This is a genomic window from bacterium, from assembly GCA_004299235.1.
GTDB lineage: Bacteria > Chloroflexota > Dormibacteria > Dormibacterales > Dormibacteraceae > SCQL01.
This window is the reverse complement of sequence record SCQL01000064.1, coordinates 1-44,690: the sequence shown is the minus strand read 5'-3', so window position 1 is coordinate 44,690 and position 44,690 is coordinate 1. Positions and strand designations below refer to the sequence as shown.

Annotated in this window: 44 protein-coding genes; 33 read left to right on the top strand and 11 right to left on the bottom strand. The window is 58.3% G+C overall.

The features are described 5' to 3' along the window. Window positions 1-62: 62 nt before the first annotated feature. From EPN29_14200 to EPN29_14185, 4 genes are all read right to left on the bottom strand, one after another. Window positions 63-1,241 (bottom strand): hypothetical protein, encoded by a 1,179-nt coding sequence (locus EPN29_14200; GenBank protein TAN31020.1) that lies wholly within the window; start codon window positions 1,239-1,241, stop codon window positions 63-65. Between the two features lie 270 nt (window positions 1,242-1,511). Further along, window positions 1,512-1,601, bottom strand: coding sequence for a hypothetical protein (locus tag EPN29_14195; protein ID TAN31019.1), 90 nt, complete (start codon window positions 1,599-1,601; stop codon window positions 1,512-1,514). Further along, complete coding sequence (locus EPN29_14190; GenBank protein TAN31018.1) at window positions 1,588-2,340, bottom strand: hypothetical protein; 753 nt, start codon at window positions 2,338-2,340, stop codon at window positions 1,588-1,590. The genes EPN29_14195 and EPN29_14190 overlap by 14 nt, the downstream gene beginning before the upstream one ends. Continuing rightward, complete coding sequence (locus tag EPN29_14185) at window positions 2,337-2,585, bottom strand: hypothetical protein (GenBank protein TAN31017.1); 249 nt, start codon at window positions 2,583-2,585, stop codon at window positions 2,337-2,339. Before EPN29_14185 ends, EPN29_14190 begins: the two co-directional genes overlap by 4 nt. A 587-nt stretch (window positions 2,586-3,172) precedes the next feature. Here EPN29_14185 and EPN29_14180 point away from each other — a divergent pair. The 3 genes from EPN29_14180 to EPN29_14170 all read left to right on the top strand — a co-directional run bounded on the left by EPN29_14180 (window position 3,173) and on the right by EPN29_14170 (window position 5,799). Continuing rightward, entirely contained in the window at window positions 3,173-3,541 is a 369-nt protein-coding gene (locus EPN29_14180) for a carboxymuconolactone decarboxylase family protein (GenBank protein ID TAN31021.1), read from the top strand. Between the two features lie 113 nt (window positions 3,542-3,654). Beyond that, window positions 3,655-5,013 carry an NAD(P)/FAD-dependent oxidoreductase gene (locus EPN29_14175; GenBank protein ID TAN31016.1) on the top strand — a complete coding sequence of 453 codons (1,359 nt, stop codon included), beginning with the start codon at window positions 3,655-3,657 and terminating at the stop codon, window positions 5,011-5,013. Between the two features lie 327 nt (window positions 5,014-5,340). After that, window positions 5,341-5,799, top strand: a complete 459-nt coding sequence (locus tag EPN29_14170; protein ID TAN31015.1) for a carboxymuconolactone decarboxylase family protein — start codon at window positions 5,341-5,343, stop codon at window positions 5,797-5,799. Between the two features lie 482 nt (window positions 5,800-6,281). On the opposite strand, the gene EPN29_14165 is transcribed toward EPN29_14170, so the two are convergent. The 3 genes from EPN29_14165 to EPN29_14155 all read right to left on the bottom strand — a co-directional run bounded on the left by EPN29_14165 (window position 6,282) and on the right by EPN29_14155 (window position 11,587). After that, the gene (locus EPN29_14165) at window positions 6,282-7,286 is read right to left on the bottom strand and encodes a hypothetical protein (protein ID TAN31014.1); all 1,005 of its coding nucleotides are present in this window, start codon (window positions 7,284-7,286) and stop codon (window positions 6,282-6,284) included. Between the two features lie 420 nt (window positions 7,287-7,706). After that, window positions 7,707-8,678 carry a DNA-3-methyladenine glycosylase 2 family protein gene (locus EPN29_14160; protein ID TAN31013.1) on the bottom strand — a complete coding sequence of 324 codons (972 nt, stop codon included), beginning with the start codon at window positions 8,676-8,678 and terminating at the stop codon, window positions 7,707-7,709. A gap of 44 nt (window positions 8,679-8,722) precedes the next feature. Continuing rightward, window positions 8,723-11,587 carry an aconitate hydratase gene (locus EPN29_14155; protein TAN31012.1) on the bottom strand — a complete coding sequence of 955 codons (2,865 nt, stop codon included), beginning with the start codon at window positions 11,585-11,587 and terminating at the stop codon, window positions 8,723-8,725. Window positions 11,588-12,153: 566 nt separating this feature from the next. On the opposite strand from EPN29_14155, the gene EPN29_14150 reads away from it, so the two are divergent. Next, window positions 12,154-13,377: an NAD(P)/FAD-dependent oxidoreductase gene (locus tag EPN29_14150; GenBank protein TAN31011.1), complete on the top strand. Its 1,224-nt coding sequence runs from the start codon at window positions 12,154-12,156 to the stop codon at window positions 13,375-13,377. Window positions 13,378-13,446: 69 nt separating this feature from the next. Here the strand turns inward: EPN29_14150 and EPN29_14145 are convergent, their stop codons facing one another. Beyond that, window positions 13,447-13,644, bottom strand: coding sequence for a hypothetical protein (locus EPN29_14145; GenBank protein TAN31010.1), 198 nt, complete (start codon window positions 13,642-13,644; stop codon window positions 13,447-13,449). Between the two features lie 243 nt (window positions 13,645-13,887). Here EPN29_14145 and EPN29_14140 point away from each other — a divergent pair, with 243 nt between their 5' ends. The 17 genes from EPN29_14140 (at window position 13,888) to EPN29_14060 (ending at window position 27,574) form a co-directional block, all read left to right on the top strand. Then, window positions 13,888-14,166, top strand: coding sequence for a flagellar protein FlbD (locus EPN29_14140; protein TAN31009.1), 279 nt, complete (start codon window positions 13,888-13,890; stop codon window positions 14,164-14,166). After that, window positions 14,163-14,948 (top strand): motility protein A, encoded by a 786-nt coding sequence (locus EPN29_14135; protein TAN31008.1) that lies wholly within the window; start codon window positions 14,163-14,165, stop codon window positions 14,946-14,948. Before EPN29_14140 ends, EPN29_14135 begins: the two co-directional genes overlap by 4 nt. Further along, complete coding sequence (locus tag EPN29_14130) at window positions 14,945-15,730, top strand: hypothetical protein (GenBank protein TAN31007.1); 786 nt, start codon at window positions 14,945-14,947, stop codon at window positions 15,728-15,730. The genes EPN29_14135 and EPN29_14130 overlap by 4 nt, the downstream gene beginning before the upstream one ends. 28 nt (window positions 15,731-15,758) lie before the next feature. Then, window positions 15,759-16,649 carry a hypothetical protein gene (locus EPN29_14125; GenBank protein TAN31006.1) on the top strand — a complete coding sequence of 297 codons (891 nt, stop codon included), beginning with the start codon at window positions 15,759-15,761 and terminating at the stop codon, window positions 16,647-16,649. Further along, on the top strand, window positions 16,646-16,975 hold the full coding sequence (locus EPN29_14120; protein ID TAN31005.1) for a flagellar motor switch protein FliN: 330 nt from the start codon (window positions 16,646-16,648) through the stop codon (window positions 16,973-16,975). Before EPN29_14125 ends, EPN29_14120 begins: the two co-directional genes overlap by 4 nt. A gap of 3 nt (window positions 16,976-16,978) precedes the next feature. After that, the gene (locus EPN29_14115; protein ID TAN31004.1) at window positions 16,979-17,401 is read left to right on the top strand and encodes a hypothetical protein; all 423 of its coding nucleotides are present in this window, start codon (window positions 16,979-16,981) and stop codon (window positions 17,399-17,401) included. Window positions 17,402-17,465: 64 nt separating this feature from the next. Continuing rightward, window positions 17,466-18,152, top strand: coding sequence for a flagellar biosynthesis protein FliP (fliP, locus tag EPN29_14110; GenBank protein ID TAN31003.1), 687 nt, complete (start codon window positions 17,466-17,468; stop codon window positions 18,150-18,152). Between the two features lie 4 nt (window positions 18,153-18,156). Next, the gene (gene fliQ, locus EPN29_14105) at window positions 18,157-18,432 is read left to right on the top strand and encodes a flagellar biosynthesis protein FliQ (GenBank protein TAN31002.1); all 276 of its coding nucleotides are present in this window, start codon (window positions 18,157-18,159) and stop codon (window positions 18,430-18,432) included. After that, window positions 18,432-19,193 carry a type III secretion protein gene (locus tag EPN29_14100; protein TAN31001.1) on the top strand — a complete coding sequence of 254 codons (762 nt, stop codon included), beginning with the start codon at window positions 18,432-18,434 and terminating at the stop codon, window positions 19,191-19,193. The genes fliQ and EPN29_14100 overlap by 1 nt, the downstream gene beginning before the upstream one ends. Then, window positions 19,193-20,278, top strand: a complete 1,086-nt coding sequence (locus EPN29_14095) for an EscU/YscU/HrcU family type III secretion system export apparatus switch protein (GenBank protein ID TAN31000.1) — start codon at window positions 19,193-19,195, stop codon at window positions 20,276-20,278. Before EPN29_14100 ends, EPN29_14095 begins: the two co-directional genes overlap by 1 nt. 158 nt (window positions 20,279-20,436) lie before the next feature. After that, a complete protein-coding gene (flhA, locus tag EPN29_14090) occupies window positions 20,437-22,515 on the top strand; it encodes a flagellar type III secretion system protein FlhA (protein TAN30999.1) in 2,079 nt (692 codons plus the stop codon). Then, entirely contained in the window at window positions 22,493-23,581 is a 1,089-nt protein-coding gene (locus EPN29_14085) for a hypothetical protein (GenBank protein ID TAN30998.1), read from the top strand. The genes flhA and EPN29_14085 overlap by 23 nt, the downstream gene beginning before the upstream one ends. Before the next feature lie 322 nt (window positions 23,582-23,903). Further along, on the top strand, window positions 23,904-24,386 hold the full coding sequence (locus tag EPN29_14080) for a hypothetical protein (protein TAN30997.1): 483 nt from the start codon (window positions 23,904-23,906) through the stop codon (window positions 24,384-24,386). Then, a complete protein-coding gene (flgK, locus tag EPN29_14075) occupies window positions 24,383-25,843 on the top strand; it encodes a flagellar hook-associated protein FlgK (protein TAN30996.1) in 1,461 nt (486 codons plus the stop codon). Before EPN29_14080 ends, flgK begins: the two co-directional genes overlap by 4 nt. Window position 25,844: 1 nt before the next feature. Beyond that, a complete protein-coding gene (locus tag EPN29_14070; protein TAN30995.1) occupies window positions 25,845-26,747 on the top strand; it encodes a hypothetical protein in 903 nt (300 codons plus the stop codon). Window positions 26,748-26,801: 54 nt separating this feature from the next. Beyond that, window positions 26,802-27,296, top strand: coding sequence for a flagellar assembly protein FliW (locus EPN29_14065; GenBank protein TAN30994.1), 495 nt, complete (start codon window positions 26,802-26,804; stop codon window positions 27,294-27,296). Further along, a complete protein-coding gene (locus tag EPN29_14060) occupies window positions 27,254-27,574 on the top strand; it encodes a carbon storage regulator (GenBank protein ID TAN30993.1) in 321 nt (106 codons plus the stop codon). The genes EPN29_14065 and EPN29_14060 overlap by 43 nt, the downstream gene beginning before the upstream one ends. Window positions 27,575-27,754: 180 nt before the next feature. On the opposite strand, the gene EPN29_14055 is transcribed toward EPN29_14060, so the two are convergent. The 3 genes from EPN29_14055 to EPN29_14045 form a co-directional block, all read right to left on the bottom strand. After that, window positions 27,755-27,952 carry a hypothetical protein gene (locus EPN29_14055; GenBank protein TAN30992.1) on the bottom strand — a complete coding sequence of 66 codons (198 nt, stop codon included), beginning with the start codon at window positions 27,950-27,952 and terminating at the stop codon, window positions 27,755-27,757. A 213-nt stretch (window positions 27,953-28,165) separates the two neighbouring features. Next, window positions 28,166-29,026 carry a sigma-70 family RNA polymerase sigma factor gene (locus EPN29_14050; protein TAN30991.1) on the bottom strand — a complete coding sequence of 287 codons (861 nt, stop codon included), beginning with the start codon at window positions 29,024-29,026 and terminating at the stop codon, window positions 28,166-28,168. Between the two features lie 387 nt (window positions 29,027-29,413). Continuing rightward, window positions 29,414-29,956 (bottom strand): hypothetical protein, encoded by a 543-nt coding sequence (locus EPN29_14045; GenBank protein ID TAN30990.1) that lies wholly within the window; start codon window positions 29,954-29,956, stop codon window positions 29,414-29,416. A 449-nt stretch (window positions 29,957-30,405) separates the two neighbouring features. Between EPN29_14045 and EPN29_14040 the strand changes: the two genes are divergently transcribed. The 12 genes from EPN29_14040 to EPN29_13985 all read left to right on the top strand — a co-directional run bounded on the left by EPN29_14040 (window position 30,406) and on the right by EPN29_13985 (window position 44,476). Then, entirely contained in the window at window positions 30,406-33,822 is a 3,417-nt protein-coding gene (locus EPN29_14040) for a glycosyltransferase (GenBank protein ID TAN30989.1), read from the top strand. Further along, a complete protein-coding gene (locus EPN29_14035) occupies window positions 33,773-34,768 on the top strand; it encodes a flagellin FliC (GenBank protein TAN30988.1) in 996 nt (331 codons plus the stop codon). The genes EPN29_14040 and EPN29_14035 overlap by 50 nt, the downstream gene beginning before the upstream one ends. A 154-nt stretch (window positions 34,769-34,922) precedes the next feature. Continuing rightward, window positions 34,923-37,442, top strand: a complete 2,520-nt coding sequence (locus EPN29_14030; GenBank protein ID TAN30987.1) for a hypothetical protein — start codon at window positions 34,923-34,925, stop codon at window positions 37,440-37,442. A gap of 8 nt (window positions 37,443-37,450) precedes the next feature. Continuing rightward, complete coding sequence (gene fliS / locus EPN29_14025; protein TAN30986.1) at window positions 37,451-37,852, top strand: flagellar export chaperone FliS; 402 nt, start codon at window positions 37,451-37,453, stop codon at window positions 37,850-37,852. A gap of 428 nt (window positions 37,853-38,280) precedes the next feature. Further along, on the top strand, window positions 38,281-38,625 hold the full coding sequence (locus EPN29_14020; protein TAN30985.1) for a flagellar biosynthesis protein FlgB: 345 nt from the start codon (window positions 38,281-38,283) through the stop codon (window positions 38,623-38,625). 8 nt (window positions 38,626-38,633) lie between these two features. Next, window positions 38,634-39,056: a flagellar basal-body rod protein FlgC gene (locus EPN29_14015; protein TAN30984.1), complete on the top strand. Its 423-nt coding sequence runs from the start codon at window positions 38,634-38,636 to the stop codon at window positions 39,054-39,056. A gap of 2 nt (window positions 39,057-39,058) precedes the next feature. After that, window positions 39,059-39,385 carry a hypothetical protein gene (locus tag EPN29_14010; GenBank protein ID TAN30983.1) on the top strand — a complete coding sequence of 109 codons (327 nt, stop codon included), beginning with the start codon at window positions 39,059-39,061 and terminating at the stop codon, window positions 39,383-39,385. A gap of 4 nt (window positions 39,386-39,389) precedes the next feature. After that, window positions 39,390-40,988, top strand: a complete 1,599-nt coding sequence (gene fliF / locus EPN29_14005; GenBank protein TAN30982.1) for a flagellar M-ring protein FliF — start codon at window positions 39,390-39,392, stop codon at window positions 40,986-40,988. Beyond that, window positions 40,985-42,082: a flagellar motor switch protein FliG gene (gene fliG / locus EPN29_14000; GenBank protein TAN30981.1), complete on the top strand. Its 1,098-nt coding sequence runs from the start codon at window positions 40,985-40,987 to the stop codon at window positions 42,080-42,082. The genes fliF and fliG overlap by 4 nt, the downstream gene beginning before the upstream one ends. After that, entirely contained in the window at window positions 42,079-42,729 is a 651-nt protein-coding gene (locus tag EPN29_13995) for a hypothetical protein (protein ID TAN30980.1), read from the top strand. The genes fliG and EPN29_13995 overlap by 4 nt, the downstream gene beginning before the upstream one ends. Further along, complete coding sequence (locus tag EPN29_13990; GenBank protein TAN30979.1) at window positions 42,726-44,045, top strand: FliI/YscN family ATPase; 1,320 nt, start codon at window positions 42,726-42,728, stop codon at window positions 44,043-44,045. Before EPN29_13995 ends, EPN29_13990 begins: the two co-directional genes overlap by 4 nt. After that, the gene (locus EPN29_13985; GenBank protein TAN30978.1) at window positions 44,042-44,476 is read left to right on the top strand and encodes a hypothetical protein; all 435 of its coding nucleotides are present in this window, start codon (window positions 44,042-44,044) and stop codon (window positions 44,474-44,476) included. The genes EPN29_13990 and EPN29_13985 overlap by 4 nt, the downstream gene beginning before the upstream one ends. Window positions 44,477-44,690 lie beyond the last annotated feature (214 nt).

Below are 44,690 nucleotides of genomic sequence, written 5' to 3'. Positions count from 1 at the left end.
CCATTGATGCGCTTAGCCCGGCTTGACTACCTGGCCGGTGAAGCGACGACGCACCATGGTATTCAGCTGGAGTATGAAACCGGGCCAGTCCAGCTTATGCCACCATCGACCGTGCGCCATAGCTCCTCTCTTGAAACAGTCGAGCTTGGACCGCCGGTGGAATACACGACCAATGCAGAACCGACCGACGGGGTTGTGAAACCAATCCAGGCTACCCACGACTCTCCGGGGCCGCCCACCTGGACATGGGAAAACGTCTTTCCTCCGTCGGCAGTGCGCAGCAAAGCTCCGGTAACTCCCGGATCAAGGATTGCAGTCGAGTCATCCGCCGGAGCCAGCTGGGCCGAATTATTAAGAGGCTCAGCGTTGATAGACGTCCAGCTTTTCCCACCATCAGCGGACCGGAATGCCCCCGCCTGCATGCCCGTCGCACACACAGCCCAGAGCACGGTGCTTGAACTTGCTTCAATCTGGCCCCCCAGGTCACTAAAGCAGGGGCTGGCAAAGGAATTGAAGTGGTTCCCATAGTCCGTGGAGGTGAGCAGATCCTGTTTGTTCGCGCTGGCCAAAGCTCCTATGGAAATCCACAGAGAGGATCCGTGAGCTGCCATCGTCGCCAGCGGCCCGGTTTGAGATGCTGGCAAGGTTATCGTTGACCACGTTGAGGTTCCCACAGGCGAACGCTTCAAGGCGAGATTGATGCATTTGCCTAATTGATTGCAGGATGATGCGGTGACCGCATACGCATAGCCACCGCTCGAGGCGAAGGCCAAGATTTCTCCCAGATCGATTTTCTTCCAAGTGATCCCACCATCGGTGGTAGCCCATAAGGGTGCGCTGGACCGGATGCCGAATGCAAATCCATCCAGTGGTGTTACAAATCGCAATGTATCGATATAGCTCGTGTATGAACCGGGTCCCTGTCTGGGACCTACTGGGGATGAAGGTGCTGAGACCTTTGAGAAATGCTTGCCCCCGTCGGTTGTGTGCACGATCGAGGTGCACAATGAATTCGGGCATTGCCCCAGACCAAGCAGCCAGTACTGATCAGCCGAAACTGCAGTGAAGGAGACCGGATAAAACTGCAGCTGGCTGCTCGGAGAACTAGTCGTCGTTGTGCCAACCGCGGATGTGGCACTCGAGGAGACCTGAGGCGAATTGCCACACGACGAAATTAACAAAGTGGAAATCGCCATGCTTACCAGCGGCGGAATTGACCTTGCCTTCCCTATGAATTTCAAATGATTCCCCTCTCACTGGGCATTCTCGCCAATACTGAAGCAGAACAACAGGCTGGATCAGCCACTCAACTCTCCAATGATGCAGCTGACAAGTGTCCCATCGTCATTGAAGACCGCCGCATAGCTGTACTTGGACTCGCTATCAGTGGCAAGCCAAGCCAGGCCCGTTACGTCATTTCCGTCTACGTCGTCCGACCGGACGACAACGCCTTCACCCAGTTGCCCCTCAATGGCTGCAACCAAATTGGCGAACGCGGCGGCTCAAAGGTCTCAGCAGAAATGATACCTGCGGCCGCCAATTTCCTGGTCAACATCCCCCCAGGTGGATCCACACAGATCACAAGGGTCACCCTTCGCCATCAGCCCTCGCTTTGGAATTCAGTCCGGCGTCTATCACTGTAGCCAATTCCCACAGGGCGTTCATCATTAGCCTCAGCTGATCCATAGCCTCTTTTAGCACCGCCAGGATCTCGTCTTCGCGCCCAGCCGGGGTATAGCGCGCAAGGATTTCGACGGTTTCATGCCCGTGACCCGCATCGGCCTGATCGCTGACCCTGAAGAACTCAAGATTCTCCTCTTCAAGTCCGAGGATATCGGCATAGGGTTCAGGGTTAAGTCCGGTGCCCGACTGAACACCATATTTCAAAGGGAGGTTCCGGTCTCCCAAAATCTCCAGGCCATTAACAGCAGCGAAGCCGATGAGCCAATCGGGGTTGCGCGCTTTCCTCCACAACCATTCAAAGAGATCAGATGACTGTGGAAGCTCCGGGTAAGTCTCGATCTCATTTTGGCTAAGACCGACACTTTCTCCTAGGCGGGTCAAGAGCTGGTAGTGGTTGCCATCGCTTTCAGGATCGCGGACAACCTCGGACATTAGGTTTTCCACCTCGTAGGCCAGCACCGCAAACTCAGGACAGTTCGACATTATTGACCCCACCCAGCGTGGAAACAGCCGCGAGAATTTGGTCCACTGAAGCACAAAAGCCCTCGTTACGCCGATTGTGGGCCCGTTTGCCATCGCAGCTATCAGCGGCGGCGGATCAAGAAACCATCCCTCGATTACCGCCTTTTCAACCCTGGATGCCATAGATTGATTCATCGTTTCACCACCTCGTCGGATGGCCTCTCTTCGGCCAGCAGGCTGACCAGCAGCCGCTCAATTTCCTCAATGGATTTGCGGTGCTTGGTCAAGTTGCGGTTTAGCCACATCACGTGGGCGCCGTCGCTGGCTTCTGCTTTCTCCACCAGATGGGATGCCAGGACATATAGATCTTGCGCCGGGCTAGCGCAGACCGGGCAAAGCAGAGATCCGTCCGTGCTGCGTGCTCTCAGTAAACCTTTCACATGATCACGCTCAAATCCGCTAGATTTCCATTACGAATCTATCACCACTACGCGCAATTTAGCATCAGCAGCCAGGTGAACGGCGCTCCACGAGATGCCTCACACGCTCGGGAACTGAGTCCAAAAAACAGTCCCCCGTAAAGACGTCTTGGGCATGTTTCCAAAGACCATCGATACACCGATGTCAAAAGAAACGCTGAAATAACTTTTAATGGTTCAAAAGGGCATTGCGCTCCATCTCAGCATGACAGAGAGAATCCTGCTTAAGCTTAGGCATCGCATATCTCTAGTCTGGAATAGAATAAATGAAACACACGCGGTGCAATGAAGCCCTTCAGCGACTCCCAACACAATTGAGAGGGTACGGCAGATGGCGAAAGCGTTAATTCCAAGCAGTACGAGGCGCATGATCGCTGCAAATTCGCCTGAGGCGTTTCGGCAATCCTTTGCCTTTTCCGCGTGTTTTGAACTTTGCGGTTTTGTCCAGCCAGACCTCATCAGTGGTAAAACTCGTTCTTACCATTACAGTTTCCTGGCTGTGGCTCCGGAAATCCAAGTCCACCAGTTCTTTAAATTATCTGGCAAGTATGCACCAAGGAGAGACAGTGACAACATTGACCGATGACAACAGCGTATATCCCCCCGCTACCGCGGAGATTGGAAAGCGCCGCAAAGAACTTGCGCCCGAAATTCACGAGGCATTTGAAACCTTTAGCCGTGCCGTTTTCAGCCAAGGCGCTCTTCCGGAAAAAACAAAACAACTTATCGCAGTGGCAGTGGCCCACGTAACACAGTGCCCCTATTGCATAGCGGGCCACACAAAGCTAGCCCAGCGAAAAGGCGCGACCGACCAAGAAATAATGGAGGCAATCTGGGTGGCAGCGGAAATGCGGGCCGGAGGTGCCTTTGCCCATTCAACGATCGCGCTTCACACTCTTGACAAAATTGAACATTAGGACAACTTTTTTGACGAAAAGCCACTGGAGTTTGCCAGTGGTCAAGACATGAACGCTGGCTACAGCACTGCTGCTTCTCTTGGAGCTACCCAGGCCACGGAGGAAACAAGGAGGTGTCATTGGAGCGAGTTTTGATAGTTGGTGGAGGGTTTGGCGGCTTGGCGGCGGCAAAACGGCTTCGAGAAGCACCCCTTGACATTCGTCTCATCGATCGCCACAATTTTCATACCTTCCAGCCGCTCCTTTATCAGGTGGCAACTGCCGGCCTCGATACTGCGGATGTGGCATACCCCATCCGCACAATCCTGCGCAGGAGGAGCAATATCCGCTTCATACACGGCCTAGTGTCGAACATCGACTTTGGCCGACGAAGTGTCATCCTCGAAGACGGAGCAGCCCTCCAATACGACCACCTCATCATTGCCACTGGAGCAACCGCGTCCTTCCTCGGGATTCCGGGAGTGCGGCAACATGCTCTTCCCCTTTACACTCTTGACGACGCCCGCTGGGTTCGCAACAAAGTTCTTGCCGCGCTGGAGCGTGCCGACAACGATCCAAACGGGGCCGGCGGTGCCGCAGTATTTGTGGTAGTCGGCGGCGGTCCCACGGGAGTCGAAACTGCTGGTGCCCTGTCTGAACTCATCGACATCACCATGCGTCATGACCGCCTTCGCCTGGATCCACTTCGCACCCGGGTAGTCCTCATTGAAGGACGCGACCGCTTGTTGCCGAGCTTTTCTGCGCATGCAGGCACCTATGCCGAAAAGGCTCTGTCCTCCCGCGGTGTCGATATCCGTCTCAATGCCCAGGTTGCATCTGTATCCCCAACCGATGTGACTCTGGTCGACGGGCAGGTAATAAGCGCATCGGTCGTTATCTGGGTAGCGGGCATCACTGTGGATGGTACCCTTGCCTCGACTTTGCCTGAGCAGCTCCATGGACCCGGCGGGCGGATCCAGGTCGAATCTGATCTCACGGTTCCTGGCCATCCAGAAGTTTTCATTGTCGGTGACGCCGCAGCAATCCGGCCATCTGAAAATAACGTTCATTCCGGAAATGCAACTAGGTCCCATGGCGCCGCCACCTTGTATCCGCAAGTGGCTCAGGTTGCGATCCAATCTGGCGATCACGCGGCACTGCAGATTCTCAATCGGATCAATGGACAACGAACTGAAGAGTTTGTTTACCGCGAACGCGGGGTGATGGCAACGGTTGGCCGCAGAGCAGCTGTGGCCCAGCTAAAACATGGACTAGTGATTAGCGGCACTCTGGGCTGGCTGGCTTGGCTGGCGTTGCACCTGGTATATCTGATTGGCTTTCGCAATCGGATCGCCGTCCTCATCAACTGGGTTTGGAGGTATTTCAAGTGGCCTTCAGGACCGCGCTTGATTGTTGGCGACATTGGATACAAACCAGGTGCGCCAGAGGTCCAATGTCCTGACTGTCCTCACCTAAAACCTGATCACCAGTAGCAGGGCCGATCCGCTTCGACAGGAAGATTCTGCCAGCCGGCCAAAACAACACCCGCCAATGGCGAAACAAAACGCATTCAAAGTTAACTCATTCAACCACGAAGGAACCCCGATCCACCTAAGCCGGATCCGTTCAATTGAATCGCGTGCTCAGTTTGATATTTGGGGGACAAGCCGCACCAGCAAAAAGCAAACATCTAGGTATTGATCAGGCGGCACTAACAGCTTCGATAGGTCATGACTACAATGGAAAGCAAACATTTGCTCTAAGCGCCACAACCGCAAAAGCCTTAACGGCTTGGTCTGTTATGGAGAAAGGACCGGAAGATGCGAGTGGACTACCGGAAAATCTATCCTGAGGCATTGCAGGCGATGAGGGGGCTGGAAGATGCGGTCCATGCCAGCACTCTAGAGGCAGAACTTCTTGAGCTTGTAAAGATTCGCGCTTCCCAGCTGAACGGCTGCGGCTATTGCCTCGATATGCACACGAAAGATGCCAGCGCAATAGGAATGAGTCCGCAACGGCTTCATCTTGTTGCGGCATGGAAAGAAGCGCCGATGTATTCGCCCAGGGAACGCGCTGGACTGGCCTGGTGCGAGACGCTCACGCTGCTGCCGAACTCAGACGCACCAGACGAGATCTACAAAGAATTGGAAAATGTCTTCAGCCCGGAGGAGATAGTCGCTTTGACACTAGCGGTCGTAGCAATCAATGGCTGGAATCGTTTTGCCGTAGGTCTGCGCTCTCCTGTCGGCAGCTATCAGCGCAATGAGGCAACCAACTGAGTCGTGCGGGGCGCTTGAAAATCTGCAAACGAGAAAAATCTGCATCAATACGGTTCCGGATTTCAGTGTGGGCTGCCAGGTATGAAGTTGACGCCGACACAGATCTTGCCAAAGCGAAAATTGAGACTGAACGGTTCCGCGGCCGGGTCTTGAATCCGCAACCTCAGCCAACCCCGCACCAAGGCAGCGATCAGGTACCGGAGCCGGAAGGCCAGTGACCTCCAAAGCTGGCCCGACACAATGCAGCCAGACCTCAAACGATTGACGAGCAAATCTGTGGGCCCAGATCCTGGTTCGCGGCCTAAACCGCGGTGGTGGCCGAGCCCCAGCGCCGTTGCCGTGATCGTTCATACGGGACGGCCACTCGGGACCCCGGCCTCAACAATCTTCAAGGCAAATTCGAACTGAAATTTTCAAAAATGATCCAAAATACGAATCCAAAGACCGCGAATCCTTAAATAAATGCGATACCCAACGCCCAATTAGTCGGACTCGAAATCCAAGATCATAAGATGTGCCTGCGGCCGCGTGATCTGATCGAATGCGACATAGGCAATGGCTACTTTCGAATCAGAAACCGCAGCCACTGCTGTGGGCCACCGTCGCCCATGCAACCTGAGAACCGTCGCACTTGCTCCGTCAGCGGTGATGCGACGCACAGCACCGTTGCCATGGTCGGCAACCCAAACGGAGTCATCGGAACCAACCGCAATACCGGTTGGCCAGCGCATACCAGCCTCCGGACCTTTCCCGTCCTGATCGCCCCCTAGGGAATCTCCAGCAAAAGTCGTAACTTGTCCGTCAGGTGTTATACCGCGAATCACGTTATTTCCCGTGTCAGCAACATAGCAGGTGCCTAAAGAATTAAATTCGAGAGCCCCTGGACGACGAAGGCGCGCATCAGGACCGCAGCCATCTCCGTAGTCGTAGATAGATCCAGCGAGAGTTGTGACGTAACCATCAGGGGATATCAATCTGATCCGGTCATTTCCAGAATCGGCCACATAGCAGCTCCCATCGCTTGCCAGTGCCACGTCAAGGGGAAAGCTGAACATGGCTTCACCGGCCGGACCATCGCGATAGCCATTAGCTCCGCCAGCAACGACCCGAAATGAACCGTCAGGCGAGACCGCGCTAATCCTATGGCGGGCACTGTCGGCCAAATAAATCGAACCATCAAAAGCAAATGCGAGACCGGCCGGAGTAGCGATGTCTTGGTGGAATTGCCCTTTCCCATCTATGCCAGCTGGAACCAACCTGAAAATCGCGCCAACACGCTCCAGGTCAATTTGCCAGATGTCACCAGACGAAAAATCTGAGACAATCAGAGAATTTTCGCCGCTCGATGCGATGCCACCGGGCCGGCCCGGGAATGAGAACACCAGCCTGCCGGAGCCTTGTTTCGGGTATATTGACCAGTGATCATTTTTCGGTATTTCCTCATCATGGATTTGGCTGAAGTGACCTTTTTCAGGAAGATCGCTCATTTCACCTCCCTGTCTCCCGGAGCATCGGCGACCAGAAAAACCCCATAAGACAAAAATGTGGCCGCATATGATTAGAGTCTGCCAAAGTCGCTGCGCTCACAAAACAGAACACGTGCCAGAATTTGCAGGTATCCGGACCAATCGATTCAGATCCTTTTTACTGAGACTCCGGAGGCCTGAAAATAGGCCTCGCTTCAAGCAACCACTCTCCAGAGACTGGATTCGCCAATCTTTTGGCAGCCTGACCATTCCAAAGCTGAGCCTATCATGTTTTTTCTAGTCTTCGCTAGTATTACTGATTCAGAATTTCAGCGGCAGGCAAAAGAAGACGAATCCTGATCGCCTGGATCCTTATAGCTCAAGAGTCTCGAGCAGGCAGGTTCAGGTTGACTGGCGGGCTGGCCCGTCTGGCCACCACAATCAGCTTTCAAAGGTTGGGCCTGAGCCTGTGGCAATCAACCCCCTGCTGGCAAGGCTGTCGAGAAGCAGATGAAAGTAGACTATTCCACCGTAAGGCCACCATGCTCTGCAGAATTCCCCAACCGTGTCGTAATTGGCGTCAGCGGCTAATCCAAAACGGCGCTGAAGGTTGTTGCGCGCCCCGACATCGTCAGCAGGAAGGATATTCCAGCGCCCCAGTCCACGCAGCAGCGTATATTCCGTGCTCCACCTTCCAATTCCATGAAAGCGCGTGAGGATGGCGGACGCCTCACGGTCATCAAGCTTGGCAAGGCCTTCGAGGTCAACCTCTCCGGCCGCTACCTGACCTGCAAGCAAAGCTATAGTGCCGGCCTTGGACCTGCTGAACCCAAGATTTCGCAGATCGGCCTGGTCCGCGCTCCTAAGAGCCTCGGCCGAAGGAAACGCGCGGTCTTCATTGCGATACCCGGGAATCGAGTCCCCATAATTGAGGGTGAGGCGATTCAGGAGGTGTATTCCCACCTCAAGAGATAACTGTTGGCAGGCTACCGCATTGATCATCGCCTCGAACACGCTCGGAAAACGGGGAGGCCGAAAACCAAGGAACTTCTGGGAAATGGCGCTCATGACACCATCGGGCCCGGCCATTTCATAAAAACCACTTAGATCCTCTTTAAGACCGAGCATTCGTTCAAGAATTTGGCGGACCTGTGCGATGATCTGATCACCCAAGTCCCTGCCTGGGCTGTCGAGATCCACGGACAGCCTTGCCCTTGCCTGGCCCTCACCCGATAGCTGCCTTACCCGCACCCTCATCGGAGATCCCCCGATAACCAGGGTGCGCCCATAATAGGCGCCGTCCCAACTGTCCATCAGATTGTGCGCTCTTCGGCGCAGCACCCACACCGTCGCATCAAGGCGGTAAGGCGCCTGTAATTCAACCTCGAATTGATGGCTCCCCACGCTCGGCATACCATCCTTTCGTGGAGCTGAAGATAGAGTCCTGAAGCCTAAGACTATGCCCGCGAAGCCTCGCCCGCCAGCTCGCGCAACACGAAAGGAAGAACGCCGCCATGGCGAAAATGCTCGCGTTCACTTGGTGTTTCGAGACGCGCCCGAACAGGTACCTTTCGTCCATCCGCTAAAACTTGCAGCCCTTCGCCGCCGCCATTGAAAAGCGAAGCAATCCCGGTGATATCAAAGGTCTCCTCACCGCTGAGCCCGAGACTCTCGACGGAGGCACCCTCCTCGAATTGGAGCGGCAGTACTCCCATGCCGACCAGGTTGGAGAGGTGGATCCTTTCGTAGCTCTCGGCAAGCACCGCGCGAACCCCGAGAAGCATTGTGCCCTTGGCTGCCCAGTCCCGCGAGGATCCGGAGCCATACTCTTTGCCTGCCAGTACTACCAATGGGATATCTGCTTGCCGGTACTTCTCTGCGGCCTCGAAGATCGAAAGCTGCTCACCGGTGGGAAGATAGCGGGTGAACCCGCCTTCAACGCCAGGGACCAGTCCGTTTCTCAGACGCACGTTCGCAAAGGTTCCGCGCCACATCACCTCATGATTTCCTCTCCGTGCCCCGAAAGAATTGAAGTCCTTTGGCTGGACTCCCTTCCCGATCAGATACTGTCCTGCCGGTCCCGAAACCGAGATGGAACCGGCAGGCGAGATGTGGTCAGTTGTGATGCTGTTGCCAAGGACGGCTAGAGCTCTGGCTCCACGGATGTCGGCCAGTTCTGGAACATCTGTTGTGATTCCATGCAGGAACGGCGGCTGCTGCACGTAAGTGGAGTCCGGCTGCCAATCAAAGCGGAGGCCGGTTCCTGATTCCAGCAAAGCCCATCGCTCGTCGCCATCGAACAGAGTCGCATAAGACGAAGTGAACTGCTGGCGGCCGAGCACGTCATCGACAACGGCATTTATCTCAGATGTGCTTGGCCAAAGGTCCTTGAGCAGGATCGGATCACCATTTGGAGCATATCCAAGCGGCTCAGTCACAATGTCAATGTCCATCGTGCCCGCCAGGGCATAGGCCACAACCAGCGGCGGAGAGGCGAGATAGTTCATGCGCACCTCAGGATGTATCCTGCCTTCGAAATTGCGGTTCCCAGAGAGTACGGCGCACGTGGCCAGATCCCCTTTGGCAATAGCTTCTGAAACCCCTTCAAGCAGCGGCCCGGAGTTGCCGATGCAGGTTGTGCATCCGTAGCCCACCAAATCGAAGCCAAGTTGGGTAAGTGGCTGGGCAAGCCCGGCACGTTCCAGGTATTCGGTCACCACCCGGGAACCTGGCGCCAACGAGGTCTTGACCCATGGCTTGGATTGCAGCCCAAGCTCCACTGCCCGTTTAGCCAGGAGCCCGGCGCCCAGCATGACTTGAGGGTTGGAGGTGTTGGTGCAGCTGGTAATCGCAGCAATCACAACATGGCCATCGTCAATCTCAACCTTTTGGCCCTTGACCTCAGCTGTTACTGCCCGTGAGATGCGGCGTGGTTCCGGCGTGCAGTCGTCTTGGGCCAGCCGGGCCTGCAGGAACGGATCGGGCTTGCCGGACCCGTTCTGCCCCGCCATTTCCGCTGGCGGATCGCTGGCTGGAAATGACTCCACCGAAGCCTCTTCGGGGCTGCCATCGACAATCTCAGCAGAGACCGTGGGCTCGGCTTGCCCGTTGACATCAATTGCCCCGGGCTCGAGATGCCCAAGCGCCGTGCGGAAACTACGCCGGGCCTTGCTCAATGCAATGCGGTCCTGAGGGCGGGAGGGACCTGAAATGCTCGGTTCGATTTCAGACAGATCCAAAGTGATCAGCTCCGAAAACATAGCCCGTTCGCTGTTCGCCTCATGGAAGAGGCCCTGCTCCTTGGCATAGCGCTCGACAAGGTTGACATGCTCGTCCGAACGGCCGGTCAGCCTGAGATAATCAAGCGTGACCTCATCGATGGGGCTTATGGCGCAAGTGGCCCCGTACTCGGGGGCCATATTTCCGAGCGTGGCCCGATGCTCTGCTCGAAGCCGCGAAAGCCCGGGCCCGGTGAACTCCACAAACTTGCCAACAACTCCATGCCGGCGCAGAAGCTCGGCCATTGTCAGCACAAGATCAGTGGCAGTCACCGTTGGACCGAGCTCACCTAAAAGTTCCACTCCCACCACAGCAGGTGTGGGCATCGGAAGGGGCTGGCCAAGCATGGCAGCCTCGGCCTCAATGCCTCCAACCCCCCAACCCAGAACGCCCAATCCATTCACCATCGTGGTATGGGAGTCCGTTCCAACCAGAGTGTCAGGGAACACCTCACCTTCATCGGTGACAAACACCACGCGCGCCAGATATTCCAGGTTCACCTGGTGGCAAATTCCGGTATCGGGAGGCACTACAACAAAGTGGTCGAAGGCCTGCTGGGCCCAGCGAAGCAGGCGATAACGCTCAACGTTTCTCTCGTATTCAATTTTCGCATTGATGCCAAATGCCGCAGGGCTCCCGGACACCTCGGCAATAACGGAATGGTCTATGACGAGTTCAACCGGCACTCTTGGACTTACAAGAGCTGGATCACCACCCAGCTCGGCCAGAGCATCGCGCAGCGCCGCCAGGTCGACAACGGCGGGCACCCCTGTAAAGTCCTGGAGCAGAACCCGCTCGGGCGTGAAAGCCACGACGCTTTCTTCTTCTTTATGCCCCGACCATTGTGCCAACGCAACTACATCTTCCGAGGTGATTAGGCGCCCGTCTTCATGACGGAGCAGGTTTTCAAGGAGTATCTTGATCGAATAGGGCAGGCGGGCGATGTCGGCAATATCACTTAGGGCTGCAAGACGGCATATCCGGTAGTTCTTTGCATCCAGCGCGAGACTGCTCCGGGCTCCAAAGCTGTCAACTGGTGTCATGATAACTTCCTCCTCGAATGAGTGACCATTGAACACTTATGAAGGGACTCATTGGAATGCAGGCAGTAAAAGAAATCTGCCCAACAAGACTTTGACCTAAAAGCCACGATACTAAACCTGGGCCGGGCGGGGACATCGCTCATGGAACTTATCGCATTATTGCTTTTCGTTTTCGATATGCCAGGGCAACGATCAAGAGCAGCCTCACAGGGCACATCCAGAAAAAACCACGGAAAGCAGGCGATCTGCCCGCGAAGTCTAAGCCATGCCAAGCACGACGGTCCGCCACTTTGAAACTGCCTGTCAGCACAACCTTTACCAGCCCAGCCTCTATTGACAACTCACTCCTGATGGGACAGAATCGGATTAGGCAGCCACAGCAGTTGGAAAACCAAGTGAAAAGAGTTGACATCTGGCCCGCTGAAGAACGGATGTCACAGGAATCAAAGAGCTGAGCGAAATTTAGATCCGAGATATTGCCTATTCCTAGTCCGCGAACAACCTCGCCGAAACGGCTTACTGTGACAGGCGGTGCCTGGATTGAGGCAAAGGAGAGGAGCCGGCATATGCCATCACCGCAGAACTTCGTTATAGTTGGAGCCAGCCTTGCCGGGGCAAAAGCGGCTGAGACACTTCGCAGCGAAGGTTTCGAAGGGCGGGTTATCCTCTTGGGCGAGGAGCCGGTCCGCCCTTATGAGCGCCCCCCTCTCTCGAAGGGATACCTGCGGGGCGAGGACGAGTTCGACTCCGCTGCCGTTCACCAGGCCGACTTCTACGACACTCAAGGCATCGAGCTGCGCACCTCGACAGTGGTCACCGGCATCGACCCCAGGTCGTCGGAGATCGAACTCTTGGGCGGAGAACGTATCCGCTATGACCAGCTCCTCGTGGCGACCGGGGCCTCTCCAAGGCGCTTGTCGATACCGGGCTCTGAACTTGCCGGGATCCATTACCTGCGCAGCGTCGCCGATTCCGACGCACTGCGCCAAGCGATCAATACGGCTGTGCCGGTAGTCGTGATCGGAGCGGGATGGATCGGTGCGGAGGTTGCGGCCTCGGCCCGCCAACTCGGTGCAGAAGTAGCGCTGGTCGAACTCGAGTCAGTACCTCTCAAGCGGGTGCTGGGCGAAGAGGTTGGCAAAATCTACAAAGACCTGCATGCTGAGCACGAGGTCAAACTGCACTTCGGAGTTGGCATCGAATCGTTTCGCGGCACCAGCAAAGTTGAGGAGGTCGTTCTCGGCAATGGAACTACGCTCCCCGCTGGGGTGGTCGTCGTGGGCGTCGGGGTGGCCCCCCGGACAGAGCTGGCCCAGGCTGCGGGGCTGGCACTTGACAACGGCATCGTAACCGACGAGCACCTCGCATCCAGCATCCCTGGCATTTTCGCCGCAGGTGATGTCGCCAACGTCTTTTACCCGGCCTATGGCCAGCACATCCGACTCGAGCACTGGTCGGCGGCACTAAATCAAGGCCCAATAGCTGCAAAGAACATGCTTGGAAAAAATGTCGCCTACGACAAGATTCCGTTCTTCTACTCCGACCAGTACGAATTTGGCATGGAATACCGTGGCTGGGCTCCGGCCTTCGACAAGGTCGTACTGCGGGGCGACGTCTCGCGGCGCGAGTTTATCGCCTTCTGGATACGCCACGGCAAGGTTGCTGCGGCGATGAATGCCAACATATGGGATCAGGGCGACGCTATCGAGGCGCTGATAAGAGCCGGCCGGCCTGTCGACGCCGGCCGGCTTGCCGACGCCAGCATAGATCTGGCTAACTTGGGTTCCTGAGGCTGGCGATCAAAGCACCTGACCGGCAGCTTGTCATCTGCGGCACCCTGGCTTCGTACCAATAGGGCCTTAAGAATACTTCTCCTCGTCCAGAGCGAACTTGATCTTTGGATACGCTGCACTCATGCAGCAGGGACAAGACTTGTACCAGCGGCGCATACCTTCGTCGATAACGACGCGGTCCTCTTCCCGGCTTTCATGAGTGTGCTCAGGCCGATCGACATCTGACATTTGAAATTCCTCATTGACTTTCTCGAGCTGCACCACAGTTTATCTAGCATCAGCTAGAAAAACAATAGATGCTCCGGCAGGCCAGTAGTACTTCTGATTGCATTGGCCTTTGAAGCCAATCCGGGACAGGCGACGCGCAAGCAGGACTGGCGCTTCGCTTTGATTCGGATCGGCTGCAGGCCGTTGATATGCATGATTCGCATGCGGCACCTCTCAATTCTGAACCCCATTGGGCCGTAATCTGGGGTATGAAATTCCCTATCTGGGAACGGAGACGGCGTGATAGCAGTACAGAAGCTTGACGGATCAAGGATCTACCTGAATGAGGACCTCATAGAGCGCGTGGAGGATGGGGCGGACGGGCAATCGGCGGTCTACCTGATAAACGGAGGTCACATTATCGTGGCGAATGATTCAAATGTCGTCATCGAGAGAATCCGTGCCGAGAAAGTTTCCCAGCTGCGCCGGGTCCACCATGGTCCCCAGCAGAGTAAGGCGGCACCTGCACACGTGATGGCGGCCGACGTGCCGATCTTGACTCAGGTAAAAGAGCAATGACCCCTATCGGTATCATTATTTCCATCGGTGCGCTGCTGGGTGCTATGACGATGGACCATGAAAACATCGGCTCGCTCATCAAGATCTCGTCGATGATCCTGGTTGTCGGGGGAAGCCTCGGTGCATCGATGGCCGGATTCGAGTTCCGCCAGATTCGGGTAATCCCCAAAGCACTCCTCATCGTGGTCAAGCCACGCAAGGGCCCGGATATCCGGGCAACCATCGACTCTCTGCTGGCAATCGCAAAGGAGGCACGGACCAACCCGTTGGTTCTCGAGGAATTGGAGACCGATGATATGTTCCTGAAAAAGGGCATCGAACTCATCATCTCGACGTCGGAACCCGATCGCGTGGCTGATCTCATGGCAACGGAAATCGACGGCCTTAGAGGGCGGCATCAGATAGCGGCCAAGTTTTTCTCTGATCTGGCAGGATATTCTCCAACGTTTGGAATTCTTGGAACAGTTGTTGGCTTGATCGGCGTGCTTGGCCAGCTCAGTTCACCCGGCAAGCTTGGACCGGCAATCGCTTCAGCCTTCACCGCCACTCTTTGGGGCGTGCTGCTCGCAAACGCGGTTTGGCTCCCAATCTCCAACAAGCTGCGCCGTCTCACCGATGAGGAAGTCTCCTTCCGCGAAATGGTGGTGGAGGGACTGCTCACTATGCAACTGAATGCATCGACTACAGAGCTCAAAGACCGCCTGTACGCGCATCTCTCGCCTTCAGAACGCGGTGAGACGCCGGCTCGAGGCCCACTGGAGGCTCCGGATGCCGCCGCATGAGCGCATCCGGACCCATGAAGGGAAAAATCCGTTCGCCATTGCGGCGCACCAAACATTCGGGTGCAGGCGCCGAAGAGGCTGGCGAGGGAGGCCAGGAGCGATGGCTGCTCACCTACGCCGACATGATCACCCTGCTATTGGTCCTGTTCATCGTGCTTTACGCCATCTCGACGATCGACCAGGCGAAGTACCAGGAATTCAAGCAGTCGGTTACGAGGGCCCTGCTTTCGCAGGTGCCCCATGGAACGACAAACCTCAGCCAGAACTCGACAGCGCCACAGACCAACGAATTGACACAGGCCAATCAACAGACCAATCAGCTCAAGCAGATCGAGCAAAAACTGACCGCCGCGCTAAAGAGCAAGGGACTGCTGGGGGATGTCACCTTCTCCATCAATTCATCCGGGCTTGTGGAAGGCCTTGTCGCCGACTCAACCTTTTTCAGCTCGGACGTGGCCGACCTGACGCCCATCGGGATGGAGGTGGTCGACACGTCTGCAGGCGCCCTCATTGGATTCTCGAATGCGATCGAAGTCGTCGGCTATACCGACAACAATCCAATTATCGGAGGCCCCTACCCAAACAACTGGGTGCTGTCAGCCGCCAGGGCAACCACGGTTCTGATCCGCATGACAACGGTCGATGGCATGGACCCGGGGCAGGTCGCTCTGATTGGCTACGGCCAGTATCACCCGCTGGCACCAAATTCTACGCCTGCAGGGCAGGCACAGAACCGCAGGGTCAACATAATAATCAGCCCTACCAGCACCTTCAAGCCATGACGAACATAATTCGAGACGCGGGTTTCCGATGAGCCAGAATGGAAAAGAGATCAGAAATCACGATTTTCGCCGCGGAGACGTTATCGAGCGAGTCAACCTGCAAGTGGTCCACGGGCTGCTCGAAACCTTTGCCCGCTCGGCGACGCAAAAACTCACTTCGACTCTTCATCAGCCCTGTGTATTAGAGATTGTGCGGCTGGACCAGCTGACCTGGAGCGACCTGGCGGCCGACCTGGAGACCGGCACCTACTTCTTCACCTTTTCATTGCCTCCGCTTGCAGGACGGGCTGCCCTGACGATCCCAACTGACGAAGTCTTGGCCATCGTTGACCTGCGGCTTGCAGGTTCGGGAGACGACGACTTCACAGGGCGGATACCCAGCGAACTTGATCAGGCATTCCTCGAACCCATAGTGGAGGATCTGATTGGCGAACTGGGCAAGGCCTTCGCCAGAATCCAGTCCACGGTGCCAATTCTCGAGGCGCAGGAAGGCAATATCCTGTTCGTCTCGATTGCTTCACCATCCGAAATGTGCATGGTGGCCCGCATGCTCTTCTGCGTGGCCAGCCGGCCTCCGCGTGAGGTGCTTATCATCTTTCCTCTCCAAATGGTGCGGACGCTGATCGACAGCCTGCATGCCAAGACGGCTCTTATGGGCGAGGGCCAGAAAGATTCAGTGGCCGCCGACACCCGCCGCCGCCTTATGGATATTCCCTTCAATGTCGTGTTTCAGTTCCCTAGCATGGTGACCACTCCGGCCGAGCTGCTCACACTCCAGGTCGGCGACATGTTCGGCCTGGGTCACCCGAAGGGCCGCCCGCTTGAGGTGCGCGCCGATGGGCTGCTGGTTGCCCTGGCAGAAATGTGCAGTTCAGGAGTGCACAAAGCTTGCGAGATCAAAGAGGAGGTTACAAGATGACGGCCTTAGAGGGCTTCGACGGCCTGCCGCCGGATTCGAAAGCGTCTTTGCCTGACGACAGGGACGAGGAGAGGCTACGCGTGCGGGAGGTGCAGTTCCGCAATGTTTCGGTGGAGGTATCGGCATGGATTGGAAAGACCAAGCTAACCTTCGGCGAGCTGAGCGACCTGCGTCCTGGCAAGGTGATCGAACTGGACCAGCCAGTCGGTGCGCCGATCGAGATCGTGCTCAACCGCGAAGTCGTGCTTGCCAGGGGTGAGGTGGTCGAGGTGGGCGACGAATACGGAATCCGTATAACCGAGATCGTCTCCGACAAGGACCTCTAGAAAATGGGAACCTCTCTGCTGGCCTTCGGACGGATGGTCCTGGTTCTGGGCCTAATCATCGCGGGACTTCTCTTATTAGCGCGATTCGCTCAAAAGCACCAGCTCAACGGAATTGGGCGGCTGGGAGGAAAGCAGCTTGGGCATATAGAAGTCTTGTCACGGCGCTCGCTCGGCCAGCACGTGTCTTTGCTCGTCGTCAGGGTGGCACGGCGCACGTTCCTCGTCGGTCAGAGCAACCAGCAGATGACGCTGCTGGCTGAGTTCGATGGAGACGAATGGGTGGATAGTGACCCGCCCGTTGCGGTGTCGGATGGTGGTAGCGATCAACTCCTGGCGCCAGGGACGGCGTCAGGTGCTGGGGGAACTTCCCCAGGGGCATGGGATGCCTTTATAGACCGTCTACGGGAGATGACTGTCCGGCACTAACGTCCCGGCACTCCTGAGGGAGTACCAATGGTTTTAAAGCACTCGGCGCCCGCGGGGACCGAAAATGACTCTTGAACTGCTTGCCGCGGCTTCGAGCATCAATGTCAACATCGGCGGGCTGAAAAATCCCTCGACCTCTGTACTTATCATCGTTGTTCTGACGGTCTTGGCCATAGCACCTTCGGTACTTATGCTCATGACGGCCTTTCCCCGCGTGTTTATCGTGCTGTCACTAACGCGAAACGCGCTCGGGACGCAAACGGTTCCTCCAAACCAGGTGCTGGCAGGGTTGGCGCTGATTCTTTCGCTTTTCATCATGGCCCCGGTACTGTCGACCATCAACCAGGTGGCTATCCAGCCCTACGAGCACGGGATCCTGACAGCGACTCAGGCAATCGACACCGGGGAAGTGCCGCTTAAACAGTGGATGCTGAAACAGACGAAGACAGAGGAACTCAAACTTTTCACCTCGTACAGCAACGAGAGCGCCAAGAACCCACAGTCGCTGCCATTGACCACGGTGATACCGGCCTTCGTGCTGTCGGAAATCGAGACCGCATTTCTGATTGGGTTCATGATCTTCATACCATTTATGATCATTGACCTGGTGGTATCCGCGATCATGATGTCGATGGGAATGTATATGCTGCCACCCACTCTGATCTCGCTCCCGTTCAAGATCCTTCTGTTCGTCCTGGTGAACGGGTGGTCGCTGGTAGTCCATTCACTATTGATCTCCTTCAACCGCTAAAGCCATGAACGACACCACTGTTCTCAACCTTGCGTCTCAAGCCCTGGTGCTCATCGCTGAGCTGGCTGGCCCGGTGCTTTTGGTAAGCCTCGCGGTCGGACTCCTAGTTGCGGTTTTCCAGGCTGTGACTTCCATCCAGGAATTCACCCTGACGTTTCTGCCCAAGGTGGTGGCAATCGCCATAGTCCTGCTTATCCTGGGCCACTGGATGCTGGGGATAATCGTGGCCTACACCGAGCATCTATACACCTCGATTCCCCAAGTCATATCGGGACGCTGATGAGTTTCGACCTCTCAGCCAACTTTGCAGTCGCCCTGGCGCTGGCCTTCGTGCGCTCAGTGGGCTGGGTAATGTTCTGCCCGCCGTTTTCCAATCCGTCGATTCCGGCCAAAGTCAAGATCGGGCTTGCCGGTGCAATCGCCTATTTTGCCGCAGGGACGCTGCAGCACGATGCGCTGCCCCATAGCGATGCCGAGGTCATAACCCAGATACTGGTCCAGGCCTTGGTTGGAGTAGTGCTCGGATATGTGGTAGCCCTTTTCGTAACCACCGTGACCGGCGCGGGAAGCCTGATCGACCTATTCTCCGGGCTGAACCTTCCAAGGGCTATCGATCCGCTTTCCCAACAGCAGACAGCGATTTTCGGCCAGTTCTACAACCTGGTTCTAACCGCCCTTCTCTTCACCACGGGGGCGGCCGTAGTCATAGTAGAAGGCTTTATGAGGTCTTTTCAGGCGGTGGGAACAAGCTTTGGATCGGTGACACTCGGCTCGCTGGCACAGAGCGTGACCGGCGACGTGGTCACCTTCTTCGCGGCCGCAGTTGAGATTGCCGCGCCGGTGATCGTCGTTCTCTTTGCCACTCAGATCCTCCTGGCATTTCTGGCCAAGGCCGTGCCCCAGGTCAACGTGTTCGTCTTTGGAATGCCTCTCCAGGTGACCCTTGCACTGGTTGGCGTGAGCGTTGCCATTGTCGCGCTTCCAAACGATGTGGTGAATCTGGTCGGACGTGCCATGGCGCAAATTTTTGGCGGTTTGTGATGGCAGATAAATCGCAGCGCACTGAAAAGCCCACCGCCAAGCACCGCAGGGAGACCCGCGAGGAGGGCAACGTTGCACGGTCAGCCGAACTCGGGGGCTGGGCAAGCTTCCTGCTGGTCGCTTCATTGTTGCCTAAGCTCGGCAGCGCGGCGGCAGACCGCGTAACCGGATTCATGCACCATGCCACCCAGGCGATGGGCCATCCGGACCCCGGGACAGCGGTGACGCTCCTTGGACAGGGGCTCGAGACTGCGGCATTCACAGTGCTTCCGATACTGCTGATCGGCGGCGGGCTCGCTGTTGCAATTGCGGTCGCCCAGGTAGGACTTCGCTTCACGCCCAAGGCGATGCGGATGAAATTCTCCAGGATATCCCCCAAGTCCGGGCTCAAAAGGCTCTACTCGAGCCAGGGATTCTGGACTTTGGGAAAGACCCTTCTCAAGCTGGCCATGCTCGCAAGCGTGGGCTATGTCATCATGCGCAGGCTGGTAGGCGGGGTCCTCGGCGGGGGCACCCTTCCCCTGCAGGTGACGCTTTCCGCCGCGGCATCGACCCTCGCGAATCTGATGCGTGTAATAGGGGCGCTGGCTTTGGCCCTCGCAGGGGTCGACTACTACTTCCAGCGGCGCACCTATCAGCAGGAGCTCCGCATGTCGAGGCAGGACATAAAGGATGAGCAGCGCGAGAGCGATGGCTCTCCCGAAATGCGCAGGGCCATCCGCAGCAAAGCACGGCGGCTTTCTCGCCAGCGGATGATGGCGGCGATTGCCACCGCGGATGTAGTGGTGACAAATCCGACCCACTTCGCCGTTGCGATCGCCTATGACCGAAACAAAGACCGGGCACCCCGTGTGGTGGCAAAGGGGGCCGACTTCAACGCTGTGGCGATCCGGGAGCGTGCCCGCAGCTGCAATGTGGCAATCGTCGAGAATCCCTCCCTTGCCCGTGCGCTCCATGCGTCATGTGAAATAGATGACGTCGTTCCTCCCCAGCTCTACGCGGCTGTGGCCCAGCTTTTGGCATTCGTCTATTCCCTGTCGCCGACAGCGCGGGCATTTCGCGAAGTCCACCAGATGTCTGGCTGACCGCCGCTTGGATTTTGCAGAGCTGCCCCTCAATTCTTTAGAGGGAAGGGTCGTATCATTAGGTGGTCAGGAAGGCCAATCCATGTCCAAGGACGGACGTGACTGCACCACTTCGTCCATGGAGGCTCACATGCAGCTCTTTCCTGCTGGCTGGCCAAATGCCTGAGGCCGCGAAGATACAGACCGACCGCTGGACACAACTGACCCACATGGCAGTTCCTCTGTCGGTCGTGGCCGTTGTTGTAGTTCTGATCATCCCGCTTCCAACCTTCCTCATCGACTTGCTGATCACGGCCAATATCACCGGATCCGTACTGGTGCTGCTCACTGCGATGCAGGTAAAGCGCCCCCTGGACTTCTCGGTCTTCCCGACTTTGGTTCTCATAGCGACGATGTTCCGGCTTGGCCTAAATGTGGCCGTGACCCGCCAGGTCCTGCTGCACGGATATGCGGGCGTGGTGGTGTCGAGTTTCGGCCACTTCGTGATAGGAGGGTCGATCGTCGTCGGACTGGTGGTCTTTTTCATATTGATCGTCATCCAGTTCGTGGTGATCACCTCGGGATCGGGGCGCGTAGCCGAAGTGGCAGCCCGATTCACTCTTGACGGGATGCCAGGCAAGCAGATGGCGATCGACGCCGACCGCGCATCGGGAGCGATAAATGAGCAGGACGCAAGACGGCGACGGCGTGAGATTGCCGACGAAGCCGACTTCTATGGCGCCATGGACGGCGCATCCAAATTCGTGCGCGGCGACGCGGTTGCGGCGATAGTCATCACCATGGTCAATTTAATTGGTGGGCTCGCGATTGGAATCTTCCAGCGCCACCTCGCTGCCGGCCAGGCAATCGACACCTACAGCCTTCTATCGGTTGGCGACGGTCTGGTATCCCAGATACCGGCACTCATGCTTTCTCTGTCAACAGGAATCATCGTCACCCGGTCGGCGACCGAACACAACCTGGGCCATGACGTGGTGCATCAGCTCTCTCGGTTCAGAAAGATCGTCCGAACCACAGGAATCATCATGGCAATTCTCGCCCTTGTCCCCGGGCTTCCAAAGCTTCCATTTCTGATAATTGGCGGGCTGGTATTCTATTTCGGCACGCGCCTTCCAAAGGAGTTGCCGGAGGACCGCGGGGAGGCTCAGCCAGCCCCTGCCACGGCAATCCAGGAAGAATCGCCTGAGGCGCTCGCGGCAGCCATGGCGGTCGAGCCCCTCAGCCTCGAACTGGGCATTGAACTTATTGACCTGGTTCAGCCCGACAGGGGTGGCGACCTCCTCGACAGGGTAAAGGTTCTCCGCCGCAATATTGCCAAAGAGCTCGGAATCGTTATGCCCAGGGTCCACACACGGGACAATCTCGATCTGGCGAACATCGACTACGCCATCAAGGTGCACGGAGTCGAGGTGGCCAGAGGCCAGGCCCCCAGAGGAAAACTGCTCGCCATCGGTGAAAACATTGATGGCTTGAGCGGGATCGAAACCCGTGATCCGGCATTTGGCGGCCGGGCAAAATGGATAGCCGTGGGCTTGAGCCATCAGGCCGCCGTTGCCGGAGTGACGGTGGTCGACCGTTCGGCCGTCGTAACTACCCACCTCGCCGAGATCGTGCGCGAACACGCCGGCAGCCTTATTTCACGCCAGGATACCAAGCTGCTCCTCGACGCGCTCAAAGCGACCGATTCGGTTGTGCTAGACGAGATGGCTGCGGCGAACCTCACTTTGGGCGATGTCCAGGGGGTGCTAAGGGAGCTTCTCGACGAGGGCGTTTCAGTGCGGGATCTGGTGCGCATTGTGGAAGCGCTCACGGAACAGGCCCGCAGCCAGCACAAAGATGGCGACAGCCTGCTGGAGGCCGCCCGGCTGGCGCTAGGGTCCACCATCGGCTCCATGAATGCCAGAGACGGAGTGCTTTGGGTCATCACCTTTTCCCCCGTTCTTGAACAGGGGCTGCTGGGTGTGCTGCGCACCGGGGAGCGGGGCCGGCAAAGCCTCGGGATTCCCGCCAATGAGGCGGAAGCCATCGTGCGCGAAGTCGGGCGTCTCCTCCGGGATGCCGAGGCGCAAGGGCACAGTCCCGTAGTTCTGTGCGCGACCCGGCTGCGCTGCGCGCTTCGCCGACTTCTCAAACCGAGCCTGCCGCGCCTCGCCGTTATTGGTGCCGGCGAGGTCGGATCCACCATCAAAATTGCCACTGCGGGGAGTGTGAACCATGAAATTATTGCGGCCGTCTGAGGCGAAAGCCGCCAACTTCGAAGGCCGCACCTCCGAAGAGGCGATACGCCGTGCCCGCCAGGAACTTCCCGAAGGGGTGCAGGTGCGGTGCTGGAAGACCCGTCGGGGAGGAATCCTGGGCTTCTTCGCCAAAGAGACCTTCGTCGCGGGAATTACGCCGCCGGCACACTCGGTGGAGCGCGGCGAAAGTGCCATCAAGCTGCCATCACCATCACAAATCCGCCCAGGCGTGGCCAGAACGGCGGCCAGGGACTTCCCGGCCTTCGATCGGCCAATTGATTCCGCCTTTTCCGATTTAGTGGAAAGAACCGCGGACCAGGTTGTCCTTGGAGCGGATCTGGTAACCGAGGCAGCCTTCAGCGACATGCTTGCCGAGGCGGAAGCGACACTTAGCGATGCGGGCGTTGCGTACCGCGATAGATTGGAGCCGCCTTGCGATCCAAAGCCCGATGGGCCTGAGATAATAGACGGGCTGATCGAGGACCTTGCGGAGATCGGGGTGCCATCCCAGTACAGGCCGCCTCACTCGCAGTCCACCCTCGACGGCCTGGCCAGCGCACTTGCAAGGCTGCCCCGCGCGAAGCCGATTCCAAGTGCCGGCGGATCGGTCATAGTGGTGATCGGTGGTCGCAGAGAAGTACACGCGACGGCACAGCATTTGATCCAAGGACTTGGACTCGAACCCTCAGACCTCTTCATTCTCGAGGGGAACGACTCGGATTTTCATCGGGTGGCATGGCGCCGGTATTCGAAGAAAGTGACGGTCATTCCCGTCGAAGCTGCCCTGCGTTCGCACGCTCTGGCCGAGACAGCAGCCTGGATCGACAAGCTCAGACCTGACTACGTCCTTGGCAATGTGCCCGCCGCCACCAAGCGCGCCGATGTTGCGCGCTGGCGAAAGCGCCTTGGGCGAATCGACGCCCTGTCGTTGTCTAATCTGGCGGACACCGCTACCCCGGGCGAACTCATGGGCGAGCTTCCGATCGCCTACATCGATGGCCTGCCCGCTTCAACCCTGCGCTGGGTTTTAACCCTCGTCAACCTGACCCTTGAAAGCAAGCCTTGAGACACCAGGATTATTACTCCTTTATCGCGGACATACACCGGTTCCGCCCCCTTGCCGTCATTGTCCTGGCGATAGCGGTGATTGCGCCGAGTCTGGTTGAGATGGCAACCGAAGGCCTGTCGGCACTGGTCGTATTGCTGCGCTTCGTCGAGGCGATGGCATTCGCCGGAGCCCTCGTCTGGATGGTCTCGGCGGTATTGCTCCGCTACGCGCGCACCCAGGCCCGGTCCAGGCCGGCAGTGGAAACCGAGGATGACAAGCAGGCCTGAACTATGTATCCAACCTCTCAATTTTCGATCGGTCCGGGCCGTTATCTCTTCCAGTGACTATTGACGATGTTCTTGTGGAATTCGTAGAGACGCTTGACCGCGAACTCGAACTGCTGGCAACCATTAAATACAGGTTGATCGTGCTTGGAGCGCTTGCCGGCACTGACCAAAGCCAATCCATTCCCACCGCGGTGCGCGAAACCGAGGTCGCATCAGAAGCTCTACGGCTTTTGGAGCTTGTGCGGGGTTCAGTGACGGTTCGACTGGCTGACGAATTCCACCTCGGTCCAATGCCGCGGATCGATGAGCTTGCCGCACACGCCAGCGCTGGCTGGGGTGATATTCTCCTGGACCGCCGCCGGACTTTGATAGAAGCAGTGACCGAGATTCAGGGCCTGGCCGGCGCCCTCACTTCCGCAATGGGCCGGCGGGCAGCGATGGCCGAGGAAGCCCTCACGTCGATTCGGGCCGACTGCGGAGCGACCTATGGCCGCACCGTGCCGCGCGGAGGCGTTCTCGTGGAGGGATCGATATGAGCGATATGAATCTGTCCATAGCGGCGAGCGGCATAGCAGCCGATACGGCTGAACTTGATGCGGCATCGAACAACCTGTCCAATGTGAGCACCCCTGGATATGCCGCTGAGCAGGTCAACCTCTCGCCGGAAGCGGCGGGAGGCCCCCTGGGAACAGGGCAGGGTGTGGTGATCGAATCGGTGAGCCGGTTGACCGACGCCGTTTACATGGCAGCGAATATTTCCGCCCTTGGAGTCCAGGGCGCAGCCAAGCAGACAGACCAGGTCTTGAAGTCGATCGAATCAATCTTCCCTGAACCCAGTAATGCCGGAATTGCCTCGCAGCTATCCGCGTTCTGGACAGACATCTCGACTCTCGCCTCCAATCCCAATCAGATAGGGGCCCAGCAGGCGGTGGTCAGCGCCGCGGAGACCGTGGCCGGATCGATCAATTCCGGTTATAACCAAATGAACCAATTGTCTTCGTCATTGCAAAGCGAGATCGGGACCGGAGCCAATGACGGTGGGGCGCTTGCCCAGGCAAATGCGCTGCTGTCGCAAGTTGCGCACCTGAATGCATCCATTGTGGCCGGATCGGCGGGCGGCCAGGATGTGAATGCATTGATGGACCAGAGCAATGCCGCAGTGAACAAGCTTGCTGCTCTTCTTGGGGTGAGTGCCGTCACCGCGGCAAATGGTTCAGTCACCGTCTATCTGAACGGAGTGCAGCTGGTTGCGGGAAACTCTGCGCAGAGCCTCAAGAGCACGGGTTCCGCCGCAACGACAAATCTGGGCATTGCCACCTCCAATGGTGTTGCAGTCGATGCCGGAGGAACGGTCGGAGCCAATTTGACGGCCCTCAACAGCACCATTCCCAGTTATGTGGATCATCTCAACTCAGTGGCGGACTCCCTGGCCACGAGTCTGAATACCTTGCAGGCAAACGGCATGGATGCCAAAGGTGATCCCGGTTCAGCAATTGCCGGATCTGGCTGGACCGGAACCGTATTGCCAAATATTTTTGTCGACAATGGATCCCCGGGCATCTACACCCCCAGTCCCCCGGGATTCGACTCGGCAGCCACAATCGCCGTCTCCCCGGAACTGCTGGCCAATCCGAGCCTGATAGCAACTGCTTCAGCACCGGGAGCCGGAAACTCCAATGTCATCGGAACACCTACGCTTGATGGAACGAATGCTCAGGCGATGGCGGCAGTCGCCTCATCACCTGCAGGTCCGGATTCGAATTACCAGACAATGATCGGAGCGCTTGGAACCGAGGCCTCCAATGCGTCGGCAGTATCGTCGACTGCGTCCAATTTGGCCTCCACCGCCGCCAGCAACCTGTCATCGATATCCGGAGTCAACGTGAACAATGAGGAACTCGATATCCTTGCTGCCCAGAATGCGTTCCAAGCAGTTTCCCGGGTAGTGAGCGCACTGACAACAAGCTTCCAGACACTGCTCCAGGCAGTTTAAAATGCTCATTACCGATACGACTCTCATACAGGCACTCACAAATCAGTTGTCGATGCAGCAGGACAGCATCGCCCAGCTCCAGATGCAGCTTGCCTCCGGCCAGGTCCTCAACCGGCCTTCCGACAATCCCACAGCGGTCACCCAGGTGCTCGCTCTATCCAGCCAGGCCAGCCAGCTGGCAAGCTGGCAGGCAAATGCCGAGATGGCCAAATCGTGGCTGGGCACCTCCGCAGACGCAGCCAACAGCGTTATCAATGCAATGCAGTCGGCGAGGTCGCTGCTTTTGGGAGCGGCGAATCAGGGTGTCCAGGATCCGACTTCATATCAGGCAATCGGCAGCCAGCTCCAGGGCATCATCACAAACCTGCGCTCCCTTTCCAACTCACAGTACGGGGACAGGCCCATCTTTGCCGGCACCTCTGCCTCGGCCCAGGCCTATGATGCAAGCGGAAACTACCTGGGCAACAGCGACGCTCCGACCGTGGTGATCGGACCTGGAGCCGGAGCAGGCCAGACAGTGGACCTCTCTGTTCCGGGAACCGCGCTTTTCGGATCAGGCGCATCCAGCGTGTTCGCCACTTTGAGCGCCGCCTCCAATGCTTTGCTGACCGGTGCGCCAACTTCGGCGGAAATCTCCACGGCACTGAATGCACTCGATGGAAACATCTCGACCGCCGAGCAGGCCAGCGCGACCCTGGGCAACGCAGCGCTCCAGGTGTCGAACAGCTCGGCAACTCTTTCCAGCCAGATCGCGAATATCCAGGCTAACCAGGCTACTCTCGAAGATGTGAACCTGGCCAGTGCTACGACGCAGCTCGACTCCGATATGACCAACTATCAGGCTGCACTGTGGGCCGCGTCGCGCGCAATCCCCGAAACGCTCGCGAAGTTCGTAGCCCCGTGAGGCGGCCTGTATTGCCGATTCCCTCCAACTACGTTGAATCGCATAGGACTGGCAATGACTGTACTCGAGGGAGATAGCCAAATGCATACCGCAACCGACCCTGCTCTTATCACCAGGATGGAGCTCAACTTCACGCGCGACATGCCTGGATTCAGCGGTGCCCGGCACTTCGTCCTGGAGCCCGTCGGAGAGGAGTCAGAAAGAGTCTTTGCCCGTCTCCGCTGCACAGATACGGTCTATGTGCAGGGAAGCAAAGCGCTAAATGACCTTACTTTGCTGGTAATGTCACCCGGTTTCCTCTGGCACGACTATGAGGTGCACATAGAAGAGGCTATGGTCGAGGACCTCGGCCTGACCAGCCCCGACGATGTGGTGCTCCTTGCAATCGTTCATCCCAGGGAGCCCTTGTCATCCTCAACGGCGAATCTATATTCGCCCATCGTTGTCAACCGCCGCACCGGTCTTGCCGATCAGCTGGTTCCGTCGTTGAGTGAGCTGGAAGTTGGCTGGAGCGTGAGGACCCCGTTCCCGACCGAAGGGGAGGACTGAACGCCGTGTTGGCACTTACCCGCGAAATTGGTCAAAAGATCCTCATAGGCGACGATATCGTCGTCACGGTGCTCTCGGTATCCCCAAGCGGCCGCGTCAGGCTTGGCATCGAAGCTCCTAAGCACGTGCGAATAGACAGGCAGGAAGTCCTCGATCGGATCCGCGTGGAGAACATGGAGTCTGCCAGCGCCGCCTCTCCGGTGGTCGCCGCAGATGCAGCGGCCTGGGCCACTTATGGTGCACGGCGTGCAAACGCCAGAGCGAAAAATTTGGAATAATGCGCCATGGACGCCGGCCAGGCATCCCGGGCCGCTTGTCCAGTGCGGCAAGCAACAAACCGGGTTCTACATGCAGGTGGAGAGGGCTTCTCACCATTGGCTGGGCAGAACTCCTGCAAATGCGCACCAACCATCGGCCAAGGCGGGATTTGCCGGTTATAAATACGCTTGATCTGGGGCCTAGCGCCCCTCGGCTTTTGCTTGTGAAGTTGCTGTCGTGGCTACCGACACGTAGGGAGCTGAAGTGCGACCTGAAGCAGTCCGGAAATGTATCAGCTTTAGCATCATGTGGTCATCCCCGACATCGGTCGTGTTGTTGGAAGAATTTTCAATTTGGAAGGACTTGCGCAAGCGTGTGCTGAAGACGGCGCTACCCATTCTTCCTTGCTACGTGTGTCTTGCCGATCGAAGAAGAAGTTGGAAGTCCTGTCAACCCTCTAGCAATCCTTTGATTCAAAAGGATCGAACCAGGACTTGAAAGGCCCGCAAGCTAAACCACCGGGTACGCCGCTCCAAAACCCCAAGCAGCCAGGAGACCCACAAGTCAATCCGAACCGTCCTTCCTGTGATCGCGGTGAATCTCCGGGAGAGTTATTCGATTCCTGGTCCCAGGCCGGCCTTGTCTTCAAGCTGCAGACGAAGATTGCGCAGGCCCTGCTGGATCAGTTGCGTCACCCTCGACCGGTCGATCCCGAGAGTCTCGGCAATCTCGCTCTTGTGAAACCCTTCGAGATAGTGCAGGACAAGGACCTGGCGCTGGCGCTCGGTAATGCGCAGCAAGGCAGCCTTGACTGTTTCCCGGGTTGAAGCCATTTCCGCCTCGCCGCTTGGATCAGTGCCCAAACCGGCGGCAATCCCGCTTCGATCATTGCCAATCATCGACAAGGGAACGAGGTAACTCGACAGGACCGCCATGTCATCGATTTCCATGATCTCAGCCAAGGTAAGTTCGAGATGCTCGGCAACTTCACGAAGCGTCGGAGTGCGATGCAGATCGGCTTCGAGCGACTCCCGGGCCACCTGATAGGTGCGCACCCTCGCCCGCATCCGCTTGGGAAGGATATCGTCGCGGCGCAGCTCATCGATTATCGCACCCTGGATCCTGATAGTGGCGTAGGTGGCGAACTGGAATCCCTCTTTAGGATCGAACCGCTCAACAGCATTGATCAGTCCAAGCTGCCCGCTGGAGCAGATCTCCTCCACTGATTGAAACGGGCGCACCCCTTTAGCCACACGGTTGGCTACTAATCTGACCAGTGGGGCGTAGAACAATACCAGACGGTTTCTGTCCTCAACTGCCCGTGTTTGAAAATAGCGCAACCACAATTCTTGGGCCTGGCCTGCCTTAACGTGCAGTGCAGAGGCCACCTCACTTTGTGTGAACACGATCCGACCCTTTTTGCTCCCGCTCACTCCCGCCACAGAAGCTGCTCCCGCCTTAGAAGCACAGATAGCGAATTGTAGGTCATGCTATCACACAATATCGGGGTTGAGGCAAGGAAATATCAATACTCATTTCGACGTTCAATCGAGATCGTTCCCCGTCGGCAACTTCAGTCCTTCCACAGAGAAAAGACTCGGCTTTGCCAAACGGCAAGCAACCGCGAACCTGGAGTGGTCCCGTGCACCCGGAATCAGGCGCTGTCCTTACGGCTCAGATCAAGCGGCACGGTCATAAATTCCCCAGCTCTTACCGGCCCCTCACCGATGACATCCGCCAAATGTCTGTGAATTGGCAGCGGTTGCTGCCTGCTACAGCCGGTTGTCATCCCCTGCAGCTCTGATACACATTTTTGGCTGCCCCCAGTCACCGGAAAGTCCGCTGCGCGACCAGCCCGATCAAGCCAGCCAGTCGTCGACGGAAGCGGTGCCCGCGGCGTAGTGTTGACGCACGATCTGCTGGATCTGCTTTATCCTGCCTTCGAGCTGTTCTCTGATGCCAATTAGCGCCAGGCGCTGCGTGGAGACGCGTTCCATCAAATCGCGGACGGCAACCGGATCACCCAGATTGCTAGAGGCAATCTCAGTATGCAGCTCCAGCAGGCCGCTGGCATTGTCAAGCGACAGCTCGGCAGCTGCGCCCACGGAGGCTGAGGCATCGGGAGAAAGCGACCAGCCGCCACCGACCCATCCGGAAGCAAGAATGGAGGGAAGATCATCCACAATTGACTGCAGCACGTCCTTATCCGATGATTCGATCGCTTCGAGGCCTTCTTTGAGAACCTCGAAATCAACCGAGAGCACCCCTATCGCAAAAGAGACGAAAACGGAGGCACGAACCAGCTCCGTCCTCCACTTTCTGAGAGTGGCGACCGGCGTCGAAGAACTTACGGGTTGGGCCCGGCTGAGCAAAGAGTCGAACTCTTCAAGCGAGTATGTCATGTTAGCCCTGAGTCTGCGAAAAAAGCCCTCTTAATGAAAAAACCTAAGTTTCAAGTTAACAACTCTAGAAAACCCGTTCGTCTTCCTGCCACGAGTAAAAGCTTAGTTGATCACGGTAAACACGCCTTGCATAACCAATAATATTCCCAGCAGAAGGGCCGCTTGGGTATAAAGGTCATAAGCAGTTCTTCCTGCGTGAAACTCTGCTCAGATATCCCGCACGCTCCGATTTCCCCTGGGGCTGAACCGGTGCCAGCCGCCGTTCCCGCCCCAGCGCCACATCGCAGTTTGCGGGGGTCAATTCGGCACTCCTTTGGACCGTAATAGAAACTGTGAGCCCTCAGAGCCAGCGCCTTGCCGCGACAGTTGTAATTCCCGTCTGGAACGCATGGGACCGCACGCGTGACTGCCTCGAGTCTCTTCAATCAACACTCGCACCTGGAGACCAAGTGGTGGTGGTCGACAATGGCTCGACTGATGCCACGGGCTTTGAACTTCGGAATTATTCATGGGTCGATGTAGTCTCAAACGAAGCCAATTGCGGCTTCGGCGCAGGCTGCAATCAGGGCGCAGCAGCAGCCAGGGGCCAAGCCCTGGTATTTTTGAACAACGACACCCTGGTTTTCGACGGATGGCTCGAGGAACTGCTCCTCCCTTTTGCGGATCCCACAGTCGGTGCGGTCGGTCCGAGATCGAACAGCGTCTCAGGACATCAGATAATCCAAGACATCCCTTACCAGGGTGAAGGTGCCGCCGCTATCGGGGAATTTGCGCAGGCCTGGAAAAGGGCCCACGCCGGGCAGACCAGCGACTGTGCGCGTCTTGTCGGTTTCTGCCTCGCAATCCGCTCTGAAGTCTTCACCCGGATCGGCGGTTTCGACGAGGCGTACGGCATCGGCGGATTCGAGGACGACGACCTGTGCATGAAACTTCGCGGAGCAGGCCTTCGCCTCGTGGTCGCGCACGGCTCATTCGTACATCACGCGGGGCACGCAACCTTTGACTTCAACGGAATCAAGTGGCAGCACCAGGTGTGCAATCAGGAACTGTTCGTGACCAAGTGGGGCATAGATTCGGTTCCCCCGCTCTGCCTGCTTTCAGTGTGCCTGATTGTCAAGGACGAAGAGCAGATGCTTCAGTCATGCCTCGACTCAATTGCCGATATTGCCGATGAGATCGTCGTTTACGACACCGGATCGAGCGACAATACGGTGGAAATTGCAAAGGCGGCTGGCGCGCGGGTCATAGAGGGGTATTGGGACGACTCCTTTGCCCGGGCCCGCAATGCGGCGCTGGAACAGGCGAGTGGTGAATGGATTCTCTCGCTGGACGCCGATGAGCACCTCTTGGCCGATCCGGAGATGCTGCGGGCCACCCTCTCCGACCGGCGTTCCAACTTGGAAGCGTACCTGGTGGCAATAGAGAATCTTCATGGGCTGGGCAATGCCCGCTCGGTGCATACCGCTATACGGCTGTTCCGAAGGACTTCGTGCACATGGCTCTATCGGCTTCACGAGCAGGTGGTCGCGGCCGACGACCCAAGCCGCCCTCTCAGGCTCGGCTACCTTAGCGGATCGAGAATAATCCACTATGGCTATGTTGCCGAGGTGCTCCAGTCGAAGAACAAGGCCGAACGCAATCTCGCTCTCGCCCGGCAAGCCGTAGAAGACGAGGTCCTCAACAAGCCATATGCGCTAATGAACTACGGCCGCGCTCTGGACGTGGCCGGACAGAGCACTGAGGCGGTTGAGGTGTTGAAGGAGGCAGCCTCAATTGCCGAGGAGCCAATTACGCGGCGGATGGCCATTAATAACCTGGTCTATATCCTTGGCCGCCTTTCACGCTTCGATGAGGCCCTCGACCAGGTGGAGGAGTTGCGCCGGACATCGGTCAGCCAGATTGCCGCGGACATCGCTGAGGGCTCGATAAGGATCTCCATGGGCGACGTTGCAGCAGGCCTGTCTATGCTGGCGCGCGTTCCGTCGCGGGGGCGCGACGATGACGGCATGGAATATACCGCGCATACGCTCGCCTCCATACGCGGCGAAGCACTTGCTTCTCTCGGCCGGTTCGCAGAGGCCGCTGACGTCGTTCTTGACGCAGTGCGCGCTCAGGGACTGCTGGAGGCAGATCTCGGAGAGCTCGTTTTCTGGCTGATCAAAGCGCACCGGTCTCCGTCAGAGATTGCCGACGCACTTGAGGTGGACGACCTCATGGGGGTGCTCGGACGGCTGCTTCGCCAGCCGGCGGCGGTGGCTGATTCAGTGCTCGAAGCCATCTGGCAGAAGTTTCCGGATCGTCTGGAGCCGCTTGCTGCGGCAGGACGCCTTGGTCCGCGCCTGCCTGTGGCCAGAGCTCTGGTGTGGTCTTCAAGGCTGCGCAACCGCGGCCTGCCGGCAGCGTGCCCGTTGGTGGCAATGGCCAACAACGAACAGCTCGATCCCCGGGTGCGCATCCTCGCGGCGGCTGCGGCATTTGGCAGTTTCGCAGACCATAGTGTCATCAATGCCTTGCACCAGGCGCGGAGCCTGCTTGATCCCGAGGCATTGGCCCAATCGACCGAGGAGGTCAGCCGGATTGCTCCCGGGCTGCTCGAAGCCAGCCACGCCGACCCGGTTGTAGCGAATGTGGAAATTGCTCCGGTTGGCTCCGTTCCCATCGAACGCGGGCGAAGAGGATCAACTTCGTTGCCGCCCCAGAGGGTGGCGGCTGTGACCCGGCGCGGAGGCATCAATATCGTTGGCGCGTTTGAGAGCACCTCTGTCGAAGGCGACATAGCACGTGCCCTTGCCAACACGCTGGGCAGCCACGGCATGTCGGTGTCGACCACCTCCTATCATTCGGACGGACAGCCGGGCCTGCTGGAGTGGACTCACCATGACGAGGGAGACCATCCCTTCGACACCACGCTGCTCGTGCTCTCCCCCCAGGATTTGACCAACTTCGTCTTCGACCACGGTGCTGCTTGCTTCGAAGCCCGCTACATGATCGGCGTGTGGCGCTGCGACTTTGAAAGGCCGCCTCAGACTATGAGCACGGCCTCGTCGATCGTTCATGAAATCTGGGTGCCTTCGGCATTTTCCGCCGCTAGCGTTACCCGGGCGACAAGCCGGCCGGTCCTAAGGATGTTGCTCCCGATCACGACCGAGTGGCGCCAGGAGGGGGACGACGCCAGCGAGACCGGTTTCACCTTTGTCGCCAGCGTCGACTACGCGGAAGGATTCGAGCGGCAGAACCCCCTTGGCGCAGTGGAGGCCTTCTCTGGCGCGTTCCAGCCCGGTGAGGGGCCAAAACTCCTCATTGAGACAACTCATGCGGAGCGCTTTCCGGCGGAACACGCAAGGCTGGTCGCCGCTGCATCAAAGAGGAGCGACATCGAACTCGTAAATGACTATCACAAGGGACTTGGCCACATCCTCAATGACCGGGCAGCGGCCAGATCGTGCTTCGTCTCGCTTCATCGAAGCGAAGGGACCGGCTTGGCTATTGGCCGGGCAATGACTGCAGGGGTGCCAACTATCGTTACGGGCCATTCGTTCAGTGCCGAACTTCAGAGCGAGCGCGACAGCTTCCAGGTTCCCTTCGTGCTAAAGGCGATCCCGGATCTCCTATACCGCAGCTCGTCTCAGGGGCGCTGGGCCGAGCCAAGCCTAACGGAAGCGGCCAAGGCCATGCGGCTCGTCGCTGGGCAGCCCAAGTTGGCGCTGATGAAGGCGCAAAGAGCCAGGGAACGCTATCTCAGGCAATTCTCCCCTGCACGCTCGGCCCGGGCAATGAAGGAACGGCTTGCAGCCATCGAGCGCCGGCGCTACGGCAATGTGCACGAGCCACAGCGGACCGATTCGCACAAAGCGGCCAAGAACTAAAACCTGCCGACCTCTCAACTCTTTACGGCAATGGACCGTAGTTAGCACTGGAGCAAGGAAGCTTCGTCTTCCTTCGGGAAGAATCAATGTCAGCAGGAGGACAAATCCCATGTCGGGACTTCTTATCAACTACAATGCGTCAGCTGTCAATTCGTATGACAATCTTGACCAAACCAACAGTGCATTGGCACAAGCAGTCGGCGAGCTCTCATCGGGCCTGCAGATTCAAACGGCTGCTGACAATCCGGCCGGCTATGTTATCGGGCAATACCTGCAGGAAGAGGCCAACGGTTACACTCAGGCGATCAGCAACGTTCAAGACGCCGTGTCCGTGCTCCAGACTGCCCAGGGAGCGCTCGGACAGGAGGCCTCAATCCTCCAAACCATGAACACTTTGGCCACCCAGGCCGCAAACGGAGGTACGCAGAACTCCTCCACGCTGAGCGCATCCCAGTCCGAATTCGCCTCGCTGCAGGCCGAACTCGACCAGATTGCCCAAAGCACCAACTACGGGGGAACTGCCCTGCTGAACGGTTCATACCAGAACCAGACTTTCCAGGTCGGACCCTATAACCAGTCGAGCGACCAGATCGCTCTGTCCATAGCATCATCCACCTCGACTGCCCTGGGGGTCAACACCGCCGCCATCAGCATCGGGCTGGTAACCTCGGCCCAGGCGGCCATGACCGCTGTCCAGGCTGCAATCTCCACGGTTGCCAGCATGGCATCGGATATTGGTGCAACGCAGAACCAGATGACCTCGCTTTCGGCGAACCTTACCACAGCCCAGGAGAACATCCAGGCAGCGCACGCCAACCTGGTCGACGTAAACGTCGCCAAGGAGACGACGCAGTTCGCCTCGCTGCAAATCCTCGAACAGTCAGGAATGTCGGTTCTTTATCAGGCGCAGCACCTGCCAAGCTTGGCGCAGAAGCTGCTCCAGTAATTCCAGCCTCCACCCCAGGGTCCAAGCCCTGGGGTGGAGCCATCCCAAGCGGCCCAGGCTCTCCTTAGTCCCCCGGCATAACGCCAGAACATTGCCAGCATCAGGAGAACCACTCGGGAACCTTGAGACGTCCAAGAATGGAGCGTGGCGAACAATGACAGCACCTATCAGTTTTGGCGGACTGGAATCAGGCCTCAACACGAGTCAGATAATCAATGCCGAGCTGGCGATTTTCGAACAACCACTGATGTCGCTGCAATCCCAGCAGAGCCAGCTGAACACCCAGATTTCGGACTACCAGGCACTGAATTCCGACCTTCTGAGCCTGCAGCAGGCTGGTGACGCGCTTGCAAATCCGGCCGCCTATAACGAGGCCTATTCGGTCAGCTCGTCAAATTCCACAACCGCCACCGGAACGGTCACCGGAGGAACAAGTGCCGGATCCATCACCCTTGCGGTAGACCAGCTGGCTACCGGATCCACTCAAATCTCTGCCGGCACGGTATCGGCAACCAACGACGTAGTGGCCTCGGGCAACTATCTGGTCGGTTCCGGTGGCCTTGCGATCGGAATTTCATCCTTCAGCGGCACCTCGGGCCTTGCCGCCGGAGCCCACACAATCAGCGTCACCCAGGCCTCGGCCGGTGCAAGCGTCACGGGAGCCACTCCACTGGCATCGAGCACCTCGATCACTTCGACCAACAACCAGATAAACCTCAATGTGGATGGGAGCGCACTGGCCGTCGTCATCCCGACTGGAACCTACACCCAGGCTCAATTGGCCCAGGCAATCACCCAGGCTTCAGGCGGAACGCTGAATGCTTCGGTCAACTCGAGCGGGCTGCTCTCAATTGCCACCGCGCAGCAGGGATCGGCCGCATCGCTTCAAATCACCGGGGGCACGGCACTGGGCACTCTGGGGCTCTCCACCGGCTCAGTCGTTTACGGGACCGACGGGATCATCAATGTCGACGGCACAAACACCACCGTAAACAATATCGCCGGCACCGGAACCACCTCCGTTACCCTTGCATCGGGCACTGGCGGATCGATAACAGCAAACATCTCCGGCGGCTTGAGCGTTGGTACCATGACCGCCCAGAACGTCTCGGTCGGTGACGGTTCACTCTCCTCAGTCGTGAATGCGATCAATGGAGCCAACGCTGGAGTCACGGCTACCGCTCTTCAGGTGGGCGCAAACCAGTATGCACTCGAAGTAAACTCGATGAAAACGGGAACCGCGGGGGCGGCAACCATCGATACCCAGGCATTTTCTGCTTCGTCGCTTGGCGCGATGCAAACAACGACAGCTGCCCAGAACGCCGTCGTGTCGATTGGCGGCGTCGGCGGCTACCAGGTCAGCTCCGCAACAAATGACGTGACTGGCCTGCTTCCCGGAGTGACGGTGCACCTGAGCCAGGTCTCCACAGCACCTGTAACGCTCAATGTCTCCGCTGACGGATCCCAGGTGGCAAGCCAGGTATCGTCCTTGGTGGACGCGGCGAACAAAATCCTCTCCGACATCGCAACGGATACGGCATACAACCAGTCGACCAATACCGCCGGGCCTCTCAACGGCCAGACATCGCTGAACACCCTTGCGCAGCAGGTGCTTGCAATTGTGGGGAATGCAATAGGATCCTCAACCGCCGGATCTGACGGCACCGCCGGGGAATCCGCCGGGCTGGCAATCACCTCTTCGGGAACGATCACATTCAACCAGAACGCTTTCGTAACTGCCTACGACGCCAACCCAGCCGCAGTGCAGGCCATGTTCACCGAGGGAGGCACCTTCTCTCCTTCGAGCTCCACCTACTCCGGCCAGGTAAGCGTGGCTGGAGCCAGCAATAGCACCATGCCAGGCAGCTATGGCGTCTCGATCAGCCGTTCTGCCTCCCAGGCGATCGACACCGGCACTGCGGCGTTCGCCTCGTCGGCCGCGACATTGGCCTCTGCCGAAAGCTACACGGTTACCTCGGGCTCAGGCACTGCCACATATGCGGCCACCGCCGGTGAGAGCATCGCCAACGTGATAACAGGCATCAACGGTGCGATGGCTGCGGCCGGCATTGCAGTCTCAGCCTCACTGGCGGGCACCTCAGGCGCTTACAACGTGCAGTTGGGTTCGGCAAATTACGGATCCGCAGCCAGTTTCAGTGTCAGCGCCTCGGGCAGCGACCAGCTTGGCCTGACAGCAGCAGGCACCACGTTCTCAGGCACCGATGTCGCAGGGACGATAAACGGGGTGGCTGCTTCCGGAATTGGCCAGACCCTGACCCTGGCAGATCCCGGCAATGCGGCGGACGGCCTGACTCTCCAGATCACCACGCCTGGAATCACCACAGCGACGCCGCTTGGATCCGTCAATTACGCTCCCGGCCTTGCCCAGGGATTGGCCAACCTTGCCGAGCAGGCCACCGTCACTCCCGGCGGACAAATATCGGAGACCATAACAGGCCTGAACTCCACCCTGTCCAATGTGACGAGTGAAATCTCTCTGCAGCAGCAGCTTGTGAGCAACCAGCGCGCGCTGCTCACGCAGGAGTTCACCCATATGGAGGAGCTCCTTGCCCAGCTCTCCTCGGAGAGCAAGTTTCTCTCCCAGTCCTCATCGTCATCGTCATCCTCGTCGTCGTCCCTTCTGTCGGGCGGCTCGACAACTATGGGAGGCTAAGAGATTCCATGCCTTACATCAATCCTGCCTCCGCTTACCACAACCAGGCCGTGCAGACCGCCAACGGACCCCAGCTCCTGCTAATGCTCTGCGACCGGCTGGCAGCTGACCTCGCCAGAGGAGAAGCCGCTATCGAGGCGGCGGACTATGAGGCGGGAAACGAGAATCTTCAACATGCCCAGAGCATCCTTAGAATGCTCCGCAGCGCGCTCAATCCCGACGGATTCACAGGAGGCCACGAATTGATGGCGGTCTACGCATTTTTGGAGCGCCAGCTCATCGAAGCGAATTTGGAAAAAAATGTCGAGCGGGTTAGACAGTGCGCCGAACTGTTTCAGCCGATTCACGATGCGTGGCGCGCCGCCGTGAGTGCAAACGAGGGGAACAATGCCGGATCCAACCTGGGATGAGTATTTGGCTGAAGCCTCGATGCATCTTGCGGCGGCGCGCCAAGCAGCTGAGACAGGTGCAACTCCCCCATCGCCTCCTAACCGGCCAAGTGAACCCATTCCCGATAGCTGCATCGACACCGCACGCCAGCTCGCCACTGGCTATGACCAGCTGGCGGCGGACGTAGCTGCCCGGATGTCGGCAATCGAACGGCGCCTGTCTCCTACATGGCGAAGCCCCCACCAGGAGCAGCGGCCGCCGGCATACGTGGACACCGCTCTTTGATTTGGCGCATTCGGTGCTGCCGGAAGCTGCATTTTCAGCCTCAGCTATAAATTTCCCCCAGCCTCTCAATTCCTGACGCGGTTGGGCCGTAGATACCAGTGAGAGCAAGGAACGCTCGACATCGGGCCACGACGGCTATTACCCCTATTTCACGCTCAGGAGTATTGCCGTGGCTGATGTTACCGAGTCCATCGGAATTTTGCAGTTCGCCCTCAATGCCGTCGTCGATCAGCAGCAGGCCATCGCCAACAACATCTCCAACGTCAACACCCCCAATTATCAGGCCGACCAGGTAAGTTTCGAATCCGCGCTGGCCCAGGCATTGCAAACGGGTGGTACGGCCAGCGTGGAGACCATCCCAGAGAATCTGGCTTCGGGGACCAATGGCAACAATGTCTCCATACCTGCCGAAACAACCTTGATGATGGACAACAATCTCATGAACCGCACACTGGACAATGCCCTCAGCGGGCAGTTCAGCATCCTTTCGGATGCCATAACCGCTTAGGAGGTACTTTGAGTTCAATTTGGAGCGCAGTCGATGTCGCTGGAACCGGGTCGGAGGTCGACCAGACATGGATCGACACCATAGGAAGCAATATCGCCAATATGAATGATGGTGTCACCCCGGGCCAGCCCGTCTACCAGGCTGAGTACGTCAATGTTGGCGAGCGGGTTCTGCCGGGCATCCCGGATGGGACCGGAGCCGGAGCTGGTGTGCAGGTGAATGCCATCGAACTTGGCCCGGCAAGCGGGCAGAACAAGTACGAGCCGACTAATCCGCTTGCTAACGCTAGCGGCGAGGTCGCATATCCGGTTGTCGACCTTGGAAGCGAGATGACCGATCTCATTCAGGCTCAAATTTCATATCAGGCCAACGCCCAGGTCATGTCGCACGCAAAAGACGCCTACGCCTCGATCCTCGACATAAAGGCCTGAGAATGATACCGGCAATTCCCCCCATCCCAACTATCGCCGCCGAGTCCGTCGGCGCCGCACAGGTCGCCGGTCCAGGCAGCGCCGGCACCTCAATGTCCAGTCCGGCATCGGCGGACTCGTTCCACAACATCCTGGGTCAGGCAATCGATTCGCTGAATGGCACAACCAGCAATGCCACAAACCTTTCGCTGGAAGCGGCGGTCGGCAAGGCAAGCGCGGTCGATGCCACAGTGGCCTCCACCGAGGCCGAACTTGCTACTCAGCTTGCCACCGCGCTGACCAGCAAGGCTGTCACTTCTCTCAACGCAATCATGAACATGCCGGTGTAGTCCTGTGGCTCTTCTACCTTTGAATCTCGAAACGCTGGCCTCCGCACGAGGCCGGGCCACCTCGGCGCTCTCAGGCTTCACCTTAGGGCAGAAGGTTACCACGGTCCTGGCGGTCATCGTGACGATCGTTGCCGGCGTGGTTTTCATGCGCTATGAATCCCGGCCCAACTTCCAACCTCTTTTCACCAATCTGCAGTCGTCAGATTCGGGGGCGGTGGTGGCACAACTGAACTCAGCAAAGATTCCCTACAAGCTGAGCGACGGAGGCGCAACCATCCTGGTCCCGGCTGCCAGCGTGGACAAGGAGCGGGTCTCGCTGGCTGAGCAGGGTCTTCCCAATTCGGGGACGGTCGGATTCACGAGCCTGGAAAAGGGTGGATTCACCACCTCGCAGTTCGTCCAGCAGGTCGAATACCAGCAGGCTCTGGAACAGCAGCTCGCCCAGACCATCGAATCAATCCAGGGAATACAGGCAGCCCAGGTGGATCTCGTGGTGCCAGCGCAGAGCGACTTCGCCATCGGCAATCAGCCCGCCACCACCGCATCGATACTCGTAGCCCTTTATCCTGGAGTCGAGTTGACTGCGGGCCAGGTCCAGGCGATCGTTCATCTCACTGCCTCGGCAACACCCAATTTGTCCGCATCGGACGTCACCCTCGTGGATAACCACGGCAACGTGCTCTCATCACCGGGAGAAACATCCCTTGGCAATGAGACGGCTCAGGCACAGCAAAGCACCGCCTACGACAACCAGCTCTCCAGCTCAATTGAAAACCTTCTCAGCAGGGTGGTGGGTGTGGGCAACTCGACGGTCCAGGTCCACGCACTTTTGAACTTCGATCAGCAGAGCACCACGACCCAAGGCCTGCAGACAAATTCCCAAGGCCAGCCAATCACGGCCAGCACCAACCAGACCACCTCCAGCCAGACCTACACGGGAACCGGCTCTCCTCCATCGGGGGTCATCGGAGCTTCGCAGCCGCCTCCGTCCGGCAGCGGAAACTACAACTCCACTTCCACCAACAGCCAGGTTACAAACGCTGTCGGTCAGGTTACCAAGACGGTCAAGCAGGCCCCGGGCCAGGTCGAAAAGACCTCCGTTGCCGTGATCCTCAATTCCGATGCCAAGACAAAGGCCACCGTGGCCCAGGTACAATCCCTGGTAACGGCGGCCGCTGGCCTCAATACAGCCAACGGAGACAGCCTGGTTGTCACAGAGCTGCCGTTTGCCAAACCTAATACGGCACAGGCGAGTGCCATGACTGCCGCTGCGGCACGGCGCCAGATGATCGAACACGCAGCAGAGGCTGCAGTGCTGATCCTGCTTCTGCTGGCCATGCTGTTCTTAGCGATGCGATCCGCACGGCGCCCCGTCTATCACGAGATCCAGGTCTCCGACGTCCCAAGGCCTTCGCGCATGCTGTCATTCGAAGACGGCGCCCTGACGGCGGGCGAACAAAGCTTCGTGCCTTCGCCTGTCACGTTGACAGGCGCTCCGGAAGCGGTGCTCTCCCAGGTCAATGCGCACGTTGGACAGCATCCTGGAGAAGTCGCCCGCCTTCTCAGGTCCTGGGCTGACGAGCGAAACGGGAACCCGGCATGAGTGCGGCCAATCCCACAGAGCCGATATCGGTTGCCGCTCCAGAGGCCAGGACTGATCCGCCCGCGGGCACAAGGTTGACTCGCCAAACGGAAATCGTTCTCACCAACCGCCAAAAGGTGGCAGTGCTGCTGGCCCAACTCGGTACTCAGCGCGCAGGTCCAATTCTGAAAGAGATGAGCGACGAGGAAGCTATCAGTCTGATCAAAGAGATGATCGCGCTTCCGAAGCTCAGCGATGAAATCGTGGTTGATGTGCTGAACGAGTTCATGAGCAGAGCCAGCCAGACCGGACTGGTTGGCCACGGCGGTGCCCAACTTGCACAGGAGTTCCTCGAGGAGCGCCTGGGGCAGGCCCGAGCGCGCGAGATCATGGAACAGATAGAGGGCCAACAGGCCGTCAGCCCATTGTCTCAACTGCTGCAAGCCGACCCCCAGCAGGCTCTGGAGATTCTTGGCGCCCAGCAGCCGCAAGTGGTAGCAGTAATTCTTGCCTACCTGCCCCCTGCCGACGCGGCAGCGTTGTTCAGCGGTCTCAATCCCGCCTTCCGGGTGAAGGTGGCAAAGAGGATCGCACAGTTGACCAGGGTCGACCCCGCAGCAGTTCGCCAAGCCACAGCCTTGCTGGTGGGCAGGCTGCGAAATCTCCGTGCCAGCGGCTCGACCACCATGGCTGGCGGTGCATTGGCGATAGCCGAAATTCTCAACCATTCGGACCGCTCCATAGAGCAGCATGTGCTGAGCGAGATTGAGATGCAGGACCAGAACCTCGCCGAGCAGATCCGGGCCAAGCTGTTCACCTTCGACGACGTTATAAAGCTCGAGGACAAGGCTCTTCAGCAGATTTTCCGGAAGCTTGATGCGCCCACGCTCGCACTGGCTATGAAAGACCCGAATCTCTCTCCTGAAGCCCTTTCCAAGATCCGCAGCAACCTTTCTGAAAGAGTCACCACCATGATCGAAGAGGAAATGGAAGTGATGGGCGCGGTGCGAAGTTCCCATATCAACGCTGCCCAGGGAACGATTGTGCACATGGCGCGCCAACTCGACGAGGAGGGGGTCATAACGATTGCCCGCGATGACGAGGTGGTTATATGACCATCTTTGGCCAATCGGATGCCCAGAACAAGCGGCTGCTTGAGCTTCGCAGGCTGAATCACGCCGTCGCGGTCACCACTGCCTACCAAAGACGCGGATCGCAAGTTGATCTGGAGGCAGAGCACTCCGAGGCGGTGCGCGAGGGCTACGAGGACGGCTATGCGGATGGGCTGGCCAAGGCGGCGATCGAATCGGCGGCGCTGAGGGACGCGGAGTCCCGGCGCGTCGAGGTCGCATTCGCAGCACTTTCAAAGGCGCTCGCAGAAGTGCACGAGATAGGCACCCGCCTTAGGACTGAAGTCCAAACGACGGTGCCGAAGCTGGCCTTCTCCCTTCTTGAAGAGCTTCTGGGCCGGGAAGCAGGGCTGGCGGCCAACCCGGGACGCGATGCCATCGCGCGGGCCTTGGCACTGGATGGAGGAAACCAGCCTGCCATCGTCAGGATGAACCCTGCAGATGTCGAAACGCTAGGCGATGTAAGCGAAATAAGCCCAGGGCGCGAGCTCTGCCTGGTTGCGGATCCCTCAATAAAATGCGGAGGAGCTCTTGTTGAGGTTGGCAGATCCACTTTGGATGCACAGCTGGACAGCGCGCTTGAACGGGTGAGGCAGGTTCTTCTTGCCTCTGGACCGGAGAGCGGGCAATGACCGGGTTGATCGACGACATTACAGCAGAGGCGCTCGCCGCGGCGCGCCCGCAGCGATATGGCCAGGTGACTCAGATGGTCGGCATGTCCATTGAAGTTGCCGGCATTCCGGCGGCGATCGGCGACGGCCTCGTGTTGATCCTCGGCGAGAGCCAGATCCATGCCGAGGTGGTGGCGCTCAGAGAAGACAAAGTCGTATGTTTGGCATTCGGCGACACTACCGGCCTGCGTGCGGGAACACGGGTGCGCGCTCTGGATGGGCCGGTGCCGCTCCGCCTGGGACCGGAGCTGCTGGGCCGCATACTTGACGGCTTCGGCCGGCCCATTGACGACGGGCCTGCAATTGGCGGATTCGACGTATCGATAGCGGGAACGCCTCCCCACCCGCTGCGCCGCGGCATCGTAAAGGATCAATTGCCGCTGGGAGTGAAAGTTCTAGACGGGCTCATCCCGTGCGGCAAAGGTCAGCGCCTTGGCATATTCGCCGGCTCGGGTGTCGGCAAATCGTCATTGATGTCGATGATTGCCCGGGGAACCTCGGCTGACATCTCGATTGTGGCACTGATTGGCGAGCGCGGCCGCGAAGTTGCGGAATTCATCGAACGGGATCTGGGCCCGGATGGCTTGTCGCGTTCGGTGGTAGTGGTCGCAACCTCCGACGCCCCGGCTGTCATGCGGATACGGGCCGCCTTCACTGCAACCAGAATCGCCGAGTGGTTCCGCGACCAGGGCAACGATGTGGTTTTGATGATGGACTCCCTAACCCGCTTCGCCATGGCCCAGCGCGAAGTGGGCCTTGCCGCCGGCGAACCCCCGGCTACACGCGGCTATCCTCCAAGCGTCTTTGGACTTCTTCCCCGGCTGCTCGAACGGGCAGGCCTATCGGAGATGGGGTCGATCACCGGTCTCTACACAGTGTTGGTGGAGGGCGATGACATGAACGAGCCAATCGCCGATACCGCCCGCTCGATACTCGACGGCCACATCCAGCTTTCCAGGGCCTTGGCCGAATCGAACCACTACCCGGCGGTCGATGTGCTGGGCTCGGTTTCCAGGGTTGCCCCGGCCGTGGCATCGGCGGAACAGTTGCGCGCCGGAGGCGCCGTGCGCGAAATGCTCGCCGCATGGCGTGATGCCAAAGATTTGATCGAAATCGATGCGTACGTCTCCGGGACAAACCCGCTGATAGACCGCGCAGTCACACTGAAGCCTGCCATCGATGACTATTGCAGGCAAAGCGTAACTGAGGTCACCGATCTGGATACCGCCCGCAATGGCCTGCTCGCTCTCGCTGAATCGGAGGTGCCAGCTTCGTGAAGAGCTACCATTTCCGGCTTGCCCGGCTGACACGGATCCGCGAATTGGAGGAAAAAGTTGCCAAGGACCGGCTCATGCTCGCATTGCGCGACCTTCGGCGTGCCAAAGCAATGGAGCTCGAGGCCAAGGCCAGGCTCGCATCCCTTGAGCCTCCCACCGGCCAAGTGACGATAGCTGAGATTCAATGGACCCAGGACCAGGCTCAACGCCTTAGCGATTCCATTCGGATCTGCCACAACAATACCGCCTCGGCCCAGTTGAAGTGCGCCGAAACCCGTCAGGCATGGAGCGAGGCAGGCAAAAAATCGAGCGTCCTTGCCCGGCTCGATGCGCGCAGCCGAAACCGGTGGCGCGAGGAGGCCATGCGCCAGGAGTTGACGGAGCTGGACGATCTGGCAAGTTCGCGTCCTACACCGGCGGCGCGGCCATGACCATCGGCTCTGTAAGCCTGTCTCAGACCGGCCAGATCCCAGGTGACGGGCAGCCCCGGCCGAATTCCAGCGTTCCTTTGAGCGCCGCCGATCAGTCGTTCGCTTCAGTGTTGGCGCAGGCTGCGAGCGAAACCGCATTGTCGGGAACCATCTCGAGTTCTCCGGCCACTTCTGCATTGGGCACAGAGATCGCTGGCGAGGCCGATCTTGCGCC

What these genes read in the sequence shown, in the direction of transcription:
- EPN29_14195 (TAN31019.1), bottom strand. Translation starts at nt 1,601, where the DNA reads ATGGCGAAGGGTGACCCTTGTGATCTGTGTGGATCCACCTGGGGGGAT.
- EPN29_14190 (TAN31018.1), bottom strand. Translation starts at nt 2,340, where the DNA reads ATGAATCAATCTATGGCATCCAGGGTTGAAAAGGCGGTAATCGAGGGA.
- EPN29_14180 (TAN31021.1), top strand. Translation starts at nt 3,173, where the DNA reads ATGCACCAAGGAGAGACAGTGACAACATTGACCGATGACAACAGCGTA.
- EPN29_14170 (TAN31015.1), top strand. Translation starts at nt 5,341, where the DNA reads ATGCGAGTGGACTACCGGAAAATCTATCCTGAGGCATTGCAGGCGATG.
- EPN29_14165 (TAN31014.1), bottom strand. Translation starts at nt 7,286, where the DNA reads ATGAGCGATCTTCCTGAAAAAGGTCACTTCAGCCAAATCCATGATGAG.
- EPN29_14160 (TAN31013.1), bottom strand. Translation starts at nt 8,678, where the DNA reads ATGCCGAGCGTGGGGAGCCATCAATTCGAGGTTGAATTACAGGCGCCT.
- EPN29_14155 (TAN31012.1), bottom strand. Translation starts at nt 11,587, where the DNA reads ATGACACCAGTTGACAGCTTTGGAGCCCGGAGCAGTCTCGCGCTGGAT.
- EPN29_14150 (TAN31011.1), top strand. Translation starts at nt 12,154, where the DNA reads ATGCCATCACCGCAGAACTTCGTTATAGTTGGAGCCAGCCTTGCCGGG.
- EPN29_14135 (TAN31008.1), top strand. Translation starts at nt 14,163, where the DNA reads ATGACCCCTATCGGTATCATTATTTCCATCGGTGCGCTGCTGGGTGCT.
- EPN29_14130 (TAN31007.1), top strand. Translation starts at nt 14,945, where the DNA reads ATGAGCGCATCCGGACCCATGAAGGGAAAAATCCGTTCGCCATTGCGG.
- EPN29_14125 (TAN31006.1), top strand. Translation starts at nt 15,759, where the DNA reads ATGAGCCAGAATGGAAAAGAGATCAGAAATCACGATTTTCGCCGCGGA.
- EPN29_14120 (TAN31005.1), top strand. Translation starts at nt 16,646, where the DNA reads ATGACGGCCTTAGAGGGCTTCGACGGCCTGCCGCCGGATTCGAAAGCG.
- EPN29_14115 (TAN31004.1), top strand. Translation starts at nt 16,979, where the DNA reads ATGGGAACCTCTCTGCTGGCCTTCGGACGGATGGTCCTGGTTCTGGGC.
- fliP (TAN31003.1), top strand. Translation starts at nt 17,466, where the DNA reads ATGACTCTTGAACTGCTTGCCGCGGCTTCGAGCATCAATGTCAACATC.
- fliQ (TAN31002.1), top strand. Translation starts at nt 18,157, where the DNA reads ATGAACGACACCACTGTTCTCAACCTTGCGTCTCAAGCCCTGGTGCTC.
- EPN29_14100 (TAN31001.1), top strand. Translation starts at nt 18,432, where the DNA reads ATGAGTTTCGACCTCTCAGCCAACTTTGCAGTCGCCCTGGCGCTGGCC.
- EPN29_14095 (TAN31000.1), top strand. Translation starts at nt 19,193, where the DNA reads ATGGCAGATAAATCGCAGCGCACTGAAAAGCCCACCGCCAAGCACCGC.
- flhA (TAN30999.1), top strand. Translation starts at nt 20,437, where the DNA reads ATGCCTGAGGCCGCGAAGATACAGACCGACCGCTGGACACAACTGACC.
- EPN29_14085 (TAN30998.1), top strand. Translation starts at nt 22,493, where the DNA reads ATGAAATTATTGCGGCCGTCTGAGGCGAAAGCCGCCAACTTCGAAGGC.
- flgK (TAN30996.1), top strand. Translation starts at nt 24,383, where the DNA reads ATGAGCGATATGAATCTGTCCATAGCGGCGAGCGGCATAGCAGCCGAT.
- EPN29_14070 (TAN30995.1), top strand. Translation starts at nt 25,845, where the DNA reads ATGCTCATTACCGATACGACTCTCATACAGGCACTCACAAATCAGTTG.
- EPN29_14065 (TAN30994.1), top strand. Translation starts at nt 26,802, where the DNA reads ATGACTGTACTCGAGGGAGATAGCCAAATGCATACCGCAACCGACCCT.
- EPN29_14055 (TAN30992.1), bottom strand. Translation starts at nt 27,952, where the DNA reads ATGGGTAGCGCCGTCTTCAGCACACGCTTGCGCAAGTCCTTCCAAATT.
- EPN29_14045 (TAN30990.1), bottom strand. Translation starts at nt 29,956, where the DNA reads ATGACATACTCGCTTGAAGAGTTCGACTCTTTGCTCAGCCGGGCCCAA.
- EPN29_14035 (TAN30988.1), top strand. Translation starts at nt 33,773, where the DNA reads ATGTGCACGAGCCACAGCGGACCGATTCGCACAAAGCGGCCAAGAACT.
- EPN29_14030 (TAN30987.1), top strand. Translation starts at nt 34,923, where the DNA reads ATGACAGCACCTATCAGTTTTGGCGGACTGGAATCAGGCCTCAACACG.
- fliS (TAN30986.1), top strand. Translation starts at nt 37,451, where the DNA reads ATGCCTTACATCAATCCTGCCTCCGCTTACCACAACCAGGCCGTGCAG.
- EPN29_14010 (TAN30983.1), top strand. Translation starts at nt 39,059, where the DNA reads ATGATACCGGCAATTCCCCCCATCCCAACTATCGCCGCCGAGTCCGTC.
- fliG (TAN30981.1), top strand. Translation starts at nt 40,985, where the DNA reads ATGAGTGCGGCCAATCCCACAGAGCCGATATCGGTTGCCGCTCCAGAG.
- EPN29_13995 (TAN30980.1), top strand. Translation starts at nt 42,079, where the DNA reads ATGACCATCTTTGGCCAATCGGATGCCCAGAACAAGCGGCTGCTTGAG.
- EPN29_13990 (TAN30979.1), top strand. Translation starts at nt 42,726, where the DNA reads ATGACCGGGTTGATCGACGACATTACAGCAGAGGCGCTCGCCGCGGCG.